We start from the raw sequence: 57,671 nt of genomic DNA on the forward strand, positions 1-57,671 counted from the left end.
ATCGTCGCGGATGTTGAATCGCGCCACCTGCCGAAACCGGGCCGTAGTGGTGATCGCCAAATCACGATCCGAAACCCGAACAGGAAGTACCTGCCCCGGACAGTGTATGTCGGCAAGCGCGGTAATCCACGGCATCATCCAGCGGGACAGCCGTGGTACATTGAATGGGAAGTGCCTGGCACATCCCCGAGAGCGCAACGTACTCCCAGGTTCTGCCTGACCGACCATCTGGCCGTTGTTTCCTGGCTCCAACTCAGCGGCTTCTAGCCCATGCCCGTGGCAAGTAACTAATTCCCAAGGGAATCGTAAACCTCGGTAACCCACGCCTTGAAGGCCAGTTGCTCGATCGGTCCGTTCGGTGCCGTCCGGTCAAAAAACGACGTGTTCCCGATTACTTGTGGCAGCACCTTGAGGGGAGGGTGGCCAGGTAATGGAAACGAGTTGGACGGCCCCTTGCGCTGTAAGGTGGACGAGGTTGATGCCGTATAAGATGTAGATCAGCGCGTTGGTTGCCTCAGTGACATCGATACGGAAACGCATCATCACGTTGGCAAGGTCTTGTTGGCTCATTGCCGTCTCCGTCCGGTCTTGTCGAAGCAACCCACCCATGAAGTCTCCCTATCCACTGTGTCGTCGCCCATCGCTGGATCCCTGTGACCCCGTCGCGCTCTCAGCCGCGCTTTGCGGTGATCTCATGAACGACGGCTTGTACCGTAAGGGCAGTACCGTGGTCGGAGTATATTTATCTTCATCGTTGGTGTGAATGGAAAGACCTCCACCGGACCCTGATCGGCTGGCAAATCGTGGCGCAGCTCACCAGTGGTCGACTGTCCTCCTAACCGCTATCCACCAGCCTTCACACGGTAGCAGTTGTCCGCAACAGCAGTTCGACGACGCGCTCGCTGTGAGGATCTCGCCGCCCATGTAGCCACCCGCTTCTAATCGGCCGCCGCTTTCCAGCAGGTCATCGCGGACGTAGCCGCGACTGTCGGCGAGCCTGACGAGAACGGTCCTTGGGAGCTTCTCGAGGCGATCTGGTCATTACGCCGTAAGGTTCCAGTGTTTGTGCGGTGGGAGTTCGTAGTCTCCAGGGAATCAGCAACTTGGCGGCGGCCCAGCCCGGACGGGCGAGCGGATGGCCGGATACCCTGACTTTCCGAGCCTCATCTTCGCAACTGACCGATCTTCATGGGAAGATCGCTGCCGAGAAACCGTGCATTCCGCTGGACCCCGAATGAACAGAACAATATCGTGCGAATCCTGGCGATATGCACAGGGTTTTCCACACACCCTGTTGCCAGTCGAAACATTGCGGGAAGGGCCTGACGCAAGGACCGGACTCATGCGGGTGCCGTGCAAACCGGCTGCCCTGAACGCCCGAACGTCGATCGCCGTTACCGGAAGAGGCGTTCGAGCGCTTTGCGCTCCACCGCGTGCTTGTCCGGATTCTCCCGCTTGAGCTTCTCCAGGTTCACCAGCTTCCAGCGAACGGCCGGCAGGTTCGCCGCCTGCGGCAGGCCGATAAGGCCGAAGTCGGGCTCGGCGTCGTGGAGGGCGAGCAGGAACACCGCGATGTCGCCCTTCAGCCGCGATCCGATGTCGGCGTGCAGACGGCCGCGCGCCCCTGCCAACACATCCCTGGATACCGCCTCGCGCGTCATCCCTACAAACTCTTCGTAGTACATATCCTCTCCGGGGGACGCCGCCGGCGCCAGGAGCTCATGCATCGGACGGTTCGAGCTTGCCACATAGACCATGAACGTGCGGAAGAGGCCGTCCGTCAGGCCTTCGTTGTCGTACAGGAGCTTCACGTCGAAGAAGTCGCGCGGATGCTGGCGGTCGAGCGCCGCATGGAGCTTGCCGCCGTACAGGTCCTCGAAGGCCAGCACGTTCGTCTCGGCGAAGCCGAACTGCTCCGTGACTTTCTCGCACACGGCCATCGGCCTTGCCGGATGCACCGCCCCTCGCGTCACCGGGGAAGTCTCGATCTTTATCTGCGCGCGGCCGTCGCTCACCATGATGCGCGTTCCGATGCCCCCGCCACCCGCGATGCGGCGCGCCCTGAGCCGCGGATTGCGGGCGGTGACAGCCGCCCCGATGCGGTCAAGCGCACTGTCGATTTCTTCAAGCGACGACGGGCGGTCCGCGACCGGTAGGTAGGTCAGGTCGACATCGGCGGACAGCCTCGGCATGTCCCTGTAGAACAGGTTGATGGCGGTGCCGCCCTTGAGCGCGAACGCGGTCTCTCCCGCAATGTCCGGCAGCACACTCAGCAGCAGGCGCACCTGCGCCACATAACGGTCAAGCATTGCTGTCCACCGCCGCGGGTTGCTCGGGCGCCAGTGCCTGGGGCACATAGATGCGGTAGGTCGGGTGAAGCTTGCCGCCCTCCACCAAGGCCCGCGGTCCCGATCCGAGGTCGATCCTCGATGCGTCCAGGTGTTTGCGCCATTTGTGCCCGTGCCTGTCCGCGAAGACGAAGAACAGCCTGCGCACCTTAACGCTGCGGCAAGCCGTCAAGAGCGCCATGAGCCGCCCGGGCCGGAGCGACGCCAGTCCCTCGAATACCTTGTCCAGGTTCTCGAAGCTCGCGTGCCGCGGCAGTTCGTCAAGGGCCTCAAGGATGGCCCGTTCGGGAGACGACGCCTTGAGGGGCCAGCGCCACACGCCCACCGTTGGTCCGCCCGCCCCGGCCCCGGAACCGGCATCCTCGATGCCCAGCAGGGCATCGCCAAAGAGCGTGCGCCGGCGCACCACGATCTGCGTCCCGATCGGCAGCCGCTTGATCCAGGACGGCGCCTCGCCGTAGAACCACACGCGCGGCTTTCCTCCGAGGCTCAGGTAATGCGCGTAGCCGAGCACGTCAAGGGCGCTCTCCCCGCCCAGATGCACGGCGTACTTCATAAGCCATTGCAGGGAGAGAAGGGGGATTTCCCAGGACTCTCCGTAGGCATCCCGTGCGCCTTCCGGCAACGGACGGCGGTAGACCCCGCGGACAACCCGCTCAAGCCACCCGCGGGCGACATAGTCGTGGATGGACTTGGGGTCGATGCCCTGGGCCCTGAGCCACGGCGTGTCCACCATGAAGCCGGCGGGCACCGCATCCAGGAGCGGTTTCAGACGTGGTGTTCTTTGATGGTGCATAACCATCAAAATAGCACCAGCTTCAAAACAACTCAAGGTGATGTTTCATCGAAAGCGTCCATACATGGATAATAACCATGTAACAGGGGAGACTTCAAATTATCATGTGCTGCAGGCGCTGGATACCGGACGCCTCTCCCAGACCTCGGCCATGGCCCAGGCACCACCCTACGCCTGCGAAGACCTCCGTGAGCCGGCGAAGCCGAGGCTGAGGCTGATCACGGGAGCGAGGCCGGCGACGACGATGGCGAGGGCCGGAAGCGCGGCCTGCTCGAAGGCCTCGTAGGAGGCGTACTCGTAGACGTGGGTTGCCAGGGTGTTGAAGTTGAAGGGGCGCAGGATCAGCGTCATGGGCAGCTCCTTCATGGCGTCCACGAAGACGAGCATGGCGCCGGTCATGAGGCTGCCCCGGAGCAGCGGGAAGTGGATGCGGGCGAGCACGCCGCCCGGACGCTGCCCGAGGGAGCGGGCGGCCGCGTCCATGTTGGGCGTGATCTTGGTGAGTCCGGCTTCCACCGAACCGAACGACAGGGCGAGGAAGCGCACGGTGCAGGCGAAGATCAGGGCGTACAGCGTACCGCTGAAGATCAGTCCGGTGGAGGTTCCGAAGTACTGGCGCATGAAACCGTCGACGAGGTTGTCGAGGGCGGCCGCGGGGATCAACACGCCCACCGCCAGTACGACGCCCGGGATCGCGTAACCGATGCTTGCCAGGCGGGTGGCGGTGCGCACCAAGCCGGTGCCGGACAGGCGCGCGCCGTAGGCCAGGAAGAGGCCGCCGCACAGGCACACGAGCGCGGCGACGCTCGCCACCGCCACGCTGTTGAAAGCGAGGCCCAGGGTGCTGACGCCGACGCCGGCGTCTTCGCTGCCGATGGCGGAAGCACCCAGCAGCGCGGCGGGAACCACGAAGCCCAGGGCCACGGGCGCGGCGCAGGCGAGGCACGCCAGCACGCCGCGGGCGCCCTTCAGGCACCCGATGACATCACGCCGGGGCGCGGACTGGCTGAACTGGAAACGCCGCCGGCCCCGGGCGATGTGCTCCAGGGCGGCCATCACCAGCACCAGAACCAACACCATGGAGGCCAACTGCGCCGCGGCCGGCGTGTTGTTCATGCCGAACCACACGCGGTACACGCCGACGGTCAGGGTCTGCACCGCGAAGTAGTCCACGGTGCCGAAGTCGTTAAGGGTCTCCATCAGCGCCAGCAGCACGCCCACCGCGATGGCCGGTCGCGCCAGCGGCAGGCCCACCCGCCGGAAGCAGCTCCAGGTGCCGTGGCCGAGGCCACGGGCGGCGTCCCACAGGTTCTGCGACTGCTCGACGAAGGCCGACCGTGCCAGCAGGTAGACGTAGGGGTAGAGGACCAGCGACATGAACGTCGCGGCGCCGCCAAGAGAGCGGATCTCGGGAAACCAGTAGTCGCCGGGACGGTGCCAGCCGAAGAGTTGGCGCAGGCCGGTCTGCACCGGCCCGGCGTATTCGAGCAGGTCGGTGTAGGCGTACGCCGCGATGTAGGAGGGCATGGCCAGCGGCAGCAGCAGCGCCCACTGGAGGACGCGCCGTCCGGGAAACTCGAACAGGGTGACCAGCCAGGCGGTGCCCACGCCGATGACCAGCACGCCCGCGCCCACGCCGGCGATGAGCAGAAGGGTCTGGCCGATGTAGGTTCCCAGGACGGTGGATACGAGGTGCGCCCACGCGTCGCCGCTGTTGTCCAGGGCGATGCCCAGCACCGCCAGCAGCGGGCTGACGAAGAGCGCCGCCAGGGCGAGGATGCCGAGGGTCCAGCCGTCGAGCCGGGGTGATCGGGAGCGGGCGCGGCGGTCGGGAACGTGCACGGCGGCCGGGGCCGCGCCGGCGGGAGTGATCTGCGTGTCCTGCATCTGCTGGCTGCTCCGGCCGCGGCGCCCATGCGCGGTGCGGTCGAGGGCGTGCCTGAAGCACGCCCTGCGTCAGATGCCGGAAACTAGCACAGGAAGTCTTGTGACTCAAACCCTCGATGTTTGAGTGGTGGAACTTTTCAGAAGCCCGTCGCCGAACGTACTCGTTTCGGCTCGCTGGAGCGCGGTAGACCGGCCCGTTTCATCGTGGTGTCGGCCTCTCGGGTAGCGGTAGTATCCGCCGCCGCGACATCCCGGTCCAGGTAGGTGCCGCCGCCCAGGACCTGCGCCAGGAGGCGCTCCAGACGCGTCGAGGGGGCGTCGGCCTGGGCCGGGCCGGGTACGGCGTGGAGTTCCCTCGGCGCCTGCTCCTGGGCGAGTTCCTCGTACCCCCAGCGGCCGAGCATGTCGGCGCAGGTGTCGGATTCGCGTACGTCGAGGATCGCCGGAGCGCCCGCGGCGTCCGTTTCCACCGTGACCTCGGCAGGCCGCCCGAAGAGGTTGTGGTCGCTGCTGAGGGCTTCCTGGTAGGCGCCCACGAACAGCACCGCCAGGGCGTAGGAGTCGTCCCAGGGCAACGCGTGGAGCTCGAAGGTCGAGCGCGGTTCCTGAGGATGCGAGAACTTGTTGATCACGCCGTCGGAGTCGCAGGTCAGGTCCGCCAGGACCGCCTTGAGGGTGGGTTTCTCCTTGAGCCGGCTGGTGGGCATGATGGGGAACAGCATGTCCAGGATCCAGCTATCCGGCAGCGACTTGAAGATCGAGAAGTTGAACGCGTGCAGGCGCGCGGCGATGCGTTCGAGGGCCGCCTTGTCCTCGCCGTCGAAGCGTCCGTGGCGCGCGTAGCGGCTCGCGTGCTCGACGATGCGCGAGAAGGCGGACTCCGCCTGGGCGCGCTGCTTGAGCGAGAGAAACCCCAGGGAGAAGGCCGAGAGCATTTCGTCCTTCTTCTGGTAGGCGTCGTGCAGATACTCGCGCCAGTTCTTGCTATTGATCTCCACCACCATGTCGTTGAGCTCGTTGACGGCGTCCACGTTGGACGCGCGCGCCCGGGCGCGTCCGGGTTTCGGGCTCGTCTTGGGCTGTTCGAGCGGATCCACCAACAGCGCCGCGTGGTGCGTCACCAGGAAGCGGCCGGCTTCGGTGATGATGCGCGGTTCCGTGATGCGCGCGCGGTCGAGCACTTCCTTGGTGGTGTAGATGATGTCGTTGGCGTATTCCTGGACGTTGTAGTTGACGCTGGAATCCGCCGAGCTGTTGCTGCCGTCGTAGTCCACGCCGAGCCCGCCGCCCACGTCCAGGGTGTCCAGGGGCACTCCCAGTTCCTTCAGTTCGACGTAGAACCGCAGCGCTTCCTGGAGCGCCTGCTTGAAGTTGCGGATGTGGGTGATCTGCGAGCCCAGGTGGAAGTGCAGCAGACGCAGGCGGTCCAGCATCTTGCATTCCTTGAGCAACCGGGTGCAGTCGAGCAGGTCGGACGCGGTCAGGCCGAACTTGGAAAGGTCGCCCGACGACTCCTCCCAGCGGCCCATGCCGCTGGCGTTGAGCTTGACCCGTGCGCCCAGGCGCGGGCACGGCAGCCCCTTGGCGCGCAGCTCGGCGATGAGCTCGTATTCCCGCGGGCGCTCGAACACCACGATGATGTTGTAGCCGGCCGCCGCGGCCGCGGCCGCCAGCTCGAGATAGGCCGAGTCCTTGTAGCCGTTGCAGATGATCGGACCCGTGCTGTCGCGCAGCATGGACAAGGCGATGCACAGCTCGGCCTTGGTGCCGACCTCGAGGCCGGCGCCGTAGGGCCGCCCGGCCGCGCAGACGCGCGCCACAGTGGCCTTGCGGCTGTTGACCTTGAGCGGGTAGACGGAGGTGTACGAGCCGCGGTAGTCGAAGGTCTCGGTGGCCGTCCTGAACGCCCGCTGGAGGATCTCCATCTGGCGGTCGATGAGCTGCGGGAAGCGCACCAGCACCGGCGGCCGCACCCCGCGCCGCTGCAAGCGGGTCACGAGTTCGTGCAGGTCGACCTTGCCGGCCGTGGCCGAATCCGTGATGACCTCCAGGTGACCCGCGTCGTTCACGTTCACGAAGCCTTCGCCCCACGAACGCCAGTGTGCAAACGGGTCATCGCCTCCCAATGGCAGCCTTTTCATCGTCGCGTGGTACCCTCCTTGTCGTCGGCTGGCGAATGCTGATTCGCGTCGTCCTTGCCCTGAGCCGCCCGAGTCAGCCACCTCTCCTACTCATCCCCGCCCTCCTCCGTCATTCCCGCCCTCCTCCGTCATTCCCGCGAAAGCGGGAACCAGGGGTGGCGAGGGGACCATGGCCGTCGCCCCGCCCACCCCGCCTGGATTCCCGCTTTCGCGGGAATGACGGAAAGGGTGGATGAGAATGACGCAGGGGGACGGGAACGCTTCGCGATTATACCATAGTTTACGGCTATTCGTGGGAGGTGGGATGGATCAGCGCGCCACGCGCAGGTGCACGCCGGCTTCCGGCTCGGGTGCGTGGTGTTCGGCCAGGTAGGCGTAGATGGCTTCCTGGGCGTGCGTCCGCCTGTCTCCGGTCGCGGGCTGGTAGCGGTTGCGCAGGTCCTTGTCCAGCACCCGCGCCTTGACGTTGTCGTCCCAGAGGATGTCGAGCAGGTCCTTGAGCCGTCTCTTGAGCGAGGGGTCGTAGACGGGACAGGCCACCTCGACCCGATGGTCCACGTTGCGTTCCATCCAGTCGCCGGAGGATATGAAGAACTTCTCGTCGCCGCCGTCCGCGAACGCCATGACCCGCGAGTGTTCCAGGAAGCGGTCGAGAATGGCCGTGGCCTTGATGCGCTCGCTGACGTCCTTGACACCCGGAACCAGCGAGAACATCCCCCTCACCATGAGGCGCACGTCGACGCCGGCCTCGCTCGCCTCGTAGAGCTTCTTGATCAGGCCCCGGTCCTCGAGGTTGTTGACCTTGAGGATGATCCAGGCGGGCAAGCCCTTGCCGGCGTTCTTGATCTCGGTGTCGATGAGCCGCGTGAGCTTGCGCCGGGTGTCGTACGGGGAGACCAGCAGGTGCTTGAAGCTGGTCCGCCGGTAATTGGATTCGAGGAAGCTGAAGACCCGCTTGACCTCGCTGGTGATGCGCTCGTCGACGGTGAAGAGGCTGTCGTCGGTGTATATGCGTGCGGTGGTCTCGTTGAAGTTCCCGCTGCTGACATTGGCGTAGAGCACGGTCTTGCGGTTCGACACCCGGGTGATGAGGATCAGCTTGGCGTGGACCTTGAGGCCCGGCACGCCGTGGATGACCCGTACCCCTTCCTCCTGCAGCCGCTCGGACCAGTAGACGTTGTCGGCCTCGTCGAAGCGCGCCTGCAGCTCCATCACCACCGTGACCTTCTTGCCGTTGCGGCTGGCGTTGATCAGCGCGTTGACGATCTTCGAGTTCCGCGCCACCCGGTACAGGGTCATCTTGATGGAGCGCACCTTGGGGTCGATGGCCGCCTGCCGCAGGAACTCGATCAGGCAGTCGAAGGTCTGGTACGGGTAGTGCACCAGGATGTCCCGGCGCCGGATGGCCTTGAAGAAAGTCGTCTCCGCGTCGAGATGCTTGTGCGGCAGCGGCGGCAACGGGACCGCCGACAGGTCCTTCGGGCCGATGCGCGGGAAGCCCATGAAGTCCTTGAAATTGTGGTAGCGCCCGCCGGGGATGAACGGTCCGGACTGGTCATCCAGCCCCATCTTGTCCTTCAGCAGCTTCAGCAACTGCCGGGGGATCTGGTTGTCGTAGATGAAGCGCACCGGCGCCCCGGAGCGGCGCTGCTTGAGTCCCTTGGAGATCTTCTCGATGTAGCTCTCGTAGAGGTCGTCGTCGAGGTCGAGCTGGGCGTCGCGCGTCAGCTTGATCGTGTACGCCTCGAAGTGGTCGAAGGGGAAGATCGAGAAGATGTCCTTGAGGCAATAGCGGATGACGTCGTCCAGCAGGATGACGTAGTGCCGGTCGCCCGCCCGCGGCAGGATGACGAAGCGCGACAACACGTCGGTGGGGATCTCGATCAGCGCGTATTCCGACCGCCGGGAGCCGCTGCTGTAGAGCCAGATGGCCATATAGATGGCTTGGTCCTTGAGCTGCGGGAATTCCGTCAGGTGGTTGATCATCAACGGAATCAGGTTCGGGCGCAGCTTCTGTTGATAAAACTCCTCGATAAACGCTTGCTGATCGCGGTTCAGGTCCTTTTCCGTGACCATGGAGATGCCGTGGCGGCGCAACTCCCCGAGAATGCTCCGGTAAGTGCTCTCGAAGTCGGCTTGCTGCTTCAGCACGACGGCATGGATTTCCTGGAGGACCTGCGCGGGGTCGTCGCCCATGAGGCGCCGCGCGCCGGCGCGGATCTGCTCCAGGCGCCGCAGGTGCGCGACGCGCACGCGAAAGAACTCGTCCAGGTTGGACGAAAAGATGCCGAGAAAGGTCAGCCGCTCCAGCAGCGGCACCGACGGGTCCGACGCTTCCTGAAGGACGCGGCCGTTGAACGCCAGCCAACTGATCTCCTTGTTGCGCAGCGGCAGCGTCGAATTTGGTTTCCGTCTGGCCATGGTGACGTAGGCGTCAGAAATTACTACAGCGAGAAGCTCTGATCAATTGTTTTTTGGAGCCCTGCGTCACACTACCCGGCCGCTTCGGCGTGATACCGCGGGTCGTAGTAGACGGCGAGGTCGGCGCCCTTGCCGGGCGGCAGCTCGAACGAGACCCGGAGATCCAGCGGCACCTGCAACCCGTCGACGTCGAGTTCCGTGGTCGCCGGCAGGGAGGACAGCTCCTTGGCCGCCCCTGCCTCGTCGAGTTCCAAGGCGTCGCGCAGCACTCCCCGCGCCTCCGCCCGGTTGGCGGGGTCGTTGCCCCACGCGGTGGACTCGGCGAGGCACTTGAGGAGATCCACCAGCTCCCGCCGGTGTGCCGCCGCCCACGCGGTGGTGACCGCGAAGACCCCGCCCGGGTAGTTGGGCAGCACTTCGCGGTAGTCCGCGATGCGGCGCATGCCCTCGGCTTCCGCCCTGTGGTCCCATGGCGGGTTCAGGATGCCGGCGAAGGTCTTGCCGCTTTTCATGGATTCGAAGCGCGGCCCCGTGGCCCCGACCGGGTCCAGCTCGTAGTCGCCGCGCAACATGTCCAGTCCGTGGGCCAGCAGGATCCTCCGGAGCACCAGGGCGTAGGCCGTGTCCACCGCGTCCACCGCCAGCAGGCGGCCGCGCAGGTCTTCCCAGTCACCGATCTCCGGGCGCACGTACACCGGCAGGCCCATGCGCTCGGACGCCCGCGCCACCGCGTGGATGTCGGCGCCCTCGCGCCCGGACCAGGCGAGCACGTTGTCGAAGGCGGTGGAGGCGACGTCGTAGGTGCCGTCGCTCAGGCCGCGCATCTGCTGTGTCGAGCTGCGGGTGACGATGGTCTCCACCTCGATGCCGTGGGCGGCGAAGAGGCCGCGTTCCCGCGCTATGACGACCGCGGGGTTTTCTCCGAAGGTGATGAACTGAATGAGCATGCGGGCCTCCAGGGTGTAGTCCTATGGCGTGTTCGTACACGAGCACACCCGGAACCGCCAGCGCTCCCGGAGCGTCGGCCCGCGCGGGGAAGGGGCGGGCTCGAGGCCCGCCCCTTGGGGAGAGTTATCGCAGGGCTTCGTCGCCGCGTTCGTTGGTGCGGATGCGGATCACCTCGTCCACGGTGGTGACGAATATCTTGCCGTCGCCGATCTTGCCGGTCTGGGCCGAGTTGAGGATTGCGTCGACGGCGCCGGCCAGCAGATCCTCGGGAACCAGCACCTCGATCTTGACCTTGGGCAGGAAGTCCACGGTGTACTCCGCGCCGCGGTAAAGCTCGGTGTGGCCCTTCTGCCGCCCGAATCCCTTGACCTCGCTGACCGTCATGCCCGAGACGCCGACGGCGGTCAGCGCCTCCTTCACTTCATCCAGCCGAAAGGGCTTGATGATGGCTTCTATCTTTTTCATGAAGTTCCTCCTGCGCGATGAAGCGGGAACGCCTACCAGCTATAACCCCGTTCCTCGTGTTGACTCAAATCCATGCCCATCTGCTCGTCGTCGTCGGACAGGCGCAGACCCATGGTCGCGTTGAGGACGCCGAGGATCACCAGCGTGCCCACGAACGCGAACGCCATGGTGGCGACCACGCTGATGAACTGGATCCATAGTTGCGCGGGGTTGCCGAAGAACAGTCCGTCGGCGCCGCCGGAGTTCACGACCGTGGAGGCGAACAGGCCGGTGGCCAGGGCACCCCACACGCCGCCGACGCCGTGCACGCCCACCACGTCCAGCGAGTCGTCGTAGCCCATGCGCGCCTTGAGGTTGCACGCGGCGTAGCACAGGATGCCGCCGCCCGCGCCGATGATGATGGCGGAACCGGGGCTTACGAAGCCCGCGGCCGGTGTGATGGAGACCAGGCCGGCGACCGCGCCGGTGGCGGCCCCGAGCAAGGTGGGCTTGCCTCCGGTGGCCCACTCCGTGAACATCCACGCCAGAGCCGCGGCCGCGGCCGCCGTGTTGGTGGTGACGAAGGCCACCGCCGCCAGGCCGTCCGCCGCCAGCGCGCTGCCGGCGTTGAAGCCGAACCAGCCGACCCAGAGGAGAGCGGCGCCGATGACGCTGAAGGGCAGGTTGTGGGGCATCATGGCGTCGCGCCCGTAGCCGCGCCGCTTGCCGTAGAGCAGGGCCGCGGCCAGCGCGGAGACACCGGAGCTGATGTGCACCACGGTGCCGCCGGCGAAGTCCAGCGCGCCCATGGAACCCATCCAGCCGCCGCCCCACGCCCAATGCGCCAGCGGCGAGTAGATGAAGGTGCTCCACAGGAGCGCGAAGACGATGAAGGTGCTGAACTTCGCCCGTTCCGCGAACGCGCCGGTGATCAGGGCCACCGTGATGATCGCGAACATCATCTGAAACACCATGAAGGCCAGGTGCGGGACACCCTCCACGATGTCGGGGTTGGGCTCCGCGCCCACGCCGTTCAAGGCGAACCACTTGAAGTTGCCGACGATGCCGCCCACGTCCGGGCCGAACGCCAGCGTGTAGCCCCACAGCACCCACGAGATGCTGATGAGGGCGACGACGACGAAGGTCTGCATGATGGTACCGAGGACGTTCTTGGTGCGGACCAGGCCGCCGTAGAACAGGAACAGTCCCGGAATGGACATCATCAGCACCAGCGCCGAACAGGTGAGTATCCAGGCGGTGTCACCGCTGTTGATTTCCACTACTTTGTCCCCCGTTTGAAGTGATTTCCAACCTCGCGGTTCTAGCGCGGAGTGGATGTCATCAGAAGACGCAAGTTGCGTGCCAATGCCGATACGGACGGTCGTGGCGAGATCGACGAGCGGAAAACGGGTTTTCCGCCGCGAGCGCGGGTGGACTCACCGCCGTGCCTGCTCAACAAACGAGCAACTGCACAACGAGCAGGCAGGTGAGGATCAGGCTAACCGGCCCGCAGTCTCTGCCTGAGGTTCGCGTGCTGTTCTTTGATCCCGGCCGGGAGGCGGTCTTCGAACTTCTCGAAGAATTCGGACTGGCTGCGCAGGTTCGTGCGCCAGCCTTCCCGGTCCACGTGGAGCAGACGGTTGAGGGCGCCGCCGGTGACGTCGGCGCCGGCGCAGTCGATGCTCGAAGGCTTGGGCAGGTAGCCGATGGGAGTCTCGTCGGCGCTGCCGCCGTCGCGGGAGCGCTCGATGATCCACTGGAGCACGCGCAGGTTCTCACCGAACCCCGGCCACAGGAATCCGCCGCGCTCGTCTCTCTGGAACCAGTTCACGCGGAAGATCTTGGGCGGATGGGTCAGACGCTTGCCCATGGAGAGCCAGTGGTTCCAGTAGTCGCCCATGTTGTAGCCGCAGAACGGCAACATGGCCATGGGATCGCGCCGTACCACCCCGACGGCTCCGGTGGCGGCCGCGGTGGTCTCCGACGCCAGGGTGGCGCCGAGGAAGGTGCCGTGCGCCCAGTCGAAGGACTGGTAGACCAGCGGAACCAGCTTCTGGCGCCGGGCGCCGAAGAGGATGGCGCTGATGGGGACGCCCTGGGGGTTCTCGCGCTCCAGCGAGATGGACGGGCATTCGCTGGCTGGCACGGTGAAGCGGCTGTTGGGATGGGCCACCGGGCCCTCCTTGGTGAGGTGCCACGGACGCCCGCGCCAGTCGGTGACGCGCTCGGGCGCCGGATCGTCGTGCCCCTCCCACCATACGCCGCCGTCGGGCTTGAGCCCCACGTTGGTGAAGATGGTGTTCTTCCGGATCGTGCGCATGGCGTTGGGGTTGGTCCTGGAGTTGGTCCCCGGAACCACTCCGAAGAACCCGGCTTCGGGGTTCACCGCCCATAGGCGCCCGTCGTCGCCCACCCGCAGCCACGCGATGTCGTCCCCGACGGTGAAGACGCGCCAGCCTTTCATGGACTCGGGTGGCACCAGCATGGCGAGGTTGGTCTTGCCGCAGGCGCTCGGCAACGCGCCGCACACGTACGTGGTCTCCCCCTCCGGACTCTCGATGCCGACGATCATCATGTGCTCGGCGAGCCAGCCTTCCCGCTCGCCCAGGACGCTGGCGAGCCGCAGCGCCATGCACTTCTTGGCCAGCAGCGCGTTGCCGCCGTAGCCGGAACCCACGCTCCAGATGGTGTTGTCCTGCGGAAAATGGCAGATGAAGCGCCGGTCGATGTTCAGGTCCGCCTTGGAGTGGAGTCCGCGGGTGAAGTCGTCGGAGTCGCCGAGGTGGTCGAGGGCGACCTGGCCCATGCGCGTCATGGAACCCATGCTGAGAGCCACGTAGACACTGTCGGTCAGCTCGATGCCGACCTTGCTGAAGGGGGAGCCCGCCGGTCCCATGAGGAAGGGAACGACGTACATGGTGCGCCCGGCCATGGAGCCGTCGAAGATCATCTTGAGCTTGTGGTAGGCTTCGTCCGGCGCCATCCAATTGTTGGAGGGGCCGGCGTCGTCCTGCTCGCGGGAACACACGAAGGTCAGGTGCTCCGTGCGCGCCACGTCGTTGGAGGCGCTGCGGTGGAGGTAACAGCCCGGCAGGCTCTTCTGGTCCAGCGGGATCAGGTCGCCCTCGCGGATCGCCAGTTGGGTCAGCCGTTCCCGCTCTTCCTCCGAACCGTCGCACCAGACGACGTTGTCGGGGCGGCACATGGCCGCCGCTTCCTTCACGAACTTCCGAACAGCCTCGTTCACATCCATGCGTTCCCTCTACTTGGTGCCTTTTCGTTTCGATGGAGCCCGTCGCGGTGGTGTCTTGGCCGCTGCCGTGGTCTTGGCCGAGTCGTCGCTCTTGGGGGGTGTGCCCTTGGGATCGTTGGTGATGAAGTGCCCGCAGTTGATGCAATAAACCGTATAGGCCGGCTCCCGGCGGTGGTAGACTGTGTGGAAGCGACCCTGGGAGCTATTGATGCTGACGTCGACCTTGTAGAGCTTGATGACGACCTTGTGGCTGCAGTTCGGGCAGACTACCGTTTCGGGTACTTCCGTTTTGGCCATCCGAACTCCCAGAACGCTTGTGAACCCGGTGTAAGCCCTATCTTGACTCCGGGTTCCCCTATATAGCCTAGTGATTTGTCACATTCAAATTACGGACACGACACTAGCACCAATAGTCTTCACGCCCCCCCTGAACCCACCAGTTCTCCCGCGCCTTGATATCCAGATCGAACCCTTTGCCGTGCTCCCGCGCCAGTTCGTACAGCTTCTTGGCCAGGGCGATGTCCACGATACCCTGGCCTCCCTGGTTCTTGTACAGGATGACCTGGTCGTCGCTGGTGCGTCCCGGCGCCTTCCCGGTCAGGATGTCGGCGATGTCGACCACCTTGTCCCAGGTGATGACGCCGTCGTGGACCGGCCAGTAGATGTCGCCCTGCTGGGAGTCCACCGCCTGCTCGCGCGAGAGGGCGACGACGAAGTCACAGCGTTGCAGGGTGCCGTCGTCGATCTCCCGCCGCGGCTTGTCGAGGTTGCCGCTCTTCACCAACTCGATGTTGCTGCCGATGACCGAGATGATGTACTGGCCCGGCTCCAGCCAGGAGCCGTCGATGACCGGCACGTTGGTGTTGGTCATGCACAGGATGATGTCCACGTCCTGCGCGGCGCGCGGCGCTTCCGCCACCGGCTCCACCGGCACCCGGGTGATCTCGGTCATCTTCCGGGCGAAGGCCTCGCGGTGCGCCGGCGTGGGACTGTAGACCTTCGCGCTGTCGATCTGCCGCAGCTCGGTCAGGCCCACGAAGGTGGAGTAGGCCTGGTTGCCGGAGCCGTAGATGCCGACCGTGCGCGCGTCCTCCTTGGCCAACAGGTCGAGGCCCGCCAGGCTCGTGGCCGGCGTGCGCAGGTCCGCGACCCCGGCCGCGTGCTTGGGGCGGTGCGCCATGATCCCCAGGAGGGTCCCCGTGTCCGCGTCGTAGACCAGTGCCAGCTCGGTCTGGTCGGGATTGTAGGGCGGCCGCCGCTGCTGGTCGCCGACGATGGCCTTCCGGTGCAGCGCCACCTGCGCACCCACGGCACCGTAGCTCGACGAGCCGCCGGCGTAGATGTTGAGCACGGTGTCGAACGGCGCCTCGGCCACGGTGCGGTGCAGGTTCAAGCGCTTGCGCGGCGCGTTGACGCCCTCGGGCGTGCCGATCCTCCTGAGTGCGTTCTCGGTGATGGAGACGGCTTCCGGGAAGGGAACCAGCTCGTCCACGTCCTGGGAATGAAAGAACAGGGCCATGAATACCTCCGGGCGGTGGATCGCGAATTTGCCGGGGCAGGATCGTACAGGCGTACGCGGTGAGCGGGGAAACGGACACCTCAACCGCCTCCTCTGCCGGGTCTAGGTAATCAGATAGCCCGGTGGCGGCGGAAACGCAAGGTGGCGGCCAAAACCGCGCGCTCGCCCCGGTGCGGAACGCGGAAAAACGAACGGACGAGAGAACGAAACGATGGATCGGCGCTCGGTCAGAACACCATCTCGACCTTGGACGCGCAACGAAAGCCGTAGTAACCGTGGCCTCTGGCCTGCCTGCCGGGGTCCACGATGTGCCGTGAGGTGGCGGTGAGGCCGTCAGCATCGCTGGAGGCGTTGCCGCCACGGGTCACCCGCGGGTACGCTACCGACAGGTTCTCGCGCCCGTCCTTGGGGTCGTAGGGGTAGGAGGTCGCGGTGGAGCGAGTCCACTCCCACACCTGTCCGGCCATGTCCATGACGCCGTAGGGACTCCCCCCCTTGGGATACCGCCCCACGGGCACCGATTCGCCGCGCCAGCCGCCGAAGAAGGCCAGCTCCGCCGTGGGCGGGCCGTTGCCCCACGGGTACAGCCGCGCGTCGGTGCCGCGCGCGGCCTTCTCCCATTCGGCCTCGCTCGGCAGCTTCTTCTCGAGCCACTTGCAGTACGCCACCGCCCCGTGCCACGCCATCTCCGAGGCCGGGTAGTCCTCCCAACCCTTCTCCACTTGCCAGGTGTCGCCCACCGGGTGGATGCGGTTGTCGTCATCCAGCACGTCCAGGTACATCTCGCCCTTGGGTCCCACCGGCCCCTTGGCCGAGATGAAGCGCGCGTACTCCTTCATGGTGACGAGGTTCCGGTCGATGAAGAACGCCGACAGGAAGAGCCTGTGGGCCGGCCCCTCCCCGGGCGGACCGCCGTCGCGCCCCATGGTGAACTCGCCCGCGGGGATGAGCACCATGCCCGCATGCTTGCCCTCGGCGGCCCCCGCGGTGGCGCCGGAGAGGGCAAGCATAAGGGCGAACGCGGCTGCTGCCGCAAGGGAGGGAAGGGTAGGTGCCATGTCCGTGGCTTCCTGTGACTTGTCACCCGCCTCAGTAGTTGAACGTCTTCTTCAGCAGCGGCTTGTTCGCCTCCGGGATGTCGACCATCTGCTCAACCAGCGCTTGCAGTTCCTTGCCGTGCAGCGGGTTGATCTGAATCCGTGCCTTCGCCGCGTCCTTGAGGAATGCCGGATCCTTCATCACCTGGGCGAACGCCCGACGCATGGTCTCCACGCGTTCCGGAGCCACTCCAGGAGGCATGGTCCAGGGCCGTCCCACGGAGAGTTGCTTGTTGTAGACCTCCAGGATGGCCTTCTTGTCGCCCTTGGCGAGGTCGGAGGCCAGGGGCACGTCCTTGAGTCCGGGGTGCTTCTCGCGGCCGACCTGCACCAGGATCCGGATGGCCTTCTTCTCGAACCAGTCCTTCTTGAGTGCCCTCAGCGAGGCGTAGCCCCAGCCGCAGATGCCGTCTACCTCTCCCTTGTCCACGGCCAGGGCGGTGGCCATGATGCCGCGGTACCCGGAGGTCACCTTCATGTTGGTGCCCATGACGCTGTTGAGCATCAGGGGCACGATGTAGATGTCGGAGCGTGGCTGCGTAGCTGCCATCTTCACCGGGCCCTTGGCGTTCACCAAGTCTTCGGCGGTCTTGTACTCGCTGTCGGAGCGGACGAAGCAGGATGCGGTCTCCTGCACCGGCGTGCCGATCCAGTTGAACTTCACCGGATCGAAGCGCGCCTGTTTGACGCCCAATGCCCTGGTCAGCGGCAGGGTCCGGTGAATCGCGCCCATGGTGAGGCCGTCTTTCTTGGCGATGTTATAGAGCCAGTTGGCCGCCACCAGGCCCGAGGCGCCGGGCATGTTCTTCACCACCACCTTCGGGTTTCCGGGAATGTACTTCGAGATGTGCCGCGCGGCGGTGCGCGGGTAGCGGTCATAGGAAGTGGCGGCGTCCGCGGACACCACGATCACCACCTGCTTGCCCTTGTAGACGGACTCGTCCGCGACCGCGGCCTGGACGAGGAAACCGAGCACGATCAAGGCTCCAAGGATAGTGCGGAAAATAGTCATGCGTCGCCTCCTTTTGATGCGTCCCGTGTCTGTCCGTTCGAACCGACCGGACAGGTTACGAACGTCCTGTCCCCACCGACGCCATCCCGCGGCGCCCGTGTCATGGCCCCCACTATGTGACTTGGCCTCGATTTGTCAAGGCAGCCGCCACCGGCGTTGACTCCCCGGCACCGGCCGGGACCGCGCTTTTTGTGCGGCGACGCGAATTGTGGCAGTGTCTGCGGTGCGAACCGCGTCGTTTCGCGGTTGCCGGCTGTCAGGCAGGCCAAAGGAGAACACCGCGGTGCTCATACGGTACGTCGCCATGCGCCTCGTGCAGTTGGTGCCCATGGTGCTGGTCGTCACCATGGTGGTCTTCTTCGTCATGAGGATCATTCCCGGGGACCCGGTGCTGGTGATGCTGGGCGCGGTGGAAGGGGCGCCGATCTCCGAGGACGTCTACAACGCCATGCGCCTGCGGCTGGGCCTGGACCGGCCGCTCGTCGTCCAGTACCTCGACTGGCTGTGGGACATGGTGCGGGGCGACCTCGGGGCCTCCATCACCTACCGGGTGCCGGCCCTGGACGTCATCCTGCTCCGCCTGGTGCCCACGGCGTACCTCATGGTCGGCGGCGTGATCATGGCCGTGGCCATCGCCGTGCCCGGCGGCGTGCTGGCCGCCATCCACAACAACACCAAGTGGGACCACTTCGCCACGGGTTTCGTGATCCTGGGCATCACCGTGCCGACTTTCTGGCTGGCCCTCGTCGCCATCCTCGTGTTCGCGGTGTACCTGGGCTGGCTTCCCTCCATCGGATACACGCCCCCGCAGGAGGGCTTGGTGCAGTTCCTGCGGCACCTGATCCTGCCCACGACGGTGGTGGCCCTCAACGTCGCCGCCACGGTGTTGCGTTTCCAGCGCCAGGATTTCCTGGAACAGATGAACCTGGACTACGTGCGCACCGCCCGGGCCAAGGGGCTGAGCGAGAGGCTGGTGTTGTGGAAGCACGTGCTGCGCAACTCGCTGATGACGACGGTGACGGTGGTGGGCCTCCAGATGGCCTACCTGAGCGGACTCGTAACCGTGGTCGAGAACGTCTTCAACTATCCCGGGATCGGTTTCCTGCTGTTGAACTCCATTCTCACGCGGGACTTCGTGGTAGTGCAGGGGGTGGTGCTGTTCATGGTCTTTCTCGCCATCGCCGTCAATCTGGTGGTGGATATCCTTTACGCGGTGCTGGACCCGCGGGTCCGCTATCGGTAGGAGCGTCGGGTGGAATCCCAAGTCACATATCCTTCCGCCTATCCTCCGAGCCCACCCGCGCCGGGGTCGCGTCTGAGGCGCGCGTCCGGCCGTGCCGTCCGGGCGGCGCGTAACGATCCGCGAGCCGCGGTGGGCCTCCTGCTGCTACTTCTCTACATTCTGCTCGCCTTGGTGGGACCCGGCTTCTCGCCCTATGACACCCGCACGCCCAACATCAAGGTGCGCATGCAAGGGCCGACCTGGGAGCACCCCTTCGGCACCGACCGCATCGGCAGGGACGTGGCGACCCGCGTCGTCGCCGGGTCGCGCGTGAGCCTGCACGTGGCCGCGGGGGCGGTGATCGTGGCGCTGCTCCTGGGCGCGCCGCTGGGCGCTCTGTCGAGCTACGTGGGCGGCGCCTTCGACGCGATCGTCCAGCGGGTGATGGAGGGAATCATGGCCTTCCCGTCGCTGGTGCTGGCCCTGGCCCTGGTGGCCCTGGCCGGGCCGAGCGTCGCCATGCTGTGGTTCGCCATCGCCTTCAGCTCCGTCCCGCGCTACGCGCGCATCGTCCGCAGCGGCGTGCTGACGCACAAGGAACGGGAGTACGTCGAGGCCGCCCGGGCCATGGGGCAACGGCCCATGGGCGTGCTGACGAAGCAGATCCTGCCCAACATCATGGCGCCCGTCGCGGTGCAGATCACCCTGGACTTCGCCCGCGCCATCGGCGTGGAGGCGGCCCTCTCCTACCTGGGTCTCGGCCTGTCGGCGCCCTACATCAGTTGGGGCCTGATGGTGCGGGAGGCCCAGGACTTCCTGGAGGTGGCGCCGTGGCTGGCGGTCTTCCCCGGCCTGGCCCTGGCCGGCGTGATCCTGGGGTTTACCCTGGTGGGAGACAGCCTGCGCGACCGCATGGACCCGCGTACGCGCATGACCCTGAACCGGCGCGGGCAGTAGCCGTATCCGGGAGGGGTGAGGGGCGCGCGCCGCAAGTTGACACCCGTCGCGCCCCGGTGACATGATGCGCGGGACCCTTGGACCACGTGCGGGCGTTTCAAAGCCCCAACGTACCGTGCTCACGCATGGAAGGAGACATCACATGAAGAGCGAGACCTGGAGAGTTGCCGGGCGCGCATCAGTTGCCGGCGCCGCGTTGGTGTTGGCATTGCTCGTAGCTCCCGCGCCCGACGGCGGTCCGCTGAGCCCCGGCTTCACTGCCGAAGCCGCGGACAAACCCCGCGTCGGCGGGACGCTCAAGCTGGGCAACGCCAAGGGCATCGGCACGCCCATTCCATTCGTGGCCTTCACCTCAATTCCCGAGTACATCAAGAACAACATGTACGAGCCACTGGTCATGTACGACCAGAAGGGCGACATTCACCCGTGGCTCGCGGAAAGCTGGTCGCCCAACGACGATTCCAGCGAGTGGACGTTCAAGATCCGCAAGGGGGTCAAGTTCCACAACGGCAAGGAGCTGACCGCCGAGGACGTGGTCTGGTCCGTGAACCACATCAGGGAGCCCGCCAACGGCGCGGCGGGCCAGGGCCAGTTGGCCGACAACGTGGCCTCGGCCACGGCCGTGGACAAGCACACCGTGAAGTTCAAGGCGCCCGGCCCGCGCGGTCTCTTGCCGGAGATACTCGCCAATACTTCCACGCTTCACATCGCTCCGGCCGGCTCCCTGGCGACAGGCCAGCAGAAGATGAAGGGCGACAGGCCGCCGGCGGGCACCGGGCCCTTCAAGTTCAAGTCCTGGACCCCGGGCCAGGAGCTGCACGTGGTCCGTCATGACGACTACTGGGGCGGCGCCCCCTACCTCGACGGCGTCCGCTTCATCGTGATCCGGCAAAAGGCGGCGCGGGCAGCCGCCGTCCAGGCGGGGGATGTCCACCTGACCGAGCGCCTGGGTCCGACTTTCGTGCAGCGCATCGACAGCAAGCGCATCAAGGGGCTGCACTACATGCCCATCGGCGCCGCCGGGCAAAGGATCCTCACCTTCAACACCAAGACGGCGCCGGTGTCCGACCCGAGGGTGCGGCGTGCCATCGCGCTGTCGCTGGACAAGGTCGCCATCCTCGACGAGGCCACGTTCGGGCTCGGCGTACCGACACTCACCTGGGCCGTGCCGGGCACCGACTGGGAGAAGGCCCTGGATTTCAAGTGGAAGCGCAACGTCGCCGAGGCCAAGCGCCTGCTCAAGGAGGCGGGCTACAAGGGCGAGCCCATCACCCTGGGAGCCACCCGCGGCCAGGGCGACCCCTGGACCGAGCCCATCATGCGGCAGGCAGCCGAGGCGGGCATCAAGTTCTCGCTCCAGAACCTGGGCGGAGCCGAGCTCATCAAGAAGACCATCAACGGTGAGCTGCACGTCTCCGTCTACGGCTCCGGCGGCACCGGAGAGCCGCTGGTGGCCAACGTCCAGCACCTGGGCTGCACCGAGGGCAAGCACGGCGTCAGCAACGTCACCCGGTACTGCACGGCCGACCTGGAAAAGCTCGTGACCGAATACATGGAAGAGTCGGACCGGGCCAAGCGCCTGTCTCTCTGGAAGAAGTTTTCCCGGACATACTTCGTCGACGACGTGGTCCACTACATCATCGGGTGGTCCAACATCCGCAACTACGTCTGGCGCGACGAGGTGAAGAACTGGGAGCGCGGTCCCACGCAGGAATACTGGCACGCCACGGGCGGGCTGTGGCGGACCTGGCTGGAACCGAAATAGTTCTCGATTGGAACCCGCTCCGGCCGGCGGAATCCGGCCGCTGGGAGGTTGAAGGCTCATGGCAACGCTCAAAATGAAGTACGGCGTCGTCTCCGCGGACGATCACATCCAGGAGGCCCCCGACGTCTGGACCAACCGGATGTCCAAGGCGAAGTTCGGCGATGACATCCCGCACATCGTCGAAATGCCCGACGGCACGCAAACCTGGTCCCTGGGGGGCGACACCAAGGGATTCGGCGGGCTGGCCCGTGTGTCCGGCGTCAACCCCAACGTGAAGCGGTGGGAGGACGTGCCTCCTTCCACGTACATGGTTTCGGAGCGCCTCAAGGTCCTCGATCAGGAGGAGCTGGACGCCTCGGTGCTCTTCCCCAACATCATCGGCATCACCAATCAGAACTTTCAGAAGGAGGGCAGCGAGGCCTTCCGCCTGGCCTGCATCCAGGCCTACAACGACTGGCTCATCGACGAGTGGCAGGACGTCACGCCCCGGTTCATCGCCCAGTGCGTTACCCCCATGTGGGACGTGGACCTGTGCGTGGCCGAGATCCGCCGCGCGGTGAAGCGCGGCCACAAGGCCCTTGTGTGGCACGGCGCCCCCCACATCCTCGGGCTCAAGCACTTCAACGATCCCTACTGGGACCCGGTCTACCAGACGTGCTGCGACCTGGACGTCCCCATCTGTCTGCACTCCACCGCGCTGCCCGCGCTGCCGCCCTGGGACTCCCTGGAAGCGCGCGCCCAACTCGCCCTGGGCGTGTCCATGACCTTCGTGAGCCACATGGAGATCGTCTCCAACATCCTCTACTCGGGCGTGTTCGAGAAGTTCCCCCGGCTCAAGACCATCAGCGTGGAGAGCGGCGTGGGCTGGCTCCCGTACTTGCTGGAGGAGCTGGACCACGAGTTCGAGGAGCGCAAAGTTGCGGAGAACTCGACGCTCACGCGGAGACCCAGCGATGTCTTCCAGTCCAACATGTGGGCCACCTTCTGGCACGAGCGCCACGGCATCCGCAGCCGCGACGAGATCGGCGTGGACAAGATCATGTACTCGGTGGACTATCCTCACGGCACCACCACCTGGCCCAGGTCGGTGTGGTGCCGCACCCACTCGCTGCAGGACGTCACGTCCGCGGAGGAACGCAAGAAGATCCTGATGGACAACGCCATCGGGCTCTACAAGCTCGACGTGGACGAGTCGGGCATCCACCAGCCCCTCTACGAGCCGGGCCCCATCAGCGTGGGACCGCGGCCCGAGGCGGCATAACCCATACTCCAGTATTCAGTCGGCCCGCCGGTCAGGGCGGCGGTGGAATGGCACCAACGCCCCGAATCGTCATTCCCGCGGAAGCGGGAATCCAGGGGTGGGGAGTGTGGCGGCGATACTACGCGTACGCGGGATCGCCGTAGGTCATCAGCTCGATCAGGTTGTCGTCGGGGTCGCGGACGTACAGGCTGGTGCCGACGCCCTCGGAGCCGGTGCGGGCCACGGGACCCGAGATGACGGCGACTCCGGCCTGCCGCAGGAAGTCCTGGGCCTGCTGCACGGTCCCTTCCCAGCGCAGGCAGAAGTCCGCGCCGCCGGTGGCGTAGTTGGGCGCGTGCGTGGGGCTTTCGGTCTCGTAGCGGTCCACGACGTACAGGTTGATCTTCTGCGTCTCGCTGATGCGGATGATCGGCCGCGTGCCGCGCCCGCCCGGACGCTCCTGCCAACCCGCGTCGAGTCCGAGCCTGCGATAGAACGCGAAGGTCTCTTCCAGGTCCTTGACGACGAGCACCCAATGGTCGATGGCTGCAATACCCATGGTTTGTCCTCACTGAATCCGTTGCGGTAGGCTACACACGTTCGTACGACTAGTCCAAACCGCACGGGAATTACAAGGGAAGGGAGCCCATGTGGGAAGCGGCCCTTAGCGCGGTGGAGAACATCTTCGGCTGTCCCTGTGTCGCCGGGGTGGTGCCGAAGAGTCTTGCCTTCCTGGGTCTGGGCGTCGTCATGGGGCTCTCCCTGGGCGCCATCCCCGGCCTCGGCGGGCTCGTGGGCCTCGCCATCCTGCTGCCGTTCACGCTGGACCTGGACACCCTGAGCGCGTTCGCGGTCATGATCGGGCTCATCTCCGTGACGAGCACGTCGGACACCATCCCGTCGGTGCTGTTCGGGGTGCCGGGCACCGCGGCTTCGCAGGCCACCATCCTGGACGGCCATCCCATGGCCAAGAAGGGCGAGGCGGGCCGGGCCTTCGGCGCCGCGTACATGTCGTCCATGATGGGGGGCCTTTTCGGGGCCCTGATCCTCGCCGTCTCCATCCCGGTGCTCCGTCCCATCGTGCTCGCCTTCAGCGCCCCCGAGTTCTTCATGATGGGCATGCTGGGCATCTCCATGGTGGCGGTGCTGAGCGGCGGCGCGCCCCTCAAGGGCCTCGTGGTGGGGGCCCTCGGGCTCATGGTGGGCATGGTGGGGATGGACTTCCAGGTGGGCGAGATGCGCTGGACCTTCGGCCAGCTCTACCTCTGGGAGGGGGTGCCGCTGGTGCCGGTGGCCCTCGGCATCTTCGCCATTCCGGAGATGGCGGACCTCGTGATCCGCGGCACGCGCATCGCGGACGTGCCCAAGGACGCGCTGCGCGGCGTCACCGTGGGCATCCGCGACGCCTTGCGCCACTGGTTCCTGGTACTGCGCTCCAGCGCCGTGGGCGTGTGGGTGGGCGCCACCCCGGGCCTGGGCGGCGCGGTGGTGGACTGGTTCGCCTACGGCCACGCGGTACAGACGGAGCGCGGCGCCCGCGAGACCTTCGGCACCGGCGACGTGCGCGGGGTCATCGCGCCGGAGAGCGCCAACAACGCCAAGGAGGGCGGCTCGCTGATCCCGACGCTGGCCTTCGGCGTACCCGGCAGCGCCTCCATGGCCATCCTGCTCGGGGTCTTCCTCATCCAGGGCATCAGTCCGGGGCCCGACATGCTCACCCGACACCTGGACGTCACCTACACCATGGTGTGGAGCATCGCCATCGCCAACATCTTCGGCACCGGCTTGTGCCTGCTCCTTACCAACCACCTGGCCCGCCTCGCCAACGTCCGCGTGAATCTGCTGGCGCCGCTGATCATCGTCGTCGTGTTCCTGGCCGCGTTCCAGGCCAAGCGCCACTTCGGCGACCTGATCCTGCTGCTGTCCTTCGGTATCCTGGGATGGCTGATGAAGCGCTTCGGCTGGCCCCGTCCGCCGCTCATCCTGGGGCTGGTGCTGAGCAGCGTGCTGGAGAACTATTTCTTCATCGCCGCCAGCCACTTCGGCGTGACTTGGCTTTGGCGCCCCATCGTCCTCGTCATCGGCGCGCTCATCGTCGTCAGCCTGGTGTACGGCCAAAGGTGGACCCGGACGGGCATGGCGGCGGACGAGCCCGTCCCCGAGCCGGCGGCGTCGGCGCGGTACCGCTTCCACCTGAGCGTGCCCGTCGTGTTCACCCTTGCCATCCTGCTGCTGGTGCTCACGGGGGTGGTCACCGCCCGCGGCTGGCCGCCCCAGGCGCGGCTCTTCCCCTTGGTGATCGGTCTGGTCGCGGCGGGCATGTGCGCCGCGCAACTGCTTCTGGATCTCTTCCGCGTCCCCGTGCCAGGGGCCGTTCGCATCATGGACATGGAAGCGGAGCGCGGGGTCCCGGGCCGCGTCATCGCACGCCGCGCCGCCGACATCTTCGGCTGGATACTGGGCTTGCTGGCATCCATCTGGTTGATAGGTTTCCTGCCGAGCGTGCCGCTCTTCATGTGGCTCTACCTGGCGCTGCGCGCCCAGGCGGGGTGGCGCCTCTCCCTCGGATACACCGCGCTGGCGCTGGCGGTGCTCGTGGGCATCTTCCACTACACCCTCCACATCCCCTGGCCCCAGGGCGTGTTGGACGCCCCGCAGGAGGCGTTGTTGCAGTGGCTCGGCGGGTAGGGCTGGCGCCTACCGTCCCTGGCTGGTAATGAATCCCCGCAGCACCTCGTTGAATTCCCGCGGGTGCTCCCGATAGGAGAAGTGCCCGGCCCGGTTGATGATGTGCATCTGCGAGCGCCGCTCGCGCATGGCCAGCAACTCGAAGAGCCGCAGTCCCTGGGCCAGGGTGGCGGTGGGGTCGTTGTAGCCCCACACCAGCAGTGTGGGCCTCTGCAGGCCGCGGTCGCGAATCCAGCCCAGCGTCTCCTCCTTCTGAAGCGAGTGCTTCGTCAGGAACAAACTCTTGCGCAAGCCCCGGGTCACCATCCGGTCCACGGTCTCCTGGTACTTGGGCAGTTGCGCGATCTCGGTCATGGAGTCGAGCCAGTCTTCGGTGATGTGCGCGCCGCTGTAGGAGTAGCGTTCGATGACCCAGCGCTGGCTTTCCCGCGTGAGCCGCGGCTCCGGCGTGTCGGCGAAGACGATATGGTTCCGTCCCATGCCCGGCGCCAGCGTGTTGGTGTCCACCGGAATGCACGAGCGCACCAGATCCGGGCGCTCGAGGGTCATGCGGGCGGCCACGTAGGCGCCGCGGGAATGGCCCACCACGTGCACGGCGCCCAGCTTCAGGGCCTCGAGGAAGCCGATGGCGTGGCGCACCGTCGCGGCCATGGTGTAGGCGTCGTCGCCGGGCGGGTTGTCGGTCAGCCCCTGTCCGAGCTTGTCCATGGCGTAGACGTGGAACCACTGCGCCAGGGCGTCGAAGTTGAGCCCCCAGTCCAGGCTGCAGTCGGCGGCGTCGTTGGAGCCGAATACACCGCCGTGGATCAACACGAGGTTCTCGCCGCTTCCCTTCTCGAAGTAGCGCGTGCGGATGCCGTCCACGTCCACGAACTTTTCGTCTGCGGATTTCATCGGGTTTCACTCCTGTTGGTGCGGCTAGTCGAGGGGATGTACTATAACCGGACCGGACGCCATCGTCGATGGGCGACCCCCCGTGACCGACGGCAAAAAATTTCTTTTCTTTCGGAAAAAAACTGATATCATAAATGATATGAGTGAACCCAGTTTCAGAGTCCCCTCCACCAGCGCTTTGGTTGCGTTCGAGGCCACGGCACGGCTCGGCGGCGTGATACGCGCTTCCGAGGAGTTGCTTACCTCCCAGTCGGCGGTCAGCCGCCACATTCGCAACCTGGAGACGAGGATCGGCGAGAAGCTGTTTCGGCGTCAAGGCCGGGGAGTCGTCCTGACACCGAGCGGCCAGGACTACTATGTCGCGGTCAAGGCCGCGCTGGACAACCTGCACGCCGCCAGCAAAGGGCTTGGCGTGCAGACTCCCAGGGTGACCATCGCGTGCACGAAGGAGATCGCCAACTTCCTGCTGCAACCCTCCTTTCCGAGGCTCAAGCGCGCGTTGGAAGACAACGCGCAGATACGCATTCTGACCTGTGACTACGACATGCTGCAGTTCCTTGCGCCGACGGGGATCGACATCCTCTTCGAGTATGCGGCCGCGCCGAGCGATCCGGCGGCCGTGAAGGTGCTGAACGAGGAGATCGTGCCGGTCGCCTCTCCGACCCTCGTCGGACGTTTCGAGCGGGCTTTCGGCAGGCACCCGCGCCACTGGGCGGAGATTCCACGTTTGGAAACCGTGGAGTCCGGTGAAACGTGGGCGATGTGGAGAACTTGGTTCAGCGCACACGACTGCGATTCGCCCAAGGCCCCAACGGAATCCTTCGATGATTACCAGAAGCTGCTGGATGCCGCCACGAACGGCGAGGGCATGGCCATCGGCTGGAATGGCTTCGTGAACGCCTATCTGGAGTCCGGGCGGCTCGTCCGGCTCAGGGACAACTGGTTGCGGACCCACATCGGCTTGTATGCCGTCCCGACCCAGGCCAGCTCCGGCAATCGGAACGCGGCACGTTGCCTGTCCACGCTCGCGGCCTTGGGTGAAGCGCTTCCCGGAGCGCGCCAGTTGTCGCCACAGCAACAGCCGGCCCGCCGCGACGGTCCCTTTCTCGGGCGAATCTGAGAGTTCCCCGCACCGCCCGTGGCAACGTGCCCTTGAGGCGCCCCACGGCACGGCGCGTCACAGTGCGGCCGTGTTGAAGAAGCGCCGCAGCACGCGGCTCAGGTTGAACGCGTCCGCCGCGCCCGCCAGTTCCCGCACGGAGTGCATGCCCCACTGGGGTACGCCCACGTCCACCGTGCGCACGCCCGTTTCGGCCGCGGCCAGCGGTCCGATGGTGCTGCCGCAGGCCATGTCGCTGCGCACCACGAAGGTCTGGACCGCCACCCCCTCCTCGGCTGCCAGGCGCCGGAAGGTCGCGCCGGTTTCGCTATTGCTGGCGTAACGCTGATTGGCGTTCACCTTGATGACCGGGCCGTGGTTCAACAGCGGCCCGTGGTTGTCGTCGTGCCGGTCGGGGAAGTTGGGATGCACGCCGTGGGCATTGTCCGCGGAGATGAGCATGGAACGGGACAGGGCTCGGTTGCGTTCCTCCGGGTCGGGCAGGAGGCGTTCCAGCATCTGGGTCAACATGGGGCCGCGGGCCCCGGAGGCCGTGGTGCTGCCCACTTCCTCGTGATCGTTGCACACGAGGAGCGCGCCCGCGTCGCCCCTTGCCTCCAGCAACGCCCGCAGGCCGACGAAGCAGCTCAACAGGTTGTCGAGCCGCGCCGACGCGATGAACTCCCGTTCCAGCCCCACGAGGGCCGGCGGCTGGGTGTCGTAGAGCACCAGTTCATGGTCCAGTATCTCGCCCACCCCGGCGCCTCCCTCCTCCAGCCGTTGCCGCAGCAGGGTTTTCAGGTCGAAGCCCTCGCCCGGCCGTCCGAGCACGGGCGGCAGGTACGTCTGCTTGTTGATGGCGCGGTTCTCGTTGGCGTCCCGGTCCAGATGGATGGCGAGGCTGGGAATCGTCGCCACCGGTTCCTTGAGGTCGATGAGACCGTAGGCGATGACCCCGTCGCGGTCGAGGTAGCTCACGCGCCCGGCGATGGACAGATCCCGGTCGAACCAGGGGTTCAGCAACGCGCCCCCGTACACCTCGACCCCCAGTTGCAGATAGCCTTTCCGCCGGGTCTCCGGATGCGGCTTGACCTTGAGACAGGGTGAGTCCGTGTGCGCGCCCACCATGCGCAGGCCGTTCTCGGGAAGCGGCGTTACGGGGGGCAGGGTCCAGGCGATGATGGAAGAGTCGTTGCGCGTGGTGAAGTAACGCCCTCCGGGTCTCAACTCCCACGGTTCCGCCTCGGGGCGGCGTTCGAAGCCGGCATCCATGAGCCGCCGCGCCATCCCGTCCACCGCGTGGAAAGGCGTGGGCGACGCGGCCAGGAAAGCCATGAGCTCCCGATTGAAGGCTTCTTGGTCCATGGGGCTGTTGGCGGGTCCGCGCGGTGGCACGTTAGCCCAGGCGGTACTCCCTCATGGGGTTGGTCACGGCGATGCGCTCGATGGCGTCGTCGTCGAGGCCGGCCTTCTCCAGGCCTCCCACGGGGTCGGGGTCGCCGGGCGGGAACGGGGCGTCGCCGCCGAGCAGGATGCGCTCGATCCCCACCATCTCCCGGAGGAACCGCAACGCGTCGCCGCTGTGCACGATGCTGTCATAGAGGAAGCGTTGCACGTAGGCGCTGGGCGGGTGTGCCGCCTTGTCGCCGGTCGCGCTCCGGTTGGCGGCGTCGTGCATGCGGTCGAAGCGGCCGATGAGGTACAGCAGGTTGCCGCCGCCGTGGGCCAGCAGCAGGCGCAGTCCGGGGAAGCGGTCGAGGGTGCCGCTGAGGATCATGGAGCCCACGGCCAGGGTGGTGTCCATGGTGTAGGCGCAGGTCTGGTTCAGGCTGAACCTCTCGGCCCGGGGCAGCGGCTGGGGCAGGGAAGGGTGCACGAACACCGGCATGTCCAGGGCCTCGCAGGCGCTCCAGAATTCGTCCAGAGGAGCCTCGCCCAGGTTCCGGCCGTCAACGTTGGCGGTGACGATGACGCCGACGGCGCCGTTGGCGGCGCAACGCTCCAGTTCCCGCGCCGCCACCGCCGCATCCACGAGCGGCGCCGACGCCATCCAGGCGAACCGTTCCGGGCGGGCGCCGCACAGCTCGGCGATGCCGTCGTTCAGGATGCGGTGCCAGGTGTCGCAGCGGGCGGCGTCGAGACCGTAACCGAAGATGTCGGTCCACACCGAGAGGATCTGCCGCGCCACCCGTTGCCCGTCCATCTCCGCCAGGCGTCCGTCCAGGTCCAGCAGGCCGGGAAGGAAGGGCCGCACCTCCAGGCCGTCGTCGAACCGGCAGCATTGGGCACCGGCCCCCTTGTCCACCAGCGAGACTCCCAGCTCCACTCCCCTGGCGGACAACGCCTCCAGGGCCTTCGGCGGCACGAAGTGCGCGTGTACGTCAATCGCGGTCACGGGAACGATCCATCAAGGCCTTTTCCTGGCCCCCGTCGATTTCGATCATGGTGCCGTTGACGAAGTGCATGAGCGGCGACGCCAGCATCACCACGAGATTGGCGACCTCCTCGGTCTCGGCGATGCGTCCCAGCGGGATCGAGCGCGGCGCCAACTGGTCGGCCTCCTCGTAGCTCAGGCGCATGTCCCGTGACATGGCCTGCACCAGCCCGGTCCAGCGTTCGGTGCGCACCGGGCCGGGGTTCACGGCCACGAAGCTGATGCCGTGCTTGCCGTACTGGCCCGCCAGCGACTTGGTCAGGTTCTGCCCCGCGGCGTTGGCCGCGCCCGGGGCGACCTCCCAGTAGGACGTCTTGACGCCGTCGTTGCCGATGAGGTTGACGACGCGCCCGCCACCGTGCTGGCGCATGATCGGCAGCGCGTAGCGCATGCAGCGGACGTAGCCCATGAACTTGAGCTGCAGCGCCAGGTCCCAGTCGTCCTCGGTCAGGTTTTCGATGACCCCGCCCGGAGCGGCGCCGGCGTTGTTCACCAGGATGTCGATGCGTCCCAGTGCGTCGGCCGCGGCCTCGACGAAGCCGCGCGCGTCCTCGTCCTTGGTCAAGTCCGCGGTGATGGGAACGATCCTGCGGCCGCTGGCGCCCGCCACTTCCGCGGCCGCGGCTTCCAGCGGCCCCGCCCGGCGCGCGCATATGGCCACGTCCACCCCCTCGCGAGCCAGGGCCTGCACGATGGCCTTGCCGATTCCCTCGCTGCCGCCGGTCACGACGGCGGTCTTGCCTTGCAGTTCCAGGTCCATGGGTCTCTCCTGTCGATCACGAGTCCGACGCTTTGTCCACTGGGGCGAACAGCTCCCGGTACCGCTCCCGCAACGTCGCTTTGGCCACCTTGCCGAGATCGTTGCGCGGGATCGCGTCCACGACAAGGATGCGTTTCGGCACCTTGAAGGACGCAAGCTCCGTCTTGAGATACCCGATGCAGGCGCTTTCGTCGAACGCCGCCGGAGTCGCGGTCTCCACCACGGCGGTCACCGCTTCGCCGAAATCCGCATGAGGCACGCCGAATACCGCGGAGGAGGCCACCTCCGCGCAGCGGTCGAGGGCGTCCTCCACCTCCTTGGGGTACACGTTGAGGCCGCCGGAGATGACCACGTCCGTCTCCCGTCCCAGGATGCGCACGCACCCCTCGCCGTCGATCTCCGCCACGTCGCCGGTGACGAACCACCCGTCCTCGGTGAACGCTTGCTCTTCGGGCCAATTCCAGTAGCCGGCGAAGACGTTGTGGCCGCGGGTCTCCAGCACCCCCGTGGCGGACGAGGTGAAACGTCCGTCCTCGTTGGCGGCCCGCACCGCGATACCCGGAAGCGGCCAGCCCACCCAACCGCGGCGTCCGTCGGTGCCGGGCGGGACCGCGGTGATGATGGCCGCCTCGGTGGAGCCGTAGCGTTCGATGATCTCCATGCCCGTGACGTTCCGGAACTCCTGCGCGGTTTCCGGTGGCAACGGCGCGGAGCCGGAGATGGCCAGGCGAAACGGTTTCCTCACCGCGTCCGCCAGTCCGGGTTCCTTGAGCAGGCGCGCGTAGTGCGTCGGCACCCCCATCATGACGGTGCAGCGCGGCAGTTCCCGGAGCACGCTCTCCGCGTCGAACCGGGGCAGGAAGCAGACGGCGCCGCCGGCCGTGAGCATGACGTTGATGGCGGTCAGGAGGCCGTGGGCGTGATAGGCCGGCAGCGCGTGCATCAGCACGTCGCCGCGTCCCAGCCGCCATACCTCCACCAGCGCCCGAGCGCTCGCCGCCAGGTTGCCGTGGGTGATCAACGCGCCCTTGGGACGGCCGGTGGTGCCGGACGTGTACAGCAGCGCGGCCGGCGTCTCCCCGGGCACGTCGGCGATCGCGGGCGCGCGCCCGGATGTGCGCGCCACCTCGGCGAAGGAGCCCTGGTCGCCGCGCAGATCCTCCACCCGGCACCCGAGCCGTCCGGCCGCGGGGGCGAAGGTTTCCCTCTCGGCCGGATCGCACACCAGCAGGGCAGGGCGCGCGTCCTCCAGCAGCGACCCCACTTCCCGCGGCGTGTAGGCGGTGTTCATTGGATGGAGAACGGCCCCGATCCTGAAGCACGCATGAGCGAGGAACACGGCTTCGACGCACTTTTCCACCCGAACGGAGACCCGTTCGCCCGGTTTGACGCCGCAGGCCGCCAACGCGCCGGCCGCCCGTTCGATGGCGGCGAGCACCTGGCCGGTGGACAGCGCGCCCGAGCCCGGCCGCAGGAAGGCGGGAGCCGCGTCGTCCCGGGCGCCATACAGGGTATGGATGAGATTGTCCTGCGCCATGTTCCGGCCGTGGTCTAACGCCCTCGGAACGCGGGCTTGCGCTTCTGCTTGAAAGCCAGGAGGCCCTCGGCATAGTCGGCGCTGGCGTCCGCCTCGAGGGCGAGCCGGCGCAACGTCTCGCTGTCGCCTTCCCGGCGCGCCAGCGCGGTCAGCGTCGCCTTGGCCGCGGCCAGGGTCAGGGGCGCATTCCCGGCGATGTCGCGGGCCATGCGCCGTCCCTCCTCCAGCACGTCGCCGGGCCGCACCACGCGATGTACCGCGCCGTGGCCCTGGGCCGTGCGCGCATCGCAACGCCCGGCGCCCAGAAGAAGGCCGCGTACCACCGAATCGCCGAATACCCGCACGAAGCGCGCGATCCCGCGCGGGTCGTAGCCCAAGCCCAGACGCGCCGCCGGCACCATGAAATAGGCGTCCTCCGCCGCGACGCGGAGGTCGCAGGCGCACGCCAGGGACGCGCCCGCCCCCACGCACGGACCCGCGACGCAGGCCACGGTCGGTTGCGGCACCGCCTCCAGCGCCCGCAGGGCGCTCTCCACCAGATCGTCATAGGCGCGTGTGGTGCCGGGAGCCCGGAGCGCGGTGAATTCCCGGATGTCCGCCCCGGACGAGAACACCGTCTCGTCGCCCGCCAGCAGGATTACCCGTACGGTGCCGTCGCGCGCCACCGTACGGGCGAAGCGCCGGAGTTCGGTCCACATGGCGATGGAGATGGCGTTGCGGCTGTCGCCGCTGGCGAGCCGCAACTCCGCCACGCCGTCCGCCGTGGACACCTGTATGGACCCCGCCTGTGGCATGCCGCCGCTCATGAATCCTGCCGGTGCGCCGTCCACGTCCCGTTGGCGACGGCGCCGAACAGGTCCGCCAGCGCCGCGTTGACCGCGGCCGGCTCTTCCAGCGTCAGCGTATGGCCCGCGCGCGGCACCACCACCAGCGCCGCCATGGGCGACGTGCGTTTGAGGAAGACGCTGCCGTCCAGGCACGGGTCGTCCTCGTCGCCGACGATGACGAGCAACGGGACATGGAGCCGCGACAACGGCGCCTCCATGTCCCACAGGGTCGGGCGCAGGCCTTGAACCTGGGACATGGTAAGGGCCAGGCCCGCGGGCGAATGGTCGGCGAGGGTCTTCTCGAACTCGGCGAAGCCGCGCGGGTCCTTGGCCTCGAAGGTTTTGCGCATGGGGTAGCGGGCGTACTGGGCCGCCGACCGCGCCATGGGCTCTTCACGGAACATGCGCGCGATGTCCGCGCACATGGCCGCGCGCGCGTCTCGTTCGTCCGGATTGGAACCCCAGCCGCAGCCGATGGCCGCCACCGACAGACAACGCCCGGGATGGTGGATGGCCACGTGCAGCGCGGTGTAGGCGCCCATGGAATGCCCCACGATGTGCGCCCGCTCCAGCCGGAGGCCGTCGAGTACCGCCAGGACGTCGTCGCGGGCGATGTCCTGGCCGTAGGCTTCGGGGTTGTCGGGCACCTCGGACGGCAAGTAGCCGCGCGCGTCGAAGGCGATGCAGCGGTGGGAGCGCGAAAAGCACCGCATCTGCGGCTCGAAGCTCCGGTGGTCGCCGGCGAACTCGTGCACGAACACGATGGGAACGCCCCGCCCGGATTCCTCGTAGTAGAGACGGGTGCCGTCGGGTGCGGTGATGGTCGGCAAGGATGCCCTCCTGTCCGGTTCCTATCCCAATTCCTTCCGGTGCTTGCTCAGCAGCACGGCCGAGCCCAGTGACACGCCGACGGCGATGAGCGAGTACAGAACCGCCAGTACGACGTCGGCGCCCGACGGTGGCGGGTTGCGGCTCCAGTACAGGAACAGGTTCACGACGACGTAAAGGGCGTAGGCGTGCGCCATCCCGATGACGATGCGCTTCATGTACCAAAGGCCCAGGCCGTAGACCACCAGGTAGACGCCGAACACGAGGCTCCACAACACGCTGTCGCCGCCCGTCAAGCGGGTCCCGAACAGAACGAAACCGCTGTGCTCGGTTAGCTGCAGGGGCTTGGCGAAGTTGGAGAGAGCCAAGAGCCAGAAGCAGATCGCGAGGCCGCGGAAAACGCGGTCCGGGCGTTCCTTCGTCATCGTCGTCGTCCTCCCTTCTTGCGCTTGCTCGCGTGGCGCCTCCGGCCTGCCGGCGAACAAGGTTTCCCGCATCTTATCATGCGAGTGAACGGGACGGCACACGGCCGGTGCGTGCACGCGCGTGCCGGAGCCGGGGCGGCAGGCCCGCCGCCCTTACAGTTCGCGCAGCGCGGTGGCGGGCGGCGTACGGACGAGCCGGCGCGTGCCCAGGTAACCCACCGCGGTGACCATCAGAATGCCGAACAGCGGCCCTGCGGGCCAGATCTGCGGATGGAGGCTGGTGGACAGGTCGAACACGAAACGGTTCAGCGTGAACGCGGTGATTTCCGCGCCGACGACGGCGACGACGCCGGCGAACGCCCCCAGCGCGGCGAACTCGGCCATCAGCGCGCCGGTGATGAGGCGGCGCGTTCCGCCCAGGGCGCGCAGCAGCGCCAGCTCCTTCAGGCGCTGGTCGCGGCTCGACTGGATGGACGCGATCAGCACCAGCAACCCGGCGCACAGCACCAGCGCCAGCACCAGCTCCACGGCCTGGGCGACGTGGGCGATGATGCGCCGCAGGTGCGTGATGATCTGGTCCACGTCGATAACCGAGACGGTGGGATGGTGGGTGAGCAACTCGTTGAGGAGGGCTCTTCGTTCCGCGGGCAGGTGGAAGCTGGTCATGTAGGTGGCGGGTTGTCCGTCCAGCGCCCCGGGGGACAGGATGATGAAGAAATTGGGCTGCAGGCTGTCCCAGGCCACGCGCCGGGTATTGGTCACCGTGGCGGTGAACGGCAGGCCGCCGACGTCGAAGGTCAGGGAGTCGCCCAGCGACAGCCCCAGGGACGTGGCGTACTCTTCCTCCAACGATGCGGACGGGGCGGCGCCGCCGGCCCACCATTGGCCGTCCACCACGACGTTGTGGTCGGGCAGGTCCGCCAGGAACGTGAGGTTGCGCTCGCGCAGGATTCCGGGCCGGCCCCGGCCGCCGGGGCCATCCCGTTCGTCGTCGGGCCGTTCCCGTCGCCGCGGCCGTTCTCGTTGCCACTGGGCCGCCCCGGTCCCGTTGACCGCGGTGATGCGGCCGCGGATCATCGGGAACATCCTGCCGTCGTAACCGGCGCGGGCCTTCAACAGGGTTTCGACCGCGTCCACCTCGGCGGGCGCTACGTTCATCACGAACTGGTTGGGCGCGCGCTCCGGTATGCGTGACTGCCACTCGTCGACGAGCGCCGTGCGCACCAGCACCATGATCAGCAGCAGCATGACGGCCACGCCGAAGACCACGATTTGCCCAACGTTCTCGCGGTGGCGGCGGTGCAGACCGGCCAGGGCCAGGCGCCAGACGCTGCCGGCCTGCATGCCCAGGGCGCGGCCGCCGCGCAAGAGGATCAGCGCGAGCCCGGCGAACACGCTCACGGTCACGGCCACCCCGGCCAGCGCCCATCCCGTCAGCGTGGCGTCGCCGCTGTACCACACCAGGAGGCCCAGGCCGCCGGCGGCGGCGCTGCCATACGTCAACGCCGAGGCGGTTCCCGGCGCCAGGTCCCGGCGGATGACGCGCATGGGCGATACTCCGCGCAGGCGCAGGAGCGGCGGCAGGCCGAACGCCAGCACGCAGATGAAGCCGGTGAGAAGGCCCACCCACACGGGCCGCGCTCCCGGTAGCGGCAGCGACACCGGCAGGAAGCCGCGGAGCGCCGCGATGATGCCGAAGTGGGCCAGGGCGCCCAGGACCAGGCCGGCCAGGGCCCCCGCCACGCCGATGATCAGGAGCACGAGGGTGTAGCCCCACTGGACTTCCCCCGGCGTGGCGCCCAGGGTCTTCAGCACGGCCACGTGGTCGTAGTGACGGCGCGCGTAGCGGTGGGCGCTCAAGGCCACGGCGACCCCGGCCAACAGCACCGTCAGCAGGCCGCCCAGCAGCAGGAAGCTCTCGGCACGATCCAGGGCGCTGTCGATGCGCGCGTTGGCGCCGCGCACGTCGCGCCAGCGGTAGCCGGGCGCCAGCTCGTCGCGGATGGTGTCGTGGAGCGAGCGCAGCGCGTCGCCGTCGCCCGCCAGCAGCAGGCGGTAGCGGATGCGGCTGCCGGGCTGGATCACCCGCGTGGCGGGAATGTCCTCCGCGCGCATCAGGAGCCGCGGCGCGAACCCCATGAAGCCGCCGCCCCGGTCCGGCTCCGACGCCAGCACGGCCGTCACCGTGAAGTCGGCGTAGCCCACGGAGACCGTGTCGCCCAGCTTGACGCCCAGGGCGGGGAACAGGCGCGAGTCCAGCCACACCTCGCCCGGGGCGGGCAGGCCGTCGGTGCGCCGGCCGCGGGCGAAGGGCTCGTCGGCCACCCGCAGCGTGCCGCGCAGGGGATAACCCGGGGTCACGGCCTTGACGCTGGCCAGTTGGCTACGCCCGGTGGCGTCCGCGGACGCCATGGACGGAAAACGGATGACGTCCGCCACGGCGAGCCCGCGCGCGGCCGCGAGGTCGCGGAAGCGTTGCGGCACCGCGCGCGAGGCGTCGATGACCCGGTCCGCACCCAGGAGCGTGGCCGATTCCGCCACCAGCGCACGTTGCAGACGGTCGACGAACAGGCTCACCGCTGTCACCGCTCCCACCGCCAACAGCAGCGCGGCGAGCAACAGGCGCAACTCCCCGGCGCGCCAGTCGCGCAGCGCGAGACGTAGCGCCAGCGACAGGCTCACGGCGCGGCCTCCGCCGGCGCTTGCATGCGCCCGGCGTCCAGGGTGATCACCTCGGCGCAGCGGCCCGCCAGCGCGGCGTCGTGGGTCACGAGCATCAGCGTGGTGCCGGCCTCGCGGTTCAGGTCGAACAGCAGGTCGGCGACCTTGCCGCCGGTGGCGGTGTCGAGGTTGCCGGTGGGCTCGTCCGCGAACAGCACCTTCGGACCCGAGGCGAAGGCCCGCGCGATGGCCACGCGCTGCTGTTCGCCGCCCGAGAGCTGGAGCGGATAGTGGGTGGTGCGCGCGCTCAGACCCACGCGTTCCATGAAGCCCAAGGCGTCTTCACGCGCCTGCCGCCGGCCGTGCAGCTCCAGCGGCAGCATTACGTTCTCCAGCGCGGTGAGGCTGTCGATGAGTTGAAAGGACTGGAACACGAACCCGACGCTGCGGGCGCGCACCCGGGCGCGCTGCTCCTCGTCCAGGGCGGTGATTTCCTCCCCGTCCAGCCAGACGGCGCCGCTGGTGGGGAGGTCCAGGCCCGCGAGAATGCTCAGCAGGGTGGTCTTGCCGGAGCCGGATTCACCCACCACGGCCACCTGCGCGCCGCCATCGACCGTGAGATCGATACCGTCCAGTATGGTCAAATCACCCTCGGATGTGGGCACGCGCTTGACCACGGCGCTGGCGCGCAATATGCATCCTGACATGAAAGGTTTCTCGATGGGCCGGTCGCCGGCTCTTCTGATTGGACTGTTGCGGGTTTCCCTGCTCGTGGCCGCGCTTGCCGCGGCGGCCGGACAGGCGTCGGCTTCGGACGCGGGCAAGACCGTGCTGGTCGTGGGAAACAGTATCAGCGCGGCCTATGGACTTCAAACCGGCAAGGGCGAGCGCGGCTGGGTGGAGCTGCTGCAGGAGCGCTTGGGAGCGCGCCATCGCGTGGTCAACGCCAGCATCAGCGGCGACACCACCGTGGGCGGCCTGGCGCGCCTGCCCAAGACTCTGGCCACCCACAAGCCCGACATCGTCGTCATCGAGCTGGGCGGCAACGACGGCCTGCGCGGCTACCCCGTGCCCTCCATCCGCGCCAATCTCCTGGCCATGACCCGGGCCGTGCTCGCCGCCGGCGCCAGGCCCGTCCTCGCCGGCATGCAGATGACCCCCAACCTGGGGCCGCGTTACACCCAGGCGTTCCGCCGGATGTACCCCGACGTCGCCGCCGGCACCGGCGCCGCGCTGGTCCCGTTCATCCTCGAAGGCGTTGCCCTCGACGAGGACCTCATGCAGCGCGACGGCATCCACCCCAACGCCGAGGCCCAGCCGCTGCTGCTGGACAACGTGTGGCCGGTGCTGGAGCCGTTGTTGGAGGCGGATTGAGGGGTGATGCGCTATTTCGCAAACGGAGAACAATGACGAAGAGACCGATGATGAACCTAGGTGTACGAACGGCAACCTTGGCTGACGTGGAGGCTATCGCGGCATTCCAGCAGGCGATGGCACTCGAGACCGAGGACAAGACACTGGATGCCACAACGCTGCGGCAGGGCGTTGCCGGCGTGCTCCAAGCGCCGGAGAAGGGGTTCTACCTCGTGGCGGTCGCGGACACCGCCGAAGCCGGCACGGCGGCGGTAGTGGCAAGCCTGCTCATCACCTACGAGTGGAGCGACTGGCGCAACGCCACCTTCTGGTGGATCCAGAGCGTCTACGTGGATGACGGCTGGCGGCGGAAGGGCGTCTATCGCGCGCTGTACGACCACGTCTTGAACCTTGCGGGCGCCCGCGGCGACGTCTGCGGCATACGCCTTTACGTGGAGCGCACGAACGATATCGCTCAACAGACCTATGACAACCTGGGCATGCACAAGTCGCACTACGACCTGTACGAGGTCGACTTCACGTCGTGAGCGGGTCCGGCAGCGAGAACAGCCGCCGTGCCGTTTCGGCCTCGGGTATGGAGAACTTCCCGTCCCACGCCAGCTCGGCCAGCAGCCTGCCGCTGAGGGGGGCGAACTTGAACCCGTGGCCCGAGAAACCGGTGCCGATGGCGATGCGCGGGTTTTCGGGATGGTGGTCGATGATGAAGTCCTCGTTGGGGGAAACCGTGTACAGGCAGTGCTCGGCGCCGGCGAGGGTCCAGCCCCTGGCGCTGAACAACATGGTCATGAAGCGGAGCAGGTCGTCGATCCGGTACTGGGCGACGGAATCCGGCGGATCGTCGGGATCGTCGTCCCTGGCGTACCGGACGTGGCGGGCCAACTTGACGCCGGCGCGGCCGAACTCCGGCATGCCGTAGAACACGTCGTTCTCTTCCTCTCCCATGTACATGCACACAGGGAAGCGGCCGGGCCGGTAGTCGTCGATGTTGTCCGGGGGCACGAAGTAGCCTACCGTCTGGCGGGCGACCGCGAGCTTGGGCTTCAGGAACGGCAGCAACTGTCCTGTCCAGGCCCCGGCGGCCACGATCAGGCACTCGGCCTTGAGGACGCCCGCGCTGGTCTCGACGGTGACGGGCTCGGTGCCGGGATCGAGTCCGTGGACGACGGTGTTCTCGAATATGTGCACGCCGTTCGCGCGCGCCAGCCGGGCGAGTGACGTCATTGTCTCGCTGGCGGCGACGATGCCCGCGGTTCGGTCGAGCAGCACGTGCTCGACGTCCTCCAGCTTGAACTGCGGGTACAGCCTGCGCGCCTCGTCCGGCGTGACCACCTCCACGTCCACGTCTTCCTGCTCCACCGCGCGGATGTAGCTGTTGAAGCCTTCGCAGGGAGCCCCGGCGAAAAGCCCTGGGTTCGGGTGGACGAGACGGGTGCCGGCGTCCTTCTCCAACCGGGGCCACTCCTCCGCGTGCACCCATTGCATCAGGCGCACGTACTCCGGCGCGGTATACGCGCTCCGCGTGATGCGCGCCGCCCCGTGCGAGCTGCCCCGCTCGTGCCCAAGGGAAAACCGCTCCACCAGCCCGAGCCGGTTCACGCCGAGCCGCGCAAGGTGATACAGCGCCGAGAGCCCGTTGACTCCTCCGCCTATGACCAGCGCGTCGAAAGTGTCGCGTTTCATCAAACCGTTTTCTCCATCTCGTCAAATCAAGTGCGGCAAGCATTCTGAATGGCCGTCGGTGAACGGACAGGCAGGGTAGGGGTCGGACAGTTGCGTTCTCATACGTTACTCCCCTTGGACGACTATACGGCCGCCGGTAGGGTGGCTTCAAGTGCAGTTCCTGCCGCCGGCGTCCATGGCGGTGTTTACCTGAGTCGGTTGCGACCCCATCACTGCAACCTTGTGTCGACTGTACCAAGTACGGTACACTATGGCGTGATGGTTCCTCCGAAGCGCGTAGTCGCACGATTCTACCGTCAAGCCAGAGGCCATGAACCAGTGCGCGACTGGCTCGGAGCGCTTTCTCGCGAGGACCGCAGATCGATTGGCCGAGACCTCATGGCAGTCGAGTTCGGCTGGCCGTGTGGACCACCACTCTGCCGGTCGCTCGTAAGCTACCCGGGTTTGTACGAGGTGCGCAGCAATCTGACAGGCGGACGAATTGCCAGGGTGTTCTTTACGATTTCAGGGTCCACGATGCTGCTCCTGCACGGCTTCATCAAGAAGACTCAGTCAACCCCGCTCCGAGAGTTGAGGCTCGCGGAGCGTCGAATGAAGGAGTACCAACATGGCCGATGACACGGGCGCTGGTTCCACGCTTGAGAGTTTGCTGCGGGAAGACGGCATCTACGAAGAGGTGAAGAATGATGCGGTCAAGGCCGTTCTTGCCTACAAGCTGACGGAAGCGATGAAGGCACAGAAACTCTCCAAGGCGCGCATGGCCGAACGCATGGAAACCAGCCGATCACAACTGGACCGGTTGCTGGATCCAGAGAATGAAGGAGTGACGCTGCACACGTTGAAACGAGCCGCGGCCGCCTTGGGCATGCGTCTTGAGCTTGGGCTCCAGCAAGTCGAGAGCTAGTGTCGTGTCCCGTAAAGACCCGGCATAAGTTGCGCAGGATTTTTCGTCGTCGGCAAGGGGAATTATAAAGAATACTTGACGGCGCTGATTCGTCCTCCCGGCCCAACCTGAAAGGGAGGCATCATGGCGTGGCTCACCGAAGCCGAATTCACCTACCGCACGGATGTGCTTGAGGGGAAGTACAGCCACAGCCCTGCTGTGGCGACGGAGCATATCTATATCTCGGAACACGTCGAGACCGTGTTGAACCCAACGAACGCACCCATTGCTACGCCGAAGCCGCAACCCTGGCCGGTGACGCTGGATGACATCATCCGGGCCGTGGATGGCTACAAGCGGGGCATGGCGGCGCTGGATCAACTTACAAAGCCGTTCTTTGAACGCCTAGCTGAGTTGAGCGGCTTTTCGCTCAGAGTGCGACAGGGAAGGTTCTGGCAGTGCTGACGGGGCAGCGCGCTGCCGTCGAGGAGCCCGGAGGAGACAAATGACCAAATGGCGAATCAAGGGTTACGACAGCACAACGGAGCTCATCAGCGGCGTGTTGGTTTCCGATGACGACGAGGTGCAACGGCTGCTTCGGGAGCTGGCAGCCACCGGCCTGACGCCACAGGAGGTCCTGGAGGAGTATACCGGTGGCAGCGGTCGGCTTCATGTCGAGTGGACGGCTGGCGGCTACATGACCACGGGCAACCCCCACTTTACTGCCAGACAGGTGGCGGATTAGAACTCCAACCGGTGCCGCATGCCTATTCCTCCGAGATACGAGAGCAAGAGCAAGGCGGTTCACTGGTACGAGATCGGCGTGGACGTATACGACACGCCGTGCGTGCGGGCCGCAGAGTACTGCTGGATCACGAACATCGCGTCCGAGGTCACGTGCCGGACGTGCCGAAAGGCGATGGGAAGCAAACGACAGGCTTGGAGGTTTGGATGATCAAATGGCGGATCAAGGGTTACGACAGCACGACCTTCGAGAAGATCGGCGACATTCCCGAGCTCGATCGAGGAGGGCAGTCCTAAGATGTTTCAGAAGGCACTACAGATAGCCCAGGGATTCACGTTGCCGGTAATTGTCTCGCACCGGCGGGAAAGCGGAGCGCTGGGCAGCAACATGGCAACCCACATGGTTATCAACGATGAAGGATGGCCGGGGAGCAATCTCAGGCCCTTCGTTGTTGTTAGAACACGTCCCTGCCAGCCTGGGGCACCGGCACATCCAGCGCGGCGGTGAGGTCCTGGAGCCGCAACCGCTTCGCGGTAAAGCCGCGGGCGATGGCTGCCATCTGGTCCAACGTGTCGCGGGATAGGACGTTGTGCCGTCCGGCGAACTCGTTGACGTACCTCTGAAGGTCCTTGGCGCTCATCTTGTGGTAGGTGCCCTTGTAGCCGCGCTTCAGGAGGCTCCAGAAGCTTTCGATCCCGTTGGTCCTTGCCGCCCATTAGGTCTCATCTACTTCGACTGAACCACGGAACGAACCGCCAGCGCCGTCCGTGTCCCACGCTTCCCGGATGCGGTGGATCATGAACCACGCGGTAGGCTGCGAGACACCCAGTTCCCGGTAGACCTTCATCGAAGAGACGCCCTTCAAGCTGGTAGTCATCATGTACATGGCGACAACCCATTTGCGGAGCGGGAGCTTGCTGGACTGCATCGGGGTGCCGACCTTCACGCTGAAGTACTTGCGGCAGTCCGTGCACCAGCGCTTGTCAAGTATTCCTTATAATTCTCTCGGCAAGGCGCGATGACAAGCAGTGGCGGGCACCACGCGAGGAAGAGCAACGCAGCCGACGGCGAAAAAGACCAGCAAATTATGCCGGGTATTTTGCGGGACACGACACTAGGAGAGAGGCGGCCGCATGCCCGCGGCGCCTCCCGACGCCAACTCCTCCACCGGCTCGTTGGTGGCCGGGTCCACTTCGTAGGGTCCGGGCAGGCCCAGCTCCTTGGCGATGTCGCGCATGGCGGGCAGGACCTCCGCGCCCATGAGCTTGAGGGTGCGCATCTGCGACTCGTGGTCCATGGCGCCGTCGCCGGTGCGGAAGATGATGATGCCGGGGCGCAGGTAATCCATGATGTAGCGGATGTCCTCCACGCACTGCTCGGGGGTGCCGACGATCATGCCCTTGGTGGCCACCTGATCCTCGAAGGAGGCCAGGGCGCCGGCGCGGGTCTTCCCTGTTGCGTCGGGAGCCGTCATCTGGCGGCGCAGGGCCACGGCGTTCCGGCTGTTCAGGCCCGGCGGGCTCATGATCCAGGGAATGGGCCGCTGGACGCCCGGGTCGAAGGGGCTGCGGACGCCCTGGGTCAGGGTGCGCCCCACCTCCATGGCCTTCGCCTTGGTCTCCTCCACGTGAACGAAGAACATGTAGCCCATGTGCTGCGGGCCGGCGTCGTAGCCTTCCTCCTCCGCCGTCTCGTAGTAGACCTTGAACATCTCGCGCGTCAGCTCGAGCTGCGTCGACAGCATGACGTAGGGGTAGCGGTGCCGGGCGCACCACTCCACGGTCTCCCGGCTGGAGGTCCCTGGCACCCAGATGGGCGGGTGCGGTTTCCGGTAGGGCACCGCCCAGGGATTCACGTAGCGGTAGTGGAAGTGCTTGCCCTCCCAGCGGAACGGGCCGGGCGTGGTCCAGGTCTTGATGAGGAAGTCGTGGGCTTCCTCGAAGCGTTCGCGGTTGTAGTGCGGCGGGATGTTGTGGCTGATGCTCTCGCCGCCCGAACCGCGCACGATCCCGGGGATCAGCCGGCCGCGGGAGATGACGTCGATCATGGCGAGTTGCCCCGCCAGCCACAACGGGTCGTCATGGATCGGCAGGATGTTCCCCAGCAGCAGGATCTTCACCTTGGTGGTGATGCGGGCCAGGATCGAGGCCTGCACGTTGGCGACGCCGTTCATGCAGAAGGGCGCGCTGTGGTGCTCGTTGACCATCAGCCCGTCGAATCCTACCTCCTCCGCGTAGAGCTTCTCGTCGAGGTAGCGGTTGTACAGGTTGGCGGCGCGCTGGGGGTCGTACTCGGCGTTGCTGACCTTGTGGATGCCCGTGCCCCACTCGTCGGGCCAGTCGGGCACCTGCCAGGGCTCTTCGGTGAAATGGCCGATGAACATGGGTCACCTCCCGGCGTGCGGCCAGCCGGCTAAGCCCCGAATTCGACAGGGCAGGACAATTCAACCAATCTTCGGCGGCGCAGGCTCTCAGGAAGCCATGGCCGTCACCGGCTCGTTGGTCCTGGGATCGACGTCGTAGGGGCCGGGGAGCCCCAGCTCGTCGGCGATCTCCCGGAGCCTGGGCATGACTTCCTCGCCCATCAGCTTCAACGTCCGCATCTGGGACTCGTGGTCCATGGCGCCGTCGCCCGTGCGGAAGATGATCGTTCCCGGCCTCAACTCCTCCATGATGTAGCGCACCTTGGGGATGACCGAGTCGGGTGTGCCGACGATCATGCCGTGGGTCGCCACCTGGTCTTCGAAGGTCGCCCTGGCCCCCGCGCGGGTGCGGCCGGAGGAGTCCGCGGCCACCATCTTTCGGCGCAACGTCCGAGCGCTCTTGGTGGCGATTCCCGGAGGGCCCGCGATCCACGGCTTGGGCCGCTGGGCGCCGGGGTCGTAGGGGCTGCGCACGCCCTGGGTCAGAGTGCGGCCTACCTCGATGGCCCGCTCCTCGGTTTCCTCCACGTGGAAGAAGAACATGAAACCGAGATGCTGCGGCCCGGCTTCGTAGCCCTCTTCGCGGGCGGTGTCATAGTAGACCTTGTACATCTGCTGAGTCAGATCGATCTGGCTGGCCAGCATGATGTAGGGGTAGCGGTGCCGGGCGCACCATTCCACCGTCTCCCTGCTGGAGGTGCCTGGCACCCAGATTGGCGGGTGCGGTTTTTGATAGGGCACCGCCCAGGGGTTCACGTACCGGTAATGGAAGTGCTTGCCCTCCCAGCGGAACGGGCCGGGGGTGGTCCAGGTCTTGATGAGGAAGTCGTGGGCTTCCTCGAAGCGCTCGCGATTGTAGTGGGGCGGGATGTTGTGCGTCAGGCTCTCGCTGCCCCCGCCCCGGACCACGCCGGGTATCAGGCGCCCGCGGGAGATCACGTCGATCATCGCCAGCGACTCCGCCAGCCAAAGGGGATCGTCGTGGATGGGCAGGATATTGCCGAGAAGCAGGATCTTGGCCTTGCTGGTGACTCGGGCGAGGATGGACGCCTTCACGTTGGCCACCGAGTTCATGCAGAACGGCGCGCTGTGGTGCTCGTTCACCATGATCCCGTCGAAGCCCATCTCCTCGGCGTATTGCTTCTCGTCGATGTAGCGATGGTAGAGGTTGGCGGCGCGCACGGGATCGTATTCGCTGTTGCTGACCCCCATGACGCCGGAGCCCCATTCCACGGGCCAGTCCTCTTTCTGCCAGGGTTCTTCGGTAAAGTGGCCTATGAACATCGTGCCTTCTCCCTGTTCCCCTCACCCACGCGGGAGGGGGGATCGCAATGCCAGGCGGCTGGCTGCCTGAAATCCGTTCGCTCGTGGGCCGACGACGTCACCCCCCGAGAAAATCGAGAACGACTTTGGCGAACTCCTCCGGCTTTTCCATCTCCGGCATGTGTCCGCAGTCCTCGATGACCGCGGCCCGGGCGCCGGGTATGCATTCCTGGTAACGCTCGCAACTGCTGATGGGAACGATGCCGTCCTGCCTTCCCCACACCAGAAGCGTCGGGGTGGCCACGCCCGGCAGGAGATCCGGCAACGTGACGCTGTGCATGTAGGGACGCCACAGGTAGCGGATGGCCGCCTCGCGGTTGGTCTCCACCTGCTCGGCCTCGTCCGGGTCCCAGGTCTTGCCGTAATACTTCAGGTACTCTTCCGACTCGTGGTCATGGAACGCCTGCTGGAACGCATCCTTGCCGGAGTTCAGGAAGTAGTCCCAGATCTCGCCCTCGCGCGGCTTCACCCCCGCCGCGCCCACCAGGACCATCTTCGAGAAGATGGCGCTGTTGGCCGCGGCCAGCTCGGCGGCGATCCAGCCCCCCATGGAGAAGCCGATGACGTTGAGCGGGGTCGCGAGGCCGTTTTCCCGCACGAACCAGTTGACCCAGGCGGACAGGTCCCGCACCGACATCATCCAGTCGGGAAACGAGGACGTGCCGAACCCGGGCAGGGAAGGGACGCACACGGAGTAATGCTCGCCCAGCAGTTTGTGCGCTCGCAGCCAGTCCGGTACGCCCAGTTCGCTGTGGAGTATCAGCAACGGCTCTCCCGAGCCGCCGCGCCGCACCTGCACGGATATGCCGGCAATGTCGAGAGTCTCTTCGATGAAGTCAGGCGTTGTAGTCACGGGTTCCTCCGGTCGGCTTTGTGGGTGCCGTTAGGCTGCGGAAATCATAGACAGGAGCGGGAGGTTTCGTCAATGTGCGGTCGGATGGTTTGCTTGGCCAGAATGTCAATACGATGTATTGACAGCCTGTGTCTCCCTTCGCTATGGTAGTGGCGTGAGCAAGAACCAACAGCTTCAGATCCGTATCAGCGCGGAGGACAAAGCGCGTATCCAGGAACGGGCGGCGCGCGCCGGCATGGATGTGTCGAACTGGGTGTTGAACCTCGTGCTCCCACCTGTCGAACGGGAGTTTCAGACTCTTTGCCGCGAACTCTCGACGCGTCCCCATGCCCGCTCGTACGTGCTTGCGGAAGTGCAGGACTCGCTTGAGAGGCTGAACCGGAGAGATTTCGAACGGGCCGTCCATCATGCACCGGAATTCAACTTGCCGACTTTCGAAGCAAACTACCTTGCCGCGATCATCGAGGAAACCGCGATGTACAAGGGAACCGTTCCTCCCGGCTGGACAAAAGCGGTCCCGCCGTTGGAGGAGCCCTGGTTTGCCTCGTCATTGATGAGCTTGCGGTTGTATCTCCTGACCAACTCCCCGCCCCCCTTTCGGCGGCGGAACCTCTTCGTCGACAGCAGCGTCGGGCAACGGATCTAGTGTGGTGAAATCGTGGAATACTCCAAATCCGACATGGAACGGCTGTTTCAGGAGCTGAATGACGAACTCTCCCGCATGGGAGTTGCAGGGGAGTTGTACTTGGTGGGAGGCGCGGTCATGTGCCTGGTCTTCGACGCGCGCCCGTCCACGAAGGACATCGACGCCTTCTTCAGGCCGGCGAGGCAGGTACGGGAAGCCGCGCAAGCGGTTGCCGCCTCCTCCGGGTTGCCCTCCAACTGGCTCAATGACGCGGTCAAGGGCTACCTGAGCGACAAGGGTGATTTCCACCCGTATCTGGAATCTTCCAACCTGCGCGTGTTGACGGCGGCGCCGGAGTACTTGTTGGCCATGAAGTGCCTCGCGATGCGACTGGGTGAGGTATTTCACGACGAAGAAGACGTGCGGTTTCTTCTTCGCTACCTCAACCTGACGGACTACCAAGCGGCACTCGACATCGTAACGGGGTACTATCCGTTGGAACGACTTCCGCGGAAGACGCTCTATGCGTTGGAGGAGTTGTTGGCGGGGCAGGGTTAGCGGCGCGTCGCTTTCATCCGGCCCTCTTACCCTCCAGAAAACAACTCAGCACCAGCCCCGACACCGCCGCTGCGAGGCCCACCAGGAACGCCCACCACAGCGCGTTGACCAGGGCGCCGATGAGGGCGGGCATGAGGTCGGCGGGTATCAGCGCGCGGGTGGCGGGGTCGAGCAGGTTCTGCGGGTTCAGGAGCTTTTGCAACACGGACTCGGGCAGCGACGCCTTCAGGTCCGCCGCGATGACGGTGAAGGCGGAGTTCATGCGTTGCAGCAGGATGCTGCCCATGATGCTCAGGATGAGGGCGCCGCCGATGGTGCGGAACAGCATGACGGTGGAGGTGGCGACCCCGAGGTTCTGGAAGGGCACCGCGCCCTGGGCGGCCACCAGCGCCGTGACGTTGGTCATCCCCATGCCCGTGCCGGCCGCGCTCGTGGCGATGAGCATCACGGTCATGCCGCCGGCTTCTTCCAGCAACATGAACGGGATGTAGCCCGTCACGATCAGGGCCATCCCGGTGGTGCAGACCCTGCGATACCCCCAGACGGGAGCGACGCGGCCGGCGGTCAGGCTCCCGGCGGTCCATCCCACGCTCAACGGCAGGAGTGTCGCACCGGCCAGCGTGGCGCTTCCGCCCAGGGCGCCCTGAACGTACAGAGGCAGGAACCCGATGAAGCCGAAGATTCCCATGGCCGCCAGCAGGCTGAGGTAGGCGGGCCGGCTGTAGCCCGGTATGCGGAACAACGCCACGGGCAGCAGTGGGTCCCGCGCCCGGCCTTCGATGGAGATGAACAGCGCCAGCAGCACGACGACTCCCACCACCACCGCGACGGACTCCGCCGTGATCAGGTCGATCTGGTTGGCGGCTACCAGAAGGCCATAGAAGAGCAGCATCAGCGTCGACAGGAGAATCGCCGCACCCGGCAGGTCCAGCGGCCTGCGCGCGCCCTGGGTGCGCTGCTCGCGGAAACCCGCGAGGATGAGCCCCGCCGCCCCGATCCCCAGGGGAAGATTGATCCAGAAGATCCAGCGCCAGTCCCAGTACTCGGCGATGACCCCGCCGCCCGCCGGGCCGAGCACGGAGGCGACGCCCCACACGCTGGCGATGAGTCCTTGCATCCGCGCGCGTTGCTCGACCGGGAACACCACCCCCACGATGATGAAGGCCAGGGCGTAAACCGCCCCGCCGCCCATACCCTGCACGGCGCGGAAGACGATGAGCTGCGTCATGGTCTGGGCCGCGCCACAGGCCACCGAGCCCAGCACGAAGGTGGCGATGGCCAGGAGGATCAGGGTGCGCCGGCTGTAAAGGTCCGACAACTTGCCGAAGATGGGCGTCGCCAGCGCCGAGGTGAGCATGTAGACCGAGAACACCCAACTGTAGAGGTCGATGCCGCCAAGTTGGGAGACCACCGTGGGCATGGCGCTGCTCACGATGGTGGCGTCGATGGCGAAGAGGAAGACCGCCAGCATGACGCCGGCGACGGCGACGGGGGCTCTGTTGGGGGCGTAGGCTGCCGTTTGTGTCATGTTCCCGTTTCTGGCTCCATCACCGATACGAGGTAAGCCCGACACCACGCGTCATTCCCGCGGAATAGGCTGTGTCAAGACTCATGAGGCTGGGACCCTTCGAATCGTCATTCCCGCGGAAGCGGGAATCCAGGGGCGGGGAGGGCCAGACGGGCACTTCCCCGCGCCACCGCTCCTGGATTCCTGCTTCCGCGGGAATGACGCGTAGTGGACGTGGCTGTAGAGTTCGTATCAGTGATCCGGAGCTTGCGGTACGGCGCCGTGTCGAAGCACGCACGAGCGCGGTCATTCTCCCCGCGCGTAGGCCAGAATGGCGTCGAAGATGGGCGTGTACCCTGTGCAACGGCAGAGATTTCCGTCCAACCCCTTCTTCACCTCGTCGAGCGTCGGCGCGGGGTTGCGTTCCAGCAGGGCCTTGGCGGCCATGAGCATTCCCGGGCCGCAGTAGCCGCACTGTACGGCACCGTGCTCCAAGAACAGGCGCTGGAGCCGGTCGAGCTCCATGCCGTCGCCGCACCCCTCCACCGTGGTGATCTCCCTGCCCTGGCAGCGTGCCGCCAGCACGACGCAACTGTGCACCGCCATGCCGTCCACGCGCACGGTGCAGCAGCCGCAGTGGCTGGTCTCGCAGCCGCGCTTGGCGCCGGTGAGGAACAGCCGTTCGCGCAGCACGTCCAGCAAGAGCGCCGTGTCGGGCGCCTCCACCCGGACCTCCTCGCCGTTCACTTTGAGATCAAGCAGCGCCATGGCCGTTCTCCTGGATCTGCCTTGCCGCCTGCATGAGCGCGCGGCGGACGAAGACCGCCACCATCTTGCGACGGTAATCGGCGCTGGCGTGGGGGTCCGAGCCTGGGTCCACTTCGGTGCTCGCCATCTCGCCCGCGGCCCGCGCGGTCTCCTCGTCGAGCACCGCGCCGTTCAAGGCTGCCTCGGCGCGGCTCGCGCGCAACGGCACGGGCGCCGCGCCGCCGATGCCGATGCGCGCCTCGGCCACGGCGCCCGGGCGTTGCGTGTCCGGCACCACGATCGCCGCGACCCCCACGATGGCCAGGTCCTCGGGGCTGATGGCGTGCTTCAGGTAGACTCCGGCGGCGCCCGCCGGCGGATGCTCGATGTCGATGCGGCACAGGATCTCGTCCGGCTCCAACGCGGTCTCGAAGTAGCCGGTGAAGAATGCCTCCAGCGGGACTTCCCGGCCGTGCGTGCGCCGCCGCAACACCGCGCGGCCGTTGAGGGACAGCAGCACCGGCGGCAGGTCGGCTCCAGGCTCGTTGTGGCACACGTTGCCGCCGATGGTGCCGAGGTTGCGCACCGCCGTGGAACTCACCTGCCGCGCCGCGGCCGGGAGCACGCCCACCTCCTCGCGCAGGACCGGCGACGCGATCAACTGCCGGCACGTGTTCATGGCGCCGATGGAGATGCCGCGGGACTGCACCTCGATGCCGCGCAATGCCTCCACCGGTTCCAGGTCGATCAGCGCGCCCGGCGATACCAGCCGGTTGCGCATCATCACCAGCAACGACTGGCCGCCGGCGATGGGCAGAGCGTCGTCCGTGTATTCCTCGCGCGCCGCCAGCGCCTCGTCCAGGTCGGCGGGCCGGATCAGCTTGCATTCCATGGGTCGTCCCTCACCCGCCGTTGCTCTTCCGCTGGCTCTCCACCGCCTCCAGCACCCGCTCGGGAAAGAGCGGCAGCTCCTTGAGACGCACGCCCAACGCGTCGTGGATGGCGTTGCCGATGGCGGGGGCGATGCCCACGATGGCCAGCTCGCCGATGCCCTTGGCGCCGAACGGACCCTCCGGCAGCGGCACTTCCACGGCGATGGGGGTGATCTCCGGGATCTCCTGGCTCGACGGGATCTTGTAGTCCATGAACGAGGGATTGACGATGCGGCCGTTGTCGAACTGGAGCCGTTCGTGCAGGGCGTAGCCCAGTCCCATGACCACACCGCCGACGATCTGGCCGTCGACGCTCAGGGGGTTGAGGCTCTTGCCCACGTCATGGGCGGAGGCGATGCGCCGCACCCGGACGATGCCGGTCTCCTCGTCGATCTCCGCCTCCACCGCCTGGGCCGCGTACTTCCAGCCGGGCACGGACTCCTTGCCCTGGGCCTTGTGAGGCAACGTCGGATAGTCTCCCTTGCCGCCGTAGGAGCCCCGTCCCAGGATCGGCCGCTCGCTCGCATGCGCCCGTGCCAGCACCGCGCGAAACGTGAGCGAGAGCTCCGGATGCGCGGGCGACACCACGCGTTCCTCGGCCACGGCAAGGTCGTCCCGCGGAACCTCCACCATGCGCGAGGCCAGCTCCAGGAGCTGGTTGCGCGCGTCTTCGGCGGCGATCTTTACGGCCATGCCGGTGTAGAAGGTGACGCGGCTGGAGAACGTCCCGCGGTCGTAGGGCGTCGTGCCGGTGTCCGCGCTGGCGATGCCCACGGATTCCACCGGGACCCCCAGCACCTCGGCGGCGATCTGGCACAGCACCACGGACATGCCCTGGCCGAGCTCGGAGGCGCCCACCAGCACCTGGGCGCTGCCGTCCTCGTTGAACTGCACGTAGGCGCTGGAGATGCTGGAGTGGGTGGTGGGGGACTTGGCGATGACCGCGAGGCCGCGGCCCACGTTCGGGGGCTTGGGGGTGCCCCAGCCGATGGACTCGGCCACCCGTTCCAGGCACTCCCGCAGCCCGATGCTCCGCACCACGTCGTCGATGGAGTTGATGTCGCCTTCTTCCAGGATGTTCTTGAGGCGCAACTCTAACGGATCGATCCCCAGGCGCTCGGCGATCATGTCCAGTTGCGACTCGATGGCGAAGGCGCCCTCGGGCACCCCGAGCCCGCGCAACTGCGTGCCGCGCATCTTGTTGGTGTAGACCAGCGTGGACGACACCCGGATGTCGTGGATGCGGTAGGGGCCGATGCCGTCCTTCATGGCGCGGTTGCTGGGGGCGAGGCCTTCCGCGTGGGCGCCGGTGTCCCACAGAAAGTCGACGTCCCGCCCCACCACGGTGCCGTCCTTCATGACCCCGGTCTTCACCGTCACGGTGGCCGGGGTGGAGCCGGCCGCGGCCGTGAACTCCTCCGCCCGGGTCATGACGATCTTCACGGGCTTGCGGCTGTGGAGCGCCAGGGCCACGGTCACGGGCTCCAGCCGCGGCTCGATCTTGCCGCCGAAGCCGCCGCCCACCTTGGTGCATACGACGCGCATGCGGCTCTCGGGGACGCCGAACAGCTCCGCCAGCAGGGTGCGCAGCTCGAACACCTCCTGGCTGCAGGTCCACACCGTGACCGTGTTGCCCCGGACCGCGGCCACGGTGGCGTGGGGCTCCATGTAGCTGTGATGGATCTGGCTCGCGTGGAAGGTGTCCTCGAACATGTAGTCCGCCCGCGCCAGCGCCGCTTCCACGTCGCCGCGCTGGTGCGACGCCTGGTGGATGATGTTGGTGCCGTGCACGGGCTTCCACGAGGCCAGGTACACCGACCGGGCCGGCCCCAGTTCATCGTGCACCAGCGGCGCGCCGTCCTGCACCGCCTCCGCGGCATCGAACACCGCCGGCAACTCCTCGTAGTCCACCTCGATGAGGGACAGCGCCTCCAGCGCCCGCTCCTCGTCCGGCGCCGCGGCCGCGGCCACCGGCTGGCCGACGTGGCGCACTTTCTCCGCCGCGAAGATCTCGTCGTCCTGGATGGCGTAGCCGTAACGCCGGTCCGGCACGTCCCCCGCGCTGATGACGGTGACGCCGGGAAGCGCCCGGGCCTTGTCCACCTCGATGGAGCGGATCCTCGCGTGCGGCAGCGGACTCCGCAGGATCTTGCCCCACAGCATCCCCGGCTGGGTCACGTCCGGCCCGTAGATGGCCTGTCCCGAGATCATCTCGGCGCCGTCCGGACGCACCACCGGAGTACCGATTACGCGATAGTCGTCAGCCATGTCGTGCGCTCCGTGGGCACCGTACAGCGCGGGCGGGGAGGGGGTCAAGCACGGGGTGGCATCTTCAGCCCGATCCGGACAATCGCATGCACCTGTAGTGTACAATCACACGCAGTTTTATCGTATAATCACACGCCTTTACAGAAGACAAATACACGGTATACTGATGGCCAAATGACCGACAACGAAACCATCTATCCCCGTCTACTGGAGCCGGTGATCCGGGAAGCATTGGCCGATACGCCGGTGGTATGCGTTCTGGGTCCCCGGCAGGCGGGCAAGACCACGCTGGTTCAGCGCCTGGCCCCTGAGCGAGCTTACATCAGTCTGGACGAGAACAACTATTTTCGGACGGCTGTCGATGATCCGGATGGCTTCATCTCAAGCCTTCCGGATGTAGTCACCCTCGACGAAGTGCAACGGGCTCCGGCGGTGCTGCCCGCCATCAAACGGGCCGTCGACAGGGATCGTCGACCCGGGCGGTTTCTGCTGACCGGCTCCGCCAATTTGTTGTTCGTGCCGAGAGTCACCGAATCCCTGGCCGGGCGCATGGAGATCGCGCAGTTGTACCCGCTCACGGAAGTGGAGAAAGAGCGTAAGCCAGGCAGGTTCCTGAGCGCTCTGCTGGGAGGAACTCTACGCCCCGAGATCAAGGGTGGAACGGTCACGGCGGAAACCGGATTGGCTGAACGGCTGGTTGCGGGAGGCTATCCGGAACCTCTCGGCCGGCCTCCGCAGCGTGCCCGGCAGTGGTACCGCCAGTACCTGCGCATCATCGTGGAGCGTGACGTTCAGGACATCGCCAGGGTGCAAGATGCGCAGGTACTGGCTCGAGTCCTTGAACTACTCGCCCTCCGGAGCGCGCAGTTGCTCAATGCAAGCGCTTTGGCCAGCGATCTTGGTCTGCGCAGGCCGACGGTAGATCATTATCTGGCCGTGCTCGAACGGCTCTTCCTGGTGCGACGCTTGCCGGCTTGGCACGGCAACACCGCCAAGCGCCTCGTCAAGACGCCGAAGGTCTATTTGCTCGACAGCGGTCTCGCCTCGGCGCTCTGCGACCTTACCGCCGCGGACTGGCTTCACCACCGAGACCGCATGGGGCCACTCCTGGAGTCGTTCGTGGTCCAGCAACTCGTTGCCCAGGCGGCCTGGACGGACCCTGGTCTGCGCTTCTGGCATTACCGGGACGCCGACCAGATCGAGGTGGACATCGTCTTGACACGGGGCTCGAAGACCTGGGGAGTCGAGGTCAAGGCCGCCGCTTCGTTGACGGACGGGGACGGTCGAGGTCTCAAGCGGCTGGCGGATCGCTGCGGCGACGATTTCCAGGGCGGCATACTCCTCTATGCCGGCCAGGACATTCTTCCCCTGGGCGACAAACGAATGCTCGCGGTGCCGCTGAATGCATTGTGGAAGCGATAGGCCTGCCGGTAGTCAGATGTCGCAGAGCTCGGGCCAGCGCTTGCGGATGCGCTCCTTCAGCGCGGGGCTGGCCTCCGCCACCTTGGGGAACGTGTCCCTTTGGTTCCAGGGGCGGCAGGCGTCGATGAGCATCCGCTTGTTGAGGTTCCGGCGGTCGGCGGGGTAGGCCATGGGATCCAGCGGGCTGCTCCAGCAATTGCGCATGATGTCGAGGTCGGTGTCCGGGTCCACGCGTGTGCACATGGCCCACAGGACGGCGTCGGCATCGGTGGGGTCGATGTCGTCGTCGACGATGACGATCATCTTGTTGAGGTAGGAGCCCGCGTAGGAGCCGGCGGCGGCCATGGCGGCCTGTTTGGAGTGGCCCTGGTACAACTGGGTGATGGCGATGGTGATGAACATCTGGCTGCCGCAGCCCTCGTGGTTCCACACCCCCTTGATGCCCGGCACGCCCGCCGCCTCCATCTGCTCCCAGATGGCCGAGCTGCTGAGGAAGCTGGAAATGTAGGTGTCGTCGCTGGGCGGCCTGCGCGGCACGGTGCCGAGGATGATCGGGTCGTTCCGGTACATCAGCGACGCCACCTCGATGACCGGCTGTTTCTCGCGGCCCCCGGCGTAGTAGCCGGTCCACTCTCCGAAGGGGCCTTCGAGCTCGAGACGTCCCGTGGGTATGTGCCCTTCGACGGCGATCTCGGCCGTCGCGGGAAGGGGAAGGTTCGTGACCGCGCCGCGCAGATGCGCGACTACCTCGCGGGACTCTACCAGCCCAACGGCGACGTCCTGTGCGCGGGCGACGCCATGGCCTGGCACGTGGGCTGCGCCGCCGTGGCGGTACGCCGCATCATCGAGCGCTTCACCGACGAGGGCGGGATCTTCCCCGACGACATGTTCCTGATCAACGACCCCTACCTGGCGGCCATCCACCAGCCGGACATGTACGTGGTGTCGCCGATCCACGTGGACGAGCGCCTCATCGGCTGGAGCGCCACCTTCGTGCACGTGGCCGACGTCGGCGCCATGTCGCCGGGAGGGAACTCGCCGGGCGCCACCGAGATCTGTCACGAGGGCATCCGCATCCCCGGCATCAAGCTCATCGAGCGCGGCAAGATCCGCCGGGACGTGTTCGACACCATCACCAACATGACCCGGCAGCCCGTCAAGGTGAAGCTGGACTTCAAGTGCCATCTCCAGGACGGCGCCGGCGCGGGCAAGTTCCGCGGCGGCGCCGGCGAGGAATCCCTGCTCATGACCCACGACGCCCCGGAGGCCAAGATCCAGATCGTCGCCCTGGGGGTCGCCGGGCTCAGGAATTCGGGGTTCGGCATCTACGGCGGCCATCCGGGCGCCCCCAGCATCCTGGTGCAAGTGGAGGACAGCGACGTGCGCAAGGCCGTGGCCGCCAAGACCCTCCCCGACGAGTTGGCAGAGGCCGGCGGCACCCACAACCTGCTGGGCTACCGCGACCTCCGCCTGAACGCCGACGACCTGCTGTACCTCCGGTGCGCCAACGGCGGCGGCTACGGCGATCCGCTCGAACGCGATCCAGAGGACGTCCTGCTGGACGTCGCCGACGGCCTCGTGTCACGGGGAGCCGCGGAGTCCGTCTACGGCGTGGTCCTGGCCGACGGGCAGGGTGTGGACGCCGACGCCACACGGGAGAAGCGCGACATGCTCAGGAGCGAGCGGCAGGCCGCCGTCACCCACGCTCCGGCCGTGTCCGAGGCTCCGGTGCGGGAGCCGACTCCGTTCAACACCCCCTCCAGGAGTCCTTGGATGTGTGCGCCGTGGACGGCCGCTCGTGGGTCCGCTGCACCCACTGCGGCCACGTCCTGTGCGAGAGCGACCGGGACTGGCGCGACGCCTGCGCCGTGGGCGACGCCGCGCCCAGCGAGGCCGGCCCGCTCATGGACCTGCTCACCGGCAAGTACGTGTTCCAGCGCTGGTACTGCCCGGCCTGCAGCGTGCTGCTCAAGTCGGAAATGGTGACGGCGGAGGCGCGGACGGGATAGACAAGCGGTCCGGCGGTACCATCTTCGGAGGGGACGCGCCGAGAGAGGGGTTCGGCGAGGCTCACCCGTCATCCTGCCATCGTTGGCTTCTTCATCTGATCTCCTTTCCCGGAGCGCTTCCTCGATCAGCCCCTTCGGGTTCGTTTCTTCTCTGCGAATATCACTCTTGTTCACTCGAATTGTTGACAGTCTGGCAAAAGGGTCTTAATTTAACCGAACGTTAGAACCGATACCGACTACAACGGGATGCCGGCCCAGGTCTGGAGGCCGGTCTGGAGCCCCTCCTGACTCACTGACAGGAGGGATTCCGTGGAGGCGACACATGGTGCGAGTTTTGGAGAGAGAGAAAGAGGAAGCCTCCGATGGCGGATCCCGACCGGCCGACCGCGGGGCGGCGGTGGTCGCGCGTCGCCGCCGCCCCCTCCTGGCGGCGGGTCTGTCCGCACTTGCCGCCGTCCTGTCGCTAACCACGCTCTTCGCCGTCCCCGTCCCCGCGCTCGCACAGACCACCCTGGTCAGCCAGCGGGCCGGCACCAACACCTCGGCGACGGGCAAGCCGGCGATCACCGGCACGGCTCGGGTGGGCCAGGTGCTGACCGCGGGCCTCGGCACGATCACCGATGCCGACGGGCTGCCGGCCACCGCCTTCCCGATGGACTACAGCGTCCAGTGGATCCGGGTGGACGGCGCCACCGAGACCGACATCGCCGGGGCGGCTTCGGCCACCTACACGCTCACGGGAGCGGACTATGCGAAGAAGGTCGGCGTGAGAGTGTCGTTTGTCGACAGCGCGGGCAGGTTGGAGAACCGGGTCAGCGATGCCTACCCTTCCGGGACGGACATCGTCGTCGCGGCGCATGACGTGTGCGGGCGGACCATGCAGGTGCGGGACGCGATCGTGGCGAAGGTTGCGGACGCGTCGCACTGCTCCGAGGTCACCGTCGCCCATCTGGCGGAGATAAGGAAAGGCCTGATCCTGTCAAACAGCAATATCACCAGCCTCGCCGTGGGGGACTTCGCGGGGCTGAACCGGTTGGGCTGGCTGGCGCTGAGACACAACGCTCTGACCTCGCTGCCGGAGGGGATCTTCGCGGGGTTGACCAGGGTGGATTCGATCGAT

General features: G+C 66.6%; 53 protein-coding genes (1 of these 53 running past the window's edge). 18 read left to right on the forward strand and 35 right to left on the reverse strand.

Annotation, left to right across the window (positions count from 1 at the left end; translation table 11 throughout):
- The coding region (locus OXF11_19490) for a hypothetical protein (GenBank protein ID MCY4489282.1) at positions 1-267 on the forward strand (267 nt) is incomplete at its 5' end.
- Positions 268-369: 102 nt separating this feature from the next.
- Here the strand turns inward: OXF11_19490 and OXF11_19495 are convergent.
- The 14 genes from OXF11_19495 to OXF11_19560 form a co-directional block, all read right to left on the reverse strand.
- On the reverse strand, positions 370-570 hold the full coding sequence (locus OXF11_19495; protein ID MCY4489283.1) for a hypothetical protein: 201 nt from the start codon (positions 568-570) through the stop codon (positions 370-372).
- A gap of 824 nt (positions 571-1,394) precedes the next feature.
- Positions 1,395-2,309: a nucleotidyl transferase AbiEii/AbiGii toxin family protein gene (locus OXF11_19500; protein MCY4489284.1), complete on the reverse strand. Its 915-nt coding sequence runs from the start codon at positions 2,307-2,309 to the stop codon at positions 1,395-1,397.
- Entirely contained in the window at positions 2,302-3,144 is an 843-nt protein-coding gene (locus OXF11_19505; GenBank protein ID MCY4489285.1) for a type IV toxin-antitoxin system AbiEi family antitoxin domain-containing protein, read from the reverse strand. Before OXF11_19505 ends, OXF11_19500 begins: the two co-directional genes overlap by 8 nt.
- A gap of 168 nt (positions 3,145-3,312) precedes the next feature.
- Entirely contained in the window at positions 3,313-5,031 is a 1,719-nt protein-coding gene (locus tag OXF11_19510) for an iron ABC transporter permease (protein MCY4489286.1), read from the reverse strand.
- A 137-nt stretch (positions 5,032-5,168) separates the two neighbouring features.
- Complete coding sequence (gene speA / locus OXF11_19515) at positions 5,169-7,172, reverse strand: biosynthetic arginine decarboxylase (protein MCY4489287.1); 2,004 nt, start codon at positions 7,170-7,172, stop codon at positions 5,169-5,171.
- Positions 7,173-7,481: 309 nt separating this feature from the next.
- Entirely contained in the window at positions 7,482-9,593 is a 2,112-nt protein-coding gene (gene ppk1 / locus OXF11_19520) for a polyphosphate kinase 1 (protein MCY4489288.1), read from the reverse strand.
- Positions 9,594-9,664: 71 nt separating this feature from the next.
- Positions 9,665-10,540 carry an ABC transporter substrate-binding protein gene (locus OXF11_19525; GenBank protein ID MCY4489289.1) on the reverse strand — a complete coding sequence of 292 codons (876 nt, stop codon included), beginning with the start codon at positions 10,538-10,540 and terminating at the stop codon, positions 9,665-9,667.
- A 124-nt stretch (positions 10,541-10,664) separates the two neighbouring features.
- Positions 10,665-11,006, reverse strand: a complete 342-nt coding sequence (locus OXF11_19530; protein ID MCY4489290.1) for a P-II family nitrogen regulator — start codon at positions 11,004-11,006, stop codon at positions 10,665-10,667.
- A 32-nt stretch (positions 11,007-11,038) separates the two neighbouring features.
- A complete protein-coding gene (locus OXF11_19535) occupies positions 11,039-12,259 on the reverse strand; it encodes an ammonium transporter (GenBank protein MCY4489291.1) in 1,221 nt (406 codons plus the stop codon).
- A gap of 224 nt (positions 12,260-12,483) precedes the next feature.
- Entirely contained in the window at positions 12,484-14,238 is a 1,755-nt protein-coding gene (locus OXF11_19540) for a phosphoenolpyruvate carboxykinase (GTP) (GenBank protein MCY4489292.1), read from the reverse strand.
- A gap of 9 nt (positions 14,239-14,247) precedes the next feature.
- Entirely contained in the window at positions 14,248-14,535 is a 288-nt protein-coding gene (locus tag OXF11_19545) for a hypothetical protein (protein ID MCY4489293.1), read from the reverse strand.
- 103 nt (positions 14,536-14,638) lie between these two features.
- Positions 14,639-15,757: a hypothetical protein gene (locus OXF11_19550; protein MCY4489294.1), complete on the reverse strand. Its 1,119-nt coding sequence runs from the start codon at positions 15,755-15,757 to the stop codon at positions 14,639-14,641.
- A gap of 227 nt (positions 15,758-15,984) precedes the next feature.
- Positions 15,985-16,815: a formylglycine-generating enzyme family protein gene (locus tag OXF11_19555; protein ID MCY4489295.1), complete on the reverse strand. Its 831-nt coding sequence runs from the start codon at positions 16,813-16,815 to the stop codon at positions 15,985-15,987.
- A 31-nt stretch (positions 16,816-16,846) separates the two neighbouring features.
- On the reverse strand, positions 16,847-17,866 hold the full coding sequence (locus OXF11_19560) for a tripartite tricarboxylate transporter substrate-binding protein (protein MCY4489296.1): 1,020 nt from the start codon (positions 17,864-17,866) through the stop codon (positions 16,847-16,849).
- Between the two features lie 283 nt (positions 17,867-18,149).
- Between OXF11_19560 and OXF11_19565 the strand changes: the two genes are divergently transcribed.
- The 4 genes from OXF11_19565 (at position 18,150) to OXF11_19580 (ending at position 23,071) form a co-directional block, all read left to right on the forward strand.
- Entirely contained in the window at positions 18,150-19,109 is a 960-nt protein-coding gene (locus OXF11_19565) for an ABC transporter permease (protein MCY4489297.1), read from the forward strand.
- A gap of 9 nt (positions 19,110-19,118) precedes the next feature.
- Positions 19,119-20,045 (forward strand): ABC transporter permease, encoded by a 927-nt coding sequence (locus tag OXF11_19570; protein ID MCY4489298.1) that lies wholly within the window; start codon positions 19,119-19,121, stop codon positions 20,043-20,045.
- Between the two features lie 142 nt (positions 20,046-20,187).
- Entirely contained in the window at positions 20,188-21,810 is a 1,623-nt protein-coding gene (locus tag OXF11_19575; GenBank protein ID MCY4489299.1) for an ABC transporter substrate-binding protein, read from the forward strand.
- Positions 21,811-21,868: 58 nt separating this feature from the next.
- Positions 21,869-23,071: an amidohydrolase family protein gene (locus OXF11_19580; protein MCY4489300.1), complete on the forward strand. Its 1,203-nt coding sequence runs from the start codon at positions 21,869-21,871 to the stop codon at positions 23,069-23,071.
- A 118-nt stretch (positions 23,072-23,189) separates the two neighbouring features.
- Here the strand turns inward: OXF11_19580 and OXF11_19585 are convergent, their stop codons facing one another.
- The gene (locus OXF11_19585) at positions 23,190-23,609 is read right to left on the reverse strand and encodes a VOC family protein (protein ID MCY4489301.1); all 420 of its coding nucleotides are present in this window, start codon (positions 23,607-23,609) and stop codon (positions 23,190-23,192) included.
- Positions 23,610-23,698: 89 nt separating this feature from the next.
- Between OXF11_19585 and OXF11_19590 the strand changes: the two genes are divergently transcribed.
- Positions 23,699-25,738, forward strand: coding sequence for a tripartite tricarboxylate transporter permease (locus tag OXF11_19590; GenBank protein MCY4489302.1), 2,040 nt, complete (start codon positions 23,699-23,701; stop codon positions 25,736-25,738).
- A gap of 9 nt (positions 25,739-25,747) precedes the next feature.
- Here OXF11_19590 and OXF11_19595 read toward each other — a convergent pair whose 3' ends face one another.
- Complete coding sequence (locus OXF11_19595) at positions 25,748-26,632, reverse strand: alpha/beta hydrolase (GenBank protein MCY4489303.1); 885 nt, start codon at positions 26,630-26,632, stop codon at positions 25,748-25,750.
- Between the two features lie 82 nt (positions 26,633-26,714).
- Here OXF11_19595 and OXF11_19600 point away from each other — a divergent pair, with 82 nt between their 5' ends.
- A complete protein-coding gene (locus OXF11_19600; GenBank protein MCY4489304.1) occupies positions 26,715-27,752 on the forward strand; it encodes a LysR family transcriptional regulator in 1,038 nt (345 codons plus the stop codon).
- Between the two features lie 57 nt (positions 27,753-27,809).
- On the opposite strand, the gene OXF11_19605 is transcribed toward OXF11_19600, so the two are convergent.
- The 9 genes from OXF11_19605 to OXF11_19645 all read right to left on the reverse strand — a co-directional run bounded on the left by OXF11_19605 (position 27,810) and on the right by OXF11_19645 (position 37,910).
- A complete protein-coding gene (locus OXF11_19605; GenBank protein ID MCY4489305.1) occupies positions 27,810-29,096 on the reverse strand; it encodes a M18 family aminopeptidase in 1,287 nt (428 codons plus the stop codon).
- A 31-nt stretch (positions 29,097-29,127) separates the two neighbouring features.
- Positions 29,128-30,126 (reverse strand): amidohydrolase family protein, encoded by a 999-nt coding sequence (locus tag OXF11_19610; GenBank protein MCY4489306.1) that lies wholly within the window; start codon positions 30,124-30,126, stop codon positions 29,128-29,130.
- Positions 30,113-30,925, reverse strand: a complete 813-nt coding sequence (locus tag OXF11_19615; GenBank protein ID MCY4489307.1) for an SDR family oxidoreductase — start codon at positions 30,923-30,925, stop codon at positions 30,113-30,115. The genes OXF11_19610 and OXF11_19615 overlap by 14 nt, the downstream gene beginning before the upstream one ends.
- A 16-nt stretch (positions 30,926-30,941) precedes the next feature.
- On the reverse strand, positions 30,942-32,462 hold the full coding sequence (locus OXF11_19620; protein MCY4489308.1) for an AMP-binding protein: 1,521 nt from the start codon (positions 32,460-32,462) through the stop codon (positions 30,942-30,944).
- A 14-nt stretch (positions 32,463-32,476) separates the two neighbouring features.
- Positions 32,477-33,256 carry an enoyl-CoA hydratase/isomerase family protein gene (locus tag OXF11_19625; protein MCY4489309.1) on the reverse strand — a complete coding sequence of 260 codons (780 nt, stop codon included), beginning with the start codon at positions 33,254-33,256 and terminating at the stop codon, positions 32,477-32,479.
- 8 nt (positions 33,257-33,264) lie between these two features.
- Complete coding sequence (locus tag OXF11_19630) at positions 33,265-34,119, reverse strand: alpha/beta hydrolase (protein MCY4489310.1); 855 nt, start codon at positions 34,117-34,119, stop codon at positions 33,265-33,267.
- Between the two features lie 21 nt (positions 34,120-34,140).
- Entirely contained in the window at positions 34,141-34,542 is a 402-nt protein-coding gene (locus OXF11_19635; protein MCY4489311.1) for a hypothetical protein, read from the reverse strand.
- 153 nt (positions 34,543-34,695) lie between these two features.
- Complete coding sequence (locus OXF11_19640) at positions 34,696-37,224, reverse strand: ABC transporter permease (protein MCY4489312.1); 2,529 nt, start codon at positions 37,222-37,224, stop codon at positions 34,696-34,698.
- Positions 37,221-37,910, reverse strand: a complete 690-nt coding sequence (locus OXF11_19645; protein MCY4489313.1) for an ABC transporter ATP-binding protein — start codon at positions 37,908-37,910, stop codon at positions 37,221-37,223. Before OXF11_19645 ends, OXF11_19640 begins: the two co-directional genes overlap by 4 nt.
- On the opposite strand from OXF11_19645, the gene OXF11_19650 reads away from it, so the two are divergent.
- On the forward strand, positions 37,909-38,577 hold the full coding sequence (locus OXF11_19650) for an arylesterase (protein MCY4489314.1): 669 nt from the start codon (positions 37,909-37,911) through the stop codon (positions 38,575-38,577). The two genes, OXF11_19645 and OXF11_19650, sit on opposite strands and share 2 nt — an antisense overlap.
- A gap of 50 nt (positions 38,578-38,627) precedes the next feature.
- Entirely contained in the window at positions 38,628-39,104 is a 477-nt protein-coding gene (locus OXF11_19655; GenBank protein MCY4489315.1) for a GNAT family N-acetyltransferase, read from the forward strand.
- Here the strand turns inward: OXF11_19655 and solA are convergent.
- Positions 39,094-40,257: an N-methyl-L-tryptophan oxidase gene (solA, locus tag OXF11_19660; GenBank protein MCY4489316.1), complete on the reverse strand. Its 1,164-nt coding sequence runs from the start codon at positions 40,255-40,257 to the stop codon at positions 39,094-39,096. The two genes, OXF11_19655 and solA, sit on opposite strands and share 11 nt — an antisense overlap.
- 258 nt (positions 40,258-40,515) lie before the next feature.
- Here solA and OXF11_19665 point away from each other — a divergent pair, with 258 nt between their 5' ends.
- The 4 genes from OXF11_19665 to OXF11_19680 all read left to right on the forward strand — a co-directional run bounded on the left by OXF11_19665 (position 40,516) and on the right by OXF11_19680 (position 41,885).
- Positions 40,516-40,875 carry a type II toxin-antitoxin system RelE/ParE family toxin gene (locus tag OXF11_19665; protein MCY4489317.1) on the forward strand — a complete coding sequence of 120 codons (360 nt, stop codon included), beginning with the start codon at positions 40,516-40,518 and terminating at the stop codon, positions 40,873-40,875.
- Positions 40,865-41,161, forward strand: coding sequence for a helix-turn-helix transcriptional regulator (locus OXF11_19670; protein MCY4489318.1), 297 nt, complete (start codon positions 40,865-40,867; stop codon positions 41,159-41,161). The genes OXF11_19665 and OXF11_19670 overlap by 11 nt, the downstream gene beginning before the upstream one ends.
- A 123-nt stretch (positions 41,162-41,284) precedes the next feature.
- Entirely contained in the window at positions 41,285-41,605 is a 321-nt protein-coding gene (locus OXF11_19675) for a hypothetical protein (protein MCY4489319.1), read from the forward strand.
- Between the two features lie 40 nt (positions 41,606-41,645).
- A complete protein-coding gene (locus OXF11_19680; protein ID MCY4489320.1) occupies positions 41,646-41,885 on the forward strand; it encodes a hypothetical protein in 240 nt (79 codons plus the stop codon).
- Positions 41,886-42,339: 454 nt separating this feature from the next.
- Here the strand turns inward: OXF11_19680 and OXF11_19685 are convergent, their stop codons facing one another.
- The 4 genes from OXF11_19685 to OXF11_19700 form a co-directional block, all read right to left on the reverse strand.
- On the reverse strand, positions 42,340-42,579 hold the full coding sequence (locus tag OXF11_19685; GenBank protein ID MCY4489321.1) for a transposase: 240 nt from the start codon (positions 42,577-42,579) through the stop codon (positions 42,340-42,342).
- Positions 42,580-42,999: 420 nt separating this feature from the next.
- Positions 43,000-44,268: an LLM class flavin-dependent oxidoreductase gene (locus OXF11_19690; GenBank protein MCY4489322.1), complete on the reverse strand. Its 1,269-nt coding sequence runs from the start codon at positions 44,266-44,268 to the stop codon at positions 43,000-43,002.
- A gap of 87 nt (positions 44,269-44,355) precedes the next feature.
- Positions 44,356-45,591: an LLM class flavin-dependent oxidoreductase gene (locus OXF11_19695; protein ID MCY4489323.1), complete on the reverse strand. Its 1,236-nt coding sequence runs from the start codon at positions 45,589-45,591 to the stop codon at positions 44,356-44,358.
- A 97-nt stretch (positions 45,592-45,688) separates the two neighbouring features.
- Positions 45,689-46,483 carry an alpha/beta hydrolase gene (locus OXF11_19700; GenBank protein MCY4489324.1) on the reverse strand — a complete coding sequence of 265 codons (795 nt, stop codon included), beginning with the start codon at positions 46,481-46,483 and terminating at the stop codon, positions 45,689-45,691.
- A 154-nt stretch (positions 46,484-46,637) separates the two neighbouring features.
- Between OXF11_19700 and OXF11_19705 the strand changes: the two genes are divergently transcribed.
- Together OXF11_19705 and OXF11_19710 are read left to right on the forward strand one after the other, a co-directional pair.
- On the forward strand, positions 46,638-47,129 hold the full coding sequence (locus OXF11_19705) for a hypothetical protein (protein ID MCY4489325.1): 492 nt from the start codon (positions 46,638-46,640) through the stop codon (positions 47,127-47,129).
- A gap of 12 nt (positions 47,130-47,141) precedes the next feature.
- The gene (locus tag OXF11_19710) at positions 47,142-47,666 is read left to right on the forward strand and encodes a DUF6036 family nucleotidyltransferase (protein ID MCY4489326.1); all 525 of its coding nucleotides are present in this window, start codon (positions 47,142-47,144) and stop codon (positions 47,664-47,666) included.
- Positions 47,667-47,679: 13 nt separating this feature from the next.
- Here OXF11_19710 and OXF11_19715 read toward each other — a convergent pair whose 3' ends face one another.
- The 4 genes from OXF11_19715 to OXF11_19730 all read right to left on the reverse strand — a co-directional run bounded on the left by OXF11_19715 (position 47,680) and on the right by OXF11_19730 (position 53,120).
- Entirely contained in the window at positions 47,680-49,194 is a 1,515-nt protein-coding gene (locus OXF11_19715; GenBank protein MCY4489327.1) for an MDR family MFS transporter, read from the reverse strand.
- Positions 49,195-49,479: 285 nt separating this feature from the next.
- Positions 49,480-49,941, reverse strand: coding sequence for a (2Fe-2S)-binding protein (locus tag OXF11_19720; protein MCY4489328.1), 462 nt, complete (start codon positions 49,939-49,941; stop codon positions 49,480-49,482).
- A complete protein-coding gene (locus OXF11_19725; GenBank protein ID MCY4489329.1) occupies positions 49,928-50,812 on the reverse strand; it encodes a xanthine dehydrogenase family protein subunit M in 885 nt (294 codons plus the stop codon). The genes OXF11_19720 and OXF11_19725 overlap by 14 nt, the downstream gene beginning before the upstream one ends.
- A gap of 10 nt (positions 50,813-50,822) precedes the next feature.
- Positions 50,823-53,120 (reverse strand): xanthine dehydrogenase family protein molybdopterin-binding subunit, encoded by a 2,298-nt coding sequence (locus OXF11_19730; protein MCY4489330.1) that lies wholly within the window; start codon positions 53,118-53,120, stop codon positions 50,823-50,825.
- A gap of 174 nt (positions 53,121-53,294) precedes the next feature.
- Here OXF11_19730 and OXF11_19735 point away from each other — a divergent pair, with 174 nt between their 5' ends.
- On the forward strand, positions 53,295-54,542 hold the full coding sequence (locus tag OXF11_19735; protein MCY4489331.1) for an ATP-binding protein: 1,248 nt from the start codon (positions 53,295-53,297) through the stop codon (positions 54,540-54,542).
- Between the two features lie 12 nt (positions 54,543-54,554).
- Here the strand turns inward: OXF11_19735 and OXF11_19740 are convergent, their stop codons facing one another.
- Positions 54,555-55,352, reverse strand: coding sequence for a UbiD family decarboxylase (locus tag OXF11_19740; GenBank protein MCY4489332.1), 798 nt, complete (start codon positions 55,350-55,352; stop codon positions 54,555-54,557).
- On the opposite strand from OXF11_19740, the gene OXF11_19745 reads away from it, so the two are divergent.
- Both OXF11_19745 and OXF11_19750 read left to right on the forward strand, forming a co-directional pair.
- Positions 55,278-56,528, forward strand: coding sequence for a hydantoinase B/oxoprolinase family protein (locus OXF11_19745; protein MCY4489333.1), 1,251 nt, complete (start codon positions 55,278-55,280; stop codon positions 56,526-56,528). The two genes, OXF11_19740 and OXF11_19745, sit on opposite strands and share 75 nt — an antisense overlap.
- Before the next feature lie 345 nt (positions 56,529-56,873).
- Positions 56,874-57,671, forward strand: the start of a protein-coding gene (locus tag OXF11_19750; protein MCY4489334.1) for a leucine-rich repeat protein. It continues 3,204 nt past the right edge of the window; only the first 798 of its 4,002 coding nucleotides appear in the window; it begins with the start codon at positions 56,874-56,876; the stop codon falls past the right edge of the window.

The sequence above is a fragment of the Deltaproteobacteria bacterium genome (genome assembly GCA_026712905.1).
GTDB lineage: Bacteria > Desulfobacterota > Binatia > UBA9968 > JAJDTQ01 > JAJDTQ01.

Bases quoted from the DNA above. Each gene is read 5' to 3' on its own strand.
- OXF11_19495 (MCY4489283.1), bottom strand. From the start codon at position 570: ATGAGCCAACAAGACCTTGCCAACGTGATGATGCGTTTCCGTATCGAT.
- OXF11_19500 (MCY4489284.1), bottom strand. From the start codon at position 2,309: ATGCTTGACCGTTATGTGGCGCAGGTGCGCCTGCTGCTGAGTGTGCTG.
- OXF11_19505 (MCY4489285.1), bottom strand. From the start codon at position 3,144: ATGCACCATCAAAGAACACCACGTCTGAAACCGCTCCTGGATGCGGTG.
- OXF11_19510 (MCY4489286.1), bottom strand. From the start codon at position 5,031: ATGCAGGACACGCAGATCACTCCCGCCGGCGCGGCCCCGGCCGCCGTG.
- speA (MCY4489287.1), bottom strand. From the start codon at position 7,172: ATGAAAAGGCTGCCATTGGGAGGCGATGACCCGTTTGCACACTGGCGT.
- ppk1 (MCY4489288.1), bottom strand. From the start codon at position 9,593: ATGGCCAGACGGAAACCAAATTCGACGCTGCCGCTGCGCAACAAGGAG.
- OXF11_19525 (MCY4489289.1), bottom strand. From the start codon at position 10,540: ATGCTCATTCAGTTCATCACCTTCGGAGAAAACCCCGCGGTCGTCATA.
- OXF11_19530 (MCY4489290.1), bottom strand. From the start codon at position 11,006: ATGAAAAAGATAGAAGCCATCATCAAGCCCTTTCGGCTGGATGAAGTG.
- OXF11_19540 (MCY4489292.1), bottom strand. From the start codon at position 14,238: ATGGATGTGAACGAGGCTGTTCGGAAGTTCGTGAAGGAAGCGGCGGCC.
- OXF11_19545 (MCY4489293.1), bottom strand. From the start codon at position 14,535: ATGGCCAAAACGGAAGTACCCGAAACGGTAGTCTGCCCGAACTGCAGC.
- OXF11_19550 (MCY4489294.1), bottom strand. From the start codon at position 15,757: ATGGCCCTGTTCTTTCATTCCCAGGACGTGGACGAGCTGGTTCCCTTC.
- OXF11_19555 (MCY4489295.1), bottom strand. From the start codon at position 16,815: ATGGCACCTACCCTTCCCTCCCTTGCGGCAGCAGCCGCGTTCGCCCTT.
- OXF11_19560 (MCY4489296.1), bottom strand. From the start codon at position 17,866: ATGACTATTTTCCGCACTATCCTTGGAGCCTTGATCGTGCTCGGTTTC.
- OXF11_19575 (MCY4489299.1), top strand. From the start codon at position 20,188: ATGAAGAGCGAGACCTGGAGAGTTGCCGGGCGCGCATCAGTTGCCGGC.
- OXF11_19580 (MCY4489300.1), top strand. From the start codon at position 21,869: ATGGCAACGCTCAAAATGAAGTACGGCGTCGTCTCCGCGGACGATCAC.
- OXF11_19585 (MCY4489301.1), bottom strand. From the start codon at position 23,609: ATGGGTATTGCAGCCATCGACCATTGGGTGCTCGTCGTCAAGGACCTG.
- OXF11_19590 (MCY4489302.1), top strand. From the start codon at position 23,699: ATGTGGGAAGCGGCCCTTAGCGCGGTGGAGAACATCTTCGGCTGTCCC.
- OXF11_19595 (MCY4489303.1), bottom strand. From the start codon at position 26,632: ATGAAATCCGCAGACGAAAAGTTCGTGGACGTGGACGGCATCCGCACG.
- OXF11_19605 (MCY4489305.1), bottom strand. From the start codon at position 29,096: ATGGACCAAGAAGCCTTCAATCGGGAGCTCATGGCTTTCCTGGCCGCG.
- OXF11_19615 (MCY4489307.1), bottom strand. From the start codon at position 30,925: ATGGACCTGGAACTGCAAGGCAAGACCGCCGTCGTGACCGGCGGCAGC.
- OXF11_19620 (MCY4489308.1), bottom strand. From the start codon at position 32,462: ATGGCGCAGGACAATCTCATCCATACCCTGTATGGCGCCCGGGACGAC.
- OXF11_19625 (MCY4489309.1), bottom strand. From the start codon at position 33,256: ATGCCACAGGCGGGGTCCATACAGGTGTCCACGGCGGACGGCGTGGCG.
- OXF11_19635 (MCY4489311.1), bottom strand. From the start codon at position 34,542: ATGACGAAGGAACGCCCGGACCGCGTTTTCCGCGGCCTCGCGATCTGC.
- OXF11_19650 (MCY4489314.1), top strand. From the start codon at position 37,909: ATGAAAGGTTTCTCGATGGGCCGGTCGCCGGCTCTTCTGATTGGACTG.
- OXF11_19645 (MCY4489313.1), bottom strand. From the start codon at position 37,910: ATGTCAGGATGCATATTGCGCGCCAGCGCCGTGGTCAAGCGCGTGCCC.
- OXF11_19655 (MCY4489315.1), top strand. From the start codon at position 38,628: ATGAACCTAGGTGTACGAACGGCAACCTTGGCTGACGTGGAGGCTATC.
- solA (MCY4489316.1), bottom strand. From the start codon at position 40,257: ATGAAACGCGACACTTTCGACGCGCTGGTCATAGGCGGAGGAGTCAAC.
- OXF11_19665 (MCY4489317.1), top strand. From the start codon at position 40,516: ATGGTTCCTCCGAAGCGCGTAGTCGCACGATTCTACCGTCAAGCCAGA.
- OXF11_19670 (MCY4489318.1), top strand. From the start codon at position 40,865: ATGGCCGATGACACGGGCGCTGGTTCCACGCTTGAGAGTTTGCTGCGG.
- OXF11_19675 (MCY4489319.1), top strand. From the start codon at position 41,285: ATGGCGTGGCTCACCGAAGCCGAATTCACCTACCGCACGGATGTGCTT.
- OXF11_19680 (MCY4489320.1), top strand. From the start codon at position 41,646: ATGACCAAATGGCGAATCAAGGGTTACGACAGCACAACGGAGCTCATC.
- OXF11_19690 (MCY4489322.1), bottom strand. From the start codon at position 44,268: ATGTTCATCGGCCATTTCACCGAAGAGCCCTGGCAGGTGCCCGACTGG.
- OXF11_19695 (MCY4489323.1), bottom strand. From the start codon at position 45,591: ATGTTCATAGGCCACTTTACCGAAGAACCCTGGCAGAAAGAGGACTGG.
- OXF11_19715 (MCY4489327.1), bottom strand. From the start codon at position 49,194: ATGACACAAACGGCAGCCTACGCCCCCAACAGAGCCCCCGTCGCCGTC.
- OXF11_19720 (MCY4489328.1), bottom strand. From the start codon at position 49,941: ATGGCGCTGCTTGATCTCAAAGTGAACGGCGAGGAGGTCCGGGTGGAG.
- OXF11_19725 (MCY4489329.1), bottom strand. From the start codon at position 50,812: ATGGAATGCAAGCTGATCCGGCCCGCCGACCTGGACGAGGCGCTGGCG.
- OXF11_19730 (MCY4489330.1), bottom strand. From the start codon at position 53,120: ATGGCTGACGACTATCGCGTAATCGGTACTCCGGTGGTGCGTCCGGAC.
- OXF11_19735 (MCY4489331.1), top strand. From the start codon at position 53,295: ATGACCGACAACGAAACCATCTATCCCCGTCTACTGGAGCCGGTGATC.
- OXF11_19745 (MCY4489333.1), top strand. From the start codon at position 55,278: ATGCGCGACTACCTCGCGGGACTCTACCAGCCCAACGGCGACGTCCTG.